Origin of the sequence: Leptolyngbya sp. BC1307, from assembly GCF_002286735.1 — a bacterium.
Classification (GTDB): domain Bacteria; phylum Cyanobacteriota; class Cyanobacteriia; order Phormidesmidales; family Phormidesmidaceae; genus Phormidesmis.
In genome coordinates this window covers 1-56,380 of sequence record NZ_NRTA01000007.1, presented here as the reverse complement: position 1 = coordinate 56,380, position 56,380 = coordinate 1, and the positions used below count along the sequence as shown (strand labels likewise).

General features: G+C 53.5%; 56 protein-coding genes and 1 tRNA gene (1 of these 57 cut by a window edge). 34 read left to right on the top strand and 23 right to left on the bottom strand.

Annotation, left to right across the window (positions count from 1 at the left end):
* Window positions 1-440: the 5' portion of a histidine phosphatase family protein gene (locus CKL79_RS06210; RefSeq protein WP_121968723.1), read on the bottom strand. The gene continues 232 nt to the left of window position 1, outside the view; only the first 440 of its 672 coding nucleotides appear in the window; the start codon lies at window positions 438-440; its stop codon lies off the left edge, out of view.
* A 324-nt stretch (window positions 441-764) separates the two neighbouring features.
* On the opposite strand from CKL79_RS06210, the gene CKL79_RS06205 reads away from it, so the two are divergent.
* From CKL79_RS06205 to CKL79_RS06190, 4 genes are all read left to right on the top strand, one after another.
* Window positions 765-1,133, top strand: coding sequence for an NAD(P)H-quinone oxidoreductase subunit M (locus tag CKL79_RS06205; RefSeq protein ID WP_121968722.1), 369 nt, complete (start codon window positions 765-767; stop codon window positions 1,131-1,133).
* 101 nt (window positions 1,134-1,234) lie between these two features.
* A complete protein-coding gene (locus CKL79_RS06200; protein WP_141242164.1) occupies window positions 1,235-3,730 on the top strand; it encodes a protein phosphatase 2C domain-containing protein in 2,496 nt (831 codons plus the stop codon).
* Complete coding sequence (locus CKL79_RS06195; RefSeq protein WP_121968720.1) at window positions 3,730-5,355, top strand: CHAT domain-containing protein; 1,626 nt, start codon at window positions 3,730-3,732, stop codon at window positions 5,353-5,355. The genes CKL79_RS06200 and CKL79_RS06195 overlap by 1 nt, the downstream gene beginning before the upstream one ends.
* A 133-nt stretch (window positions 5,356-5,488) precedes the next feature.
* Window positions 5,489-6,082 (top strand): hypothetical protein, encoded by a 594-nt coding sequence (locus CKL79_RS06190; RefSeq protein WP_141242163.1) that lies wholly within the window; start codon window positions 5,489-5,491, stop codon window positions 6,080-6,082.
* Window positions 6,083-6,111: 29 nt separating this feature from the next.
* On the opposite strand, the gene CKL79_RS06185 is transcribed toward CKL79_RS06190, so the two are convergent.
* Entirely contained in the window at window positions 6,112-7,386 is a 1,275-nt protein-coding gene (locus CKL79_RS06185) for a hypothetical protein (RefSeq protein ID WP_121968718.1), read from the bottom strand.
* Window positions 7,387-7,678: 292 nt separating this feature from the next.
* Between CKL79_RS06185 and hemC the strand changes: the two genes are divergently transcribed.
* From hemC to glgA, 3 genes are all read left to right on the top strand, one after another.
* Complete coding sequence (gene hemC, locus CKL79_RS06180) at window positions 7,679-8,638, top strand: hydroxymethylbilane synthase (RefSeq protein WP_121968717.1); 960 nt, start codon at window positions 7,679-7,681, stop codon at window positions 8,636-8,638.
* Between the two features lie 89 nt (window positions 8,639-8,727).
* On the top strand, window positions 8,728-9,153 hold the full coding sequence (locus CKL79_RS06175) for an HPF/RaiA family ribosome-associated protein (RefSeq protein WP_121968716.1): 426 nt from the start codon (window positions 8,728-8,730) through the stop codon (window positions 9,151-9,153).
* A 79-nt stretch (window positions 9,154-9,232) separates the two neighbouring features.
* Window positions 9,233-10,654, top strand: a complete 1,422-nt coding sequence (glgA, locus tag CKL79_RS06170) for a glycogen synthase GlgA (RefSeq protein ID WP_121968715.1) — start codon at window positions 9,233-9,235, stop codon at window positions 10,652-10,654.
* A 12-nt stretch (window positions 10,655-10,666) separates the two neighbouring features.
* On the opposite strand, the gene CKL79_RS06165 is transcribed toward glgA, so the two are convergent.
* A tRNA-Asp gene (locus CKL79_RS06165) sits at window positions 10,667-10,740 on the bottom strand.
* Between the two features lie 534 nt (window positions 10,741-11,274).
* Between CKL79_RS06165 and CKL79_RS06160 the strand changes: the two genes are divergently transcribed.
* On the top strand, window positions 11,275-12,462 hold the full coding sequence (locus tag CKL79_RS06160; RefSeq protein WP_121968714.1) for an imelysin family protein: 1,188 nt from the start codon (window positions 11,275-11,277) through the stop codon (window positions 12,460-12,462).
* 38 nt (window positions 12,463-12,500) lie between these two features.
* A complete protein-coding gene (locus CKL79_RS06155; RefSeq protein WP_121968713.1) occupies window positions 12,501-13,871 on the top strand; it encodes a di-heme oxidoredictase family protein in 1,371 nt (456 codons plus the stop codon).
* A 20-nt stretch (window positions 13,872-13,891) separates the two neighbouring features.
* Here CKL79_RS06155 and CKL79_RS06150 read toward each other — a convergent pair whose 3' ends face one another.
* Entirely contained in the window at window positions 13,892-15,430 is a 1,539-nt protein-coding gene (locus tag CKL79_RS06150; RefSeq protein WP_240518703.1) for a TM0106 family RecB-like putative nuclease, read from the bottom strand.
* A gap of 446 nt (window positions 15,431-15,876) precedes the next feature.
* Here CKL79_RS06150 and CKL79_RS06145 point away from each other — a divergent pair, with 446 nt between their 5' ends.
* Entirely contained in the window at window positions 15,877-16,764 is an 888-nt protein-coding gene (locus CKL79_RS06145) for a GIY-YIG nuclease family protein (protein WP_121968712.1), read from the top strand.
* 114 nt (window positions 16,765-16,878) lie between these two features.
* On the opposite strand, the gene CKL79_RS06140 is transcribed toward CKL79_RS06145, so the two are convergent.
* Window positions 16,879-18,012, bottom strand: coding sequence for a geranylgeranyl reductase family protein (locus CKL79_RS06140; protein WP_121968711.1), 1,134 nt, complete (start codon window positions 18,010-18,012; stop codon window positions 16,879-16,881).
* A 95-nt stretch (window positions 18,013-18,107) separates the two neighbouring features.
* On the opposite strand from CKL79_RS06140, the gene CKL79_RS06135 reads away from it, so the two are divergent.
* Window positions 18,108-18,335: a hypothetical protein gene (locus tag CKL79_RS06135; protein WP_141242162.1), complete on the top strand. Its 228-nt coding sequence runs from the start codon at window positions 18,108-18,110 to the stop codon at window positions 18,333-18,335.
* A gap of 14 nt (window positions 18,336-18,349) precedes the next feature.
* Here the strand turns inward: CKL79_RS06135 and CKL79_RS06130 are convergent, their stop codons facing one another.
* The 4 genes from CKL79_RS06130 to acpP form a co-directional block, all read right to left on the bottom strand.
* Complete coding sequence (locus CKL79_RS06130; protein ID WP_121968709.1) at window positions 18,350-19,120, bottom strand: hypothetical protein; 771 nt, start codon at window positions 19,118-19,120, stop codon at window positions 18,350-18,352.
* Window positions 19,121-19,491: 371 nt separating this feature from the next.
* A complete protein-coding gene (tkt, locus tag CKL79_RS06125) occupies window positions 19,492-21,498 on the bottom strand; it encodes a transketolase (protein ID WP_121968708.1) in 2,007 nt (668 codons plus the stop codon).
* 118 nt (window positions 21,499-21,616) lie between these two features.
* Window positions 21,617-22,873, bottom strand: a complete 1,257-nt coding sequence (fabF, locus tag CKL79_RS06120; RefSeq protein ID WP_121968707.1) for a beta-ketoacyl-ACP synthase II — start codon at window positions 22,871-22,873, stop codon at window positions 21,617-21,619.
* A 210-nt stretch (window positions 22,874-23,083) separates the two neighbouring features.
* Window positions 23,084-23,323 (bottom strand): acyl carrier protein, encoded by a 240-nt coding sequence (gene acpP / locus CKL79_RS06115; RefSeq protein WP_121968706.1) that lies wholly within the window; start codon window positions 23,321-23,323, stop codon window positions 23,084-23,086.
* A 356-nt stretch (window positions 23,324-23,679) separates the two neighbouring features.
* Between acpP and psaC the strand changes: the two genes are divergently transcribed.
* Entirely contained in the window at window positions 23,680-23,925 is a 246-nt protein-coding gene (gene psaC, locus CKL79_RS06110) for a photosystem I iron-sulfur center protein PsaC (RefSeq protein WP_121968705.1), read from the top strand.
* A gap of 220 nt (window positions 23,926-24,145) precedes the next feature.
* On the opposite strand, the gene CKL79_RS06105 is transcribed toward psaC, so the two are convergent.
* Complete coding sequence (locus tag CKL79_RS06105; protein WP_121968799.1) at window positions 24,146-25,054, bottom strand: ABC transporter permease; 909 nt, start codon at window positions 25,052-25,054, stop codon at window positions 24,146-24,148.
* 206 nt (window positions 25,055-25,260) lie between these two features.
* Here CKL79_RS06105 and def point away from each other — a divergent pair, with 206 nt between their 5' ends.
* Both def and CKL79_RS06095 read left to right on the top strand, forming a co-directional pair.
* The gene (def, locus tag CKL79_RS06100; protein WP_121968704.1) at window positions 25,261-25,824 is read left to right on the top strand and encodes a peptide deformylase; all 564 of its coding nucleotides are present in this window, start codon (window positions 25,261-25,263) and stop codon (window positions 25,822-25,824) included.
* 42 nt (window positions 25,825-25,866) lie between these two features.
* Window positions 25,867-26,061, top strand: coding sequence for a hypothetical protein (locus CKL79_RS06095; RefSeq protein ID WP_121968703.1), 195 nt, complete (start codon window positions 25,867-25,869; stop codon window positions 26,059-26,061).
* Window positions 26,062-26,168: 107 nt separating this feature from the next.
* Here CKL79_RS06095 and ndk read toward each other — a convergent pair whose 3' ends face one another.
* From ndk to CKL79_RS06080, 3 genes are all read right to left on the bottom strand, one after another.
* Complete coding sequence (ndk, locus tag CKL79_RS06090; RefSeq protein WP_121968702.1) at window positions 26,169-26,618, bottom strand: nucleoside-diphosphate kinase; 450 nt, start codon at window positions 26,616-26,618, stop codon at window positions 26,169-26,171.
* A 132-nt stretch (window positions 26,619-26,750) separates the two neighbouring features.
* Complete coding sequence (locus CKL79_RS06085) at window positions 26,751-27,437, bottom strand: hypothetical protein (RefSeq protein ID WP_121968701.1); 687 nt, start codon at window positions 27,435-27,437, stop codon at window positions 26,751-26,753.
* Between the two features lie 97 nt (window positions 27,438-27,534).
* Window positions 27,535-27,885 (bottom strand): Dethiobiotin synthetase, encoded by a 351-nt coding sequence (locus tag CKL79_RS06080; protein ID WP_121968700.1) that lies wholly within the window; start codon window positions 27,883-27,885, stop codon window positions 27,535-27,537.
* A gap of 253 nt (window positions 27,886-28,138) precedes the next feature.
* On the opposite strand from CKL79_RS06080, the gene CKL79_RS06075 reads away from it, so the two are divergent.
* The 7 genes from CKL79_RS06075 to CKL79_RS06045 all read left to right on the top strand — a co-directional run bounded on the left by CKL79_RS06075 (window position 28,139) and on the right by CKL79_RS06045 (window position 36,370).
* Entirely contained in the window at window positions 28,139-29,320 is a 1,182-nt protein-coding gene (locus CKL79_RS06075; RefSeq protein ID WP_121968699.1) for a DegT/DnrJ/EryC1/StrS family aminotransferase, read from the top strand.
* A 60-nt stretch (window positions 29,321-29,380) separates the two neighbouring features.
* The gene (gene crtB / locus CKL79_RS06070; RefSeq protein WP_121968698.1) at window positions 29,381-30,367 is read left to right on the top strand and encodes a cyanoexosortase B; all 987 of its coding nucleotides are present in this window, start codon (window positions 29,381-29,383) and stop codon (window positions 30,365-30,367) included.
* 55 nt (window positions 30,368-30,422) lie between these two features.
* Window positions 30,423-31,247 (top strand): cyanoexosortase B system-associated protein, encoded by an 825-nt coding sequence (locus CKL79_RS06065; protein WP_141242161.1) that lies wholly within the window; start codon window positions 30,423-30,425, stop codon window positions 31,245-31,247.
* Window positions 31,248-31,529: 282 nt separating this feature from the next.
* Window positions 31,530-32,807 carry a polysaccharide biosynthesis/export family protein gene (locus tag CKL79_RS06060; RefSeq protein ID WP_205879013.1) on the top strand — a complete coding sequence of 426 codons (1,278 nt, stop codon included), beginning with the start codon at window positions 31,530-31,532 and terminating at the stop codon, window positions 32,805-32,807.
* A 110-nt stretch (window positions 32,808-32,917) separates the two neighbouring features.
* Window positions 32,918-35,125 (top strand): tyrosine-protein kinase domain-containing protein, encoded by a 2,208-nt coding sequence (locus CKL79_RS06055; protein ID WP_121968695.1) that lies wholly within the window; start codon window positions 32,918-32,920, stop codon window positions 35,123-35,125.
* A gap of 197 nt (window positions 35,126-35,322) precedes the next feature.
* Window positions 35,323-35,652, top strand: a complete 330-nt coding sequence (locus CKL79_RS06050; RefSeq protein WP_121968694.1) for an MgPME-cyclase complex family protein — start codon at window positions 35,323-35,325, stop codon at window positions 35,650-35,652.
* Between the two features lie 40 nt (window positions 35,653-35,692).
* Window positions 35,693-36,370 (top strand): hypothetical protein, encoded by a 678-nt coding sequence (locus CKL79_RS06045; RefSeq protein WP_121968693.1) that lies wholly within the window; start codon window positions 35,693-35,695, stop codon window positions 36,368-36,370.
* Window positions 36,371-36,417: 47 nt separating this feature from the next.
* Here CKL79_RS06045 and CKL79_RS06040 read toward each other — a convergent pair whose 3' ends face one another.
* The 3 genes from CKL79_RS06040 to folD all read right to left on the bottom strand — a co-directional run bounded on the left by CKL79_RS06040 (window position 36,418) and on the right by folD (window position 38,809).
* On the bottom strand, window positions 36,418-36,873 hold the full coding sequence (locus CKL79_RS06040) for a divergent PAP2 family protein (protein WP_121968692.1): 456 nt from the start codon (window positions 36,871-36,873) through the stop codon (window positions 36,418-36,420).
* Between the two features lie 63 nt (window positions 36,874-36,936).
* Window positions 36,937-37,860 carry a geranylgeranyl diphosphate synthase CrtE gene (gene crtE / locus CKL79_RS06035; RefSeq protein ID WP_121968691.1) on the bottom strand — a complete coding sequence of 308 codons (924 nt, stop codon included), beginning with the start codon at window positions 37,858-37,860 and terminating at the stop codon, window positions 36,937-36,939.
* Between the two features lie 25 nt (window positions 37,861-37,885).
* The gene (gene folD, locus CKL79_RS06030; protein WP_121968798.1) at window positions 37,886-38,809 is read right to left on the bottom strand and encodes a bifunctional methylenetetrahydrofolate dehydrogenase/methenyltetrahydrofolate cyclohydrolase FolD; all 924 of its coding nucleotides are present in this window, start codon (window positions 38,807-38,809) and stop codon (window positions 37,886-37,888) included.
* A gap of 230 nt (window positions 38,810-39,039) precedes the next feature.
* Here folD and CKL79_RS06025 point away from each other — a divergent pair, with 230 nt between their 5' ends.
* Genes CKL79_RS06025 through cbiE form a run of 3 tightly spaced genes read left to right on the top strand, consistent with a single transcriptional unit; the run spans window position 39,040 to window position 41,523 of the window.
* Entirely contained in the window at window positions 39,040-39,498 is a 459-nt protein-coding gene (locus tag CKL79_RS06025; RefSeq protein WP_121968690.1) for a hypothetical protein, read from the top strand.
* 5 nt (window positions 39,499-39,503) lie between these two features.
* The gene (locus CKL79_RS06020) at window positions 39,504-40,151 is read left to right on the top strand and encodes a precorrin-8X methylmutase (RefSeq protein WP_121968689.1); all 648 of its coding nucleotides are present in this window, start codon (window positions 39,504-39,506) and stop codon (window positions 40,149-40,151) included.
* Between the two features lie 19 nt (window positions 40,152-40,170).
* On the top strand, window positions 40,171-41,523 hold the full coding sequence (gene cbiE, locus CKL79_RS06015) for a precorrin-6y C5,15-methyltransferase (decarboxylating) subunit CbiE (RefSeq protein ID WP_121968688.1): 1,353 nt from the start codon (window positions 40,171-40,173) through the stop codon (window positions 41,521-41,523).
* A gap of 2 nt (window positions 41,524-41,525) precedes the next feature.
* On the opposite strand, the gene CKL79_RS06010 is transcribed toward cbiE, so the two are convergent.
* The gene (locus CKL79_RS06010) at window positions 41,526-41,924 is read right to left on the bottom strand and encodes an AbrB family transcriptional regulator (protein WP_121968687.1); all 399 of its coding nucleotides are present in this window, start codon (window positions 41,922-41,924) and stop codon (window positions 41,526-41,528) included.
* Between the two features lie 558 nt (window positions 41,925-42,482).
* Between CKL79_RS06010 and CKL79_RS06005 the strand changes: the two genes are divergently transcribed.
* On the top strand, window positions 42,483-42,671 hold the full coding sequence (locus tag CKL79_RS06005) for a chlorophyll a/b-binding protein (protein ID WP_121968686.1): 189 nt from the start codon (window positions 42,483-42,485) through the stop codon (window positions 42,669-42,671).
* Window positions 42,672-42,890: 219 nt separating this feature from the next.
* Here the strand turns inward: CKL79_RS06005 and CKL79_RS06000 are convergent, their stop codons facing one another.
* The 4 genes from CKL79_RS06000 to CKL79_RS05985 form a co-directional block, all read right to left on the bottom strand.
* Complete coding sequence (locus CKL79_RS06000) at window positions 42,891-43,094, bottom strand: phycobilisome linker polypeptide (RefSeq protein ID WP_121968685.1); 204 nt, start codon at window positions 43,092-43,094, stop codon at window positions 42,891-42,893.
* A gap of 269 nt (window positions 43,095-43,363) precedes the next feature.
* Window positions 43,364-43,849, bottom strand: a complete 486-nt coding sequence (gene apcB / locus CKL79_RS05995; RefSeq protein ID WP_121968684.1) for an allophycocyanin subunit beta — start codon at window positions 43,847-43,849, stop codon at window positions 43,364-43,366.
* A 56-nt stretch (window positions 43,850-43,905) separates the two neighbouring features.
* Window positions 43,906-44,391: an allophycocyanin gene (locus CKL79_RS05990; RefSeq protein ID WP_121968683.1), complete on the bottom strand. Its 486-nt coding sequence runs from the start codon at window positions 44,389-44,391 to the stop codon at window positions 43,906-43,908.
* A 465-nt stretch (window positions 44,392-44,856) separates the two neighbouring features.
* Entirely contained in the window at window positions 44,857-47,604 is a 2,748-nt protein-coding gene (locus CKL79_RS05985; RefSeq protein WP_121968682.1) for a phycobilisome rod-core linker polypeptide, read from the bottom strand.
* A 331-nt stretch (window positions 47,605-47,935) separates the two neighbouring features.
* On the opposite strand from CKL79_RS05985, the gene CKL79_RS05980 reads away from it, so the two are divergent.
* From CKL79_RS05980 to CKL79_RS05940, 9 genes are all read left to right on the top strand, one after another.
* Window positions 47,936-49,150: a class I SAM-dependent methyltransferase gene (locus CKL79_RS05980; protein WP_121968681.1), complete on the top strand. Its 1,215-nt coding sequence runs from the start codon at window positions 47,936-47,938 to the stop codon at window positions 49,148-49,150.
* Window positions 49,151-49,277: 127 nt separating this feature from the next.
* Window positions 49,278-49,754, top strand: coding sequence for an ATP synthase subunit I (locus tag CKL79_RS05975; protein WP_240518702.1), 477 nt, complete (start codon window positions 49,278-49,280; stop codon window positions 49,752-49,754).
* 61 nt (window positions 49,755-49,815) lie between these two features.
* Window positions 49,816-50,562: a F0F1 ATP synthase subunit A gene (atpB, locus tag CKL79_RS05970; protein ID WP_121968680.1), complete on the top strand. Its 747-nt coding sequence runs from the start codon at window positions 49,816-49,818 to the stop codon at window positions 50,560-50,562.
* A 164-nt stretch (window positions 50,563-50,726) separates the two neighbouring features.
* A complete protein-coding gene (atpE, locus tag CKL79_RS05965) occupies window positions 50,727-50,972 on the top strand; it encodes an ATP synthase F0 subunit C (protein WP_121968679.1) in 246 nt (81 codons plus the stop codon).
* An 87-nt stretch (window positions 50,973-51,059) separates the two neighbouring features.
* Window positions 51,060-51,548, top strand: coding sequence for a F0F1 ATP synthase subunit B' (locus tag CKL79_RS05960; RefSeq protein WP_121968678.1), 489 nt, complete (start codon window positions 51,060-51,062; stop codon window positions 51,546-51,548).
* A 68-nt stretch (window positions 51,549-51,616) separates the two neighbouring features.
* A complete protein-coding gene (locus CKL79_RS05955; RefSeq protein ID WP_121968677.1) occupies window positions 51,617-52,141 on the top strand; it encodes a F0F1 ATP synthase subunit B in 525 nt (174 codons plus the stop codon).
* Between the two features lie 11 nt (window positions 52,142-52,152).
* Window positions 52,153-52,704 (top strand): ATP synthase F1 subunit delta, encoded by a 552-nt coding sequence (gene atpH, locus CKL79_RS05950; RefSeq protein ID WP_121968676.1) that lies wholly within the window; start codon window positions 52,153-52,155, stop codon window positions 52,702-52,704.
* A 92-nt stretch (window positions 52,705-52,796) separates the two neighbouring features.
* Window positions 52,797-54,314 (top strand): F0F1 ATP synthase subunit alpha, encoded by a 1,518-nt coding sequence (atpA, locus tag CKL79_RS05945; protein WP_121968675.1) that lies wholly within the window; start codon window positions 52,797-52,799, stop codon window positions 54,312-54,314.
* Window positions 54,315-54,386: 72 nt separating this feature from the next.
* Entirely contained in the window at window positions 54,387-55,340 is a 954-nt protein-coding gene (locus tag CKL79_RS05940; RefSeq protein ID WP_121968674.1) for a F0F1 ATP synthase subunit gamma, read from the top strand.
* On the opposite strand, the gene CKL79_RS05935 is transcribed toward CKL79_RS05940, so the two are convergent.
* Both CKL79_RS05935 and CKL79_RS05930 read right to left on the bottom strand, forming a co-directional pair.
* Window positions 55,337-55,888: a gamma-glutamylcyclotransferase family protein gene (locus CKL79_RS05935; protein WP_121968673.1), complete on the bottom strand. Its 552-nt coding sequence runs from the start codon at window positions 55,886-55,888 to the stop codon at window positions 55,337-55,339. The genes CKL79_RS05940 and CKL79_RS05935 overlap by 4 nt on opposite strands.
* Window positions 55,863-56,213, bottom strand: coding sequence for a hypothetical protein (locus CKL79_RS05930; protein ID WP_121968672.1), 351 nt, complete (start codon window positions 56,211-56,213; stop codon window positions 55,863-55,865). Before CKL79_RS05930 ends, CKL79_RS05935 begins: the two co-directional genes overlap by 26 nt.
* Between the last annotated feature and the right edge of the window lie 167 nt (window positions 56,214-56,380).

The window sequence follows — 56,380 nt, the reverse complement described above, 5'->3', positions numbered from 1 at the left end:
TTGCTGAGCACCCGGTCAAGCCACCGCTGTGATCTAGACCGAGCTGCCGTTATTGACTCTGCCTGGGGAACCGGCTGCCAGGCTAAAGTAGCCATAAGCTGAGCGCATACGCCAGGATAGTGAGCCTCAGCCTCTGTCCAGGTTAGGCCTTGAAAAATGCCCTGGTGCATTTCCTGCAAATCGGCATCTGGCTGAAGCTTAAAGAAATCGTCTTGCGGCTGCAGAGCCTCAGTCAGATAGTGAGCCGTCTGCATGGCGCGCAATAGCGGGCTGCTATAGAGATAAGTCGGGCGACTAGCGGTCATTAGCGCCTGAGTGAGGCACTGGGCCTGCCGGTGGCCCTCAGCAGAGAGCGCGGTAGAGGACTGCCCCTCCAGTTGCCCCTGGCAATTACCCAATGATTGGGCGTGACGTACCAGCAAAAGTTTTAGATAGGTCAATGGGAAAAATCGGCAATTACGGGCAAATAAAGTGTCATCAGATTAGCAGCCGAGTCACAGGCTAACCGTTTACAATGTGTGGTGAATCAAGTCGCGGTTAGGGCGAACGACTCAAACGGCTTTAAAACGCCTCTGAGTACCGAGAAACAGCTAGCTAAATATTTTGCACAGCTTGACTGACCGACCAGCCCAGGCTGAATAGCAGAAAATTATTTAGCTAGCTAGCAAATCGCTCGAATGAATAACTTGGATGAATCGCCAAATGAGACTATTCTCTAGCTTCTGATTGCGTTTTTTTGAAGCATTGTTTGTGAGTCATTATCTATGCTGCTAAAGTCTACGACCCGTCATATTCAAATCTATGCGGCAACTGTCGAAAACAATGAGCTAGTGCCCAGCGAAAACGAACTGACGCTGGACATTGACCCAGAAAACGAATTTATTTGGAATGATGAGGCCATTGAGAAGGTCAACCGCGAATTCGACCAGTTAGTGGAAGAATACGCTTCAGAAGCGCTGACAGACTATAATTTGCGGCGAATTGGCTCAGATTTAGAGCATTTTGTCCGCGCCCTGTTACAGTCGGGAGATATTAGCTACAACCTGGAAAGCCGCGTGCTGAACTACAGTATGGGCTTGCCTCGTGTCGTCGAAGGGAGTGGCGACGCCGCTAGTGCGTCCGCTGCGTCATAGCCCTTGGGTTTTGTCGACTTTGATGCCCGTTGTTCAGTGGTTAAGTTCAGTGGTTAAGTTCAATGATTAAGTTCAATGATTAAGTTCAGTGATTAAGTTCAGTGATTAACTGCCCTAATCCTAGCTGCAAAACCGCCAACCCTGAGGGGGCTCATGTCTGTCAGGGTTGTCGGTCGGTGCTGCCCTATCACTATTTGTGGGGCGTGGGTGAACTAGTAAGTACGCTCAGGCCCGGTGCGATGATCAATCAGCGCTACTTGCTCAAGCAAGATCGCACTTTTTTAGATACCCAGCCTGGTCTGATCCCGGAATCTCTGCCAGAACTGCCTGATTTTTTGCTGCCCTATTTGCATCTGTCGGCTTATCCGCTGCATGTGCCTCGCCCCTATGCGGTACTGCGATCGCCCGATGACGATGACGTTCTGATGCTGGAATCTGCGGCGCTAGCAACCCCCTTCAGAACCGATGGACAAATCGCTAGCGTCCCTGAACTGCTGCCCAAGCTGGTCACCCAGTGGCCTGAAGCGCCCCCTTTGAGGCAGCTGAGCTGGCTCTGGCAGGTGGCTCAGCTGTGGGATGCTATGCAGGCAGAGCAGGTTGCACCGACCCTGCTGGATGAATCGTTACTGCGGGTAGATGGCTCAGTCTTGCGGCTGCTAGAGCTAGCCCCGCCGACTGCCTCGGGCGGCGCAGCGGTCGAACCGACGCTGATGAATTTAGGCCACAGCTGGCTTCCTTTAGTCCAGACTGCTAGTCCGGCCATTAGAGCATTTCTGCAGCGGCTGTGTGAAGGCTTAGAGCGCCAGCTATTCACCGCCGAGCAGCTAGCTGACCAGCTAAGTCAGGCGATCGCCCTCTGCGGCCAAAATCAGGCGGTCAGCTACGACCTGGCTGTCTACACCGATCAGGGGCCGACGCGCAAACGCAATGAAGATGCCTGCTATCCGGCAAGTGGCTCGACCCAGTCGCTGACCAGCGAGCAAACCCGGATAACGCCGCAGCTGCTGATTGTCTGCGATGGTATTGGCGGTCATCAGGGCGGAGATGTGGCTTCTAAGCTGGCGATCGCCACAATTGAGGCACAGCTTCAGCCGATCTTAACGGCCTCGCCAGACGATATGAGCGCTACTGAGCTATTGCTGGCAATAGAGGAGGCCATTTGCGCTGCCAATGACGAAATTTCTGCGCAAAACGACCAAGCTCAGCGACAGGCCCGCGATCGCATGGGCACCACCCTGGTACTGGCACTCGTCAGAGGCACAGAGGTGTACATTGCCCACGTGGGCGACAGCCGGGCCTACCGCATCAGCCAGCAAAATTGCCAGCAGGTAACGCTCGACGATGACGTTGCCTCACGGCAGGTACGGCTAGGCGGCAGTCTCTATCGTGAAGTGCTTCTACAGCCGGGCTCAGGCTCACTGATTCAGGCATTAGGAATGGGCTCATCGCAGGTATTGCGGCCCACGGTGCAGCGCTTTGTGCTCGATCAGACCTGTGTGTTTTTGCTGTGCTCGGATGGGTTGAGTGATGGCGATCGCGTCGAGCAGTTCTGGCAGTCCGCCATTCTGCCACTGATCACGGACGGTAGCCCTACCGCTGAAGCGGGTCAACACTTAGTTGACCTGGCTAACAAATACAACGGCCATGACAACGTCACCGTAGGCTTACTGACAGCCCGAGTCACCCGCGACTCCGATCAAATTGTGCCCAGAGAACTGGCCAGTCCCGTTGCGGCAGACGCTAGACCCACCGCTCAAACCACTCGTCGGCACACGGGTCTGCTCGCAGCTAATCCGGGTGCCACCAGCCAGGCGGCACCGTCAACCCCCTTAATGACGGCAGCTACTGCTAAATCAGAAAAATCGGCAGCAGCCAAACCCTCCTTTGTCAGAACAGGTGGAGTCAAAACAGGCGGAGTCAAAACCGCTGCCCAATCGGGCTGGAAGGTTGCTAGCCTGGCCATCTTACTGCTCGCGGCGGTTGGCGGTGTTCTCTACTGGCTTTTGCCGGGCCTGAGCTGGCGGCTGCAGCCATCGGTGGCTGATCTCCCAGACGGAGACAATTCTAGCGAGGTGCGCCCAGCGCCTAGCCCAGCCCCAGCGACTCAGCCGCCAGCGGCTAACCTCCAGGTGGGTTCCTACGCGCGCATTCGTCAGTCAGATGTGCCAGGCATCACCAGCTCAAACGGTGGCAATAATGGCCTATCGTCCGGTGGCTTCTCACCGCTGACCCTCTATCCCAGCCCCGTCGCGGCAGGTGGCGCGGCAGTCAATGTGATCCCAGGTACCATTCCGACAGGTGGAATTGTTCGGGTGATCGGTCGGCAAACTGCCGATGATCAGTCTCAGTGGGTACAGCTCAAGCTGTGTTCCATTCCGTCAGGCGAGACGCTAGCAGAGGTGCCCGCTGAGACCGATACCCCCAATCCAGCAGCTAGCGGGAGCACGACCCTCAACCCGCCCGAGTCGATTCAAACTGACCGGCCACTGGTGCTGTCGCCGGGTAGTGAAGGCTGGGTAGTGGCGTCTCAGGTGGCGCTGGTTTCAGAGACTATTCAAGACTTGCAGCCTACCCAAAAGGGAAGTTGTGGTGGCTGATGTCTGAGCGAGATTCTCTGTGCCTGTGGGTGGCGGTAGATAGTCTGCTAGCGGAGCGCGATCGCTTTGCGATTTGGGTACTCAGAGCGCCTTATCCGGCGGGGCATGTCCATTACGACTGCCCGTGGAGTCCCCAGCTAGCTCAGGCATGGCAGAACTGGCAATCATTTTTTTCGCTGCGGGGTCTGCCTCAGGTGCCGCATATTCCCTCAGCTTATATTCCTCAGTTTGTCCTCGAAGAGGTTGACGATATAGCAGGGAACTTAGACCCCGGTGGTCAGCCCACTAGCTACAGTAGCCGCTACATGCAGCACCTGGGCGTCAACCTCTGGCAGTGGCTGTTTAATGGGCCGGTCAAGCGATCTTTAGATCAATCTCAGGGCATTGCGATGGGTCAGGAGCTACCGCTGCGGCTGCGGCTAGAAATTCGCGATCCGGCGCTGATTGCCCTGCCCTGGGAAATTATGCAGCCCCAGTCGGGCAGCCGGGCGCTGTCGCTGAATCGAAAAATTTTGTTCAGCCGGACCAGCAGCAACGTCGAGCGGCTAGATCCGGCACCTCTAGATAAATCGCTCAAGATTTTACTGGTATTGGGTCAAGATAGCCCTGGCGAAGATCAAGCGCCAACCACAGCCCGCCTCCAGCTGGAGCAAGAGGCGACGCTGCTGAAACAGATTTTAGAGCAGAGCAGCGACTTGAACCTGCGCCCTACCGCTAAAAGGCAAGTAGATATGCTGCTGCAGCCCAGTGCCGCAGAGCTAATTCAGGCGCTGGAGAGCGGTGGGTATAACGTGTTTTTTTATTCGGGTCATGGGGTGCCGGGGCCAGATGGAGGGGTGCTGTTTTTATCGGCTGCGAGCCTGAGTGGGACTGAGCTGTCTCAGGTGTTAATTCGCACGCGGGTAAAGCTAGCGGTGTTTAATACCTGCTGGGGGGCGCAGCCAGAAGAAAGCCAGCAGATAGCGCTCCCTCGCAGTAGCCTGGCAGAAGTGCTGCTGCACCACGGATTGCCTGCCGTAGTGGCCATGCGCGACTCGATTGCCGATGAGGAGGCGATTAGCTTTATTCAGGTCTTTGCTCAGGCTTTGGCAGAGCGCAAACCGGTAGATGAAGCAGTAGCGATCGCCCGGCAGCACCTGCTCACCCTCTATCACTTCAACCAGCCCGCCTGGACGTTGCCCGTCCTCTACATGCACCCTGATTTTGACGGGGCGCTCCTGCTCTCTGATAAGACTACGCAAATCAACGCGCACACTAATTTCTTGCCGAGCCGTCAGCAGGCCATGCTCCGCGACTCCGACCATCCTGAGCATGTCTGGCCGATCTATAGCGACGTGATGCGCATCGGTCGCCGGCCCGAGGCTAATGACCTGGTAATTTCTGAACCCTGGGTCTCTAGCAGTCACGCTGAAATCTTTCATCGGCGGGTAGCCGCGCAGCAGACTGGCGACGGCAGAGCGACCGCCTATTTTCTGCGAGATAATTCTCGCTATGGCACTTTCTACTGCAAAGATGGCAGCTGGCGAGAGGTACACCGCCAAGAAATCACCCTGTCTTCAGGGACTCAGATTCGGTTTGGCAGTCAGTCAGATGGGCGGCTACTAGAGTTTGTGGTGGTGGAATGATCAGAATGATCGCAGAGATTTTGTCAGCGATGCGGAACGACTGGCGCTGAGGCTGTATCTCCTTTTTGTCACGTTCTTTGACACGTTTTCTCAAGTCAGATTTTACAATTTTGCTAAATCAGGCAAGCCCCCTATGGTTAATCAATCCTCATCTTCTGGCGATTCGAACAGCGCTAGGCCGGCACAGATGTCGGCTGATCAAGCTGAGCTGCTGCAAGCTGTGCTAGAGACAGACGGCTATCTGTGGCTATCGGCAGAGATGTCGGCAGAGTATGCAGCCCGCGCTGAGGCAGCCGGTCAGGTGCTAGAGATTTCTGATGCGGAGGCTGCTCAGGGCTGGCAGGGGCTTTCTCAGCAGCTGCATGAGCTATGGGATGACAGCTTGATTTTGCAGCTACAGCAGAAGTTTGCTAGCCGCCTGTCGCCCACGATGATTGCCCACATTAGCGATCGCGCACAGCAGGTCGCCTGCAGCGGTCAACCGATGATGGCACAGATGCTCGCCTGTGTGCGCGATCGCCTCACCCAAGTCGCCGAATCAGACCTGCAGGTAATGGCCCGGCCAATGGCCCTGGCAATGCGCGGCAGCAGCGATGAAGAATTTGTCGAGGCGACGATCCGCTCAGTCCGCTCAGCCGACTGGGATGCCCTCTCACCGCTAGAGCAAGCCCGCCTGAGCTTGGCTGCGGCCCGCTATGCAATTTCTCAGATAGACGAAAGCAACTAGGCTAAAGCGACTAGGCTAAAGCGACTAGACTAAAGCGACGGCGTGACAGACTCAATCTGTTCGACAAAATAAGTCTGGCGCAAATCGAGCCGATTGGCGATCGCCAGCCCCTGCTCAAATGCTTTTAGAGCCTCAAACGGATTACCCCGGCGACGCTGAAGCTGGCCAATTTTGTCATAGGCATTCATCACCCCATAATCGTTATAAGCCTGCTGCTCTACCGGAATCAGCAGATTGTATGCGCCAAGGGCTTCGTCATAGAGCGCAACCGTCTCGTAAAGCGCGCCCAAGTCTTGCAGGACGCGGGCAGAAAAGCTGAACTGCTCAAACCGCTGAGCGGCACTGTAGGCCGACCGGTAGTATTCGATGGCGGTATCGGGCAGGTTCAGGGCGCGGTAGTTTTGGGCGATCGCAACTAGCAACCTCGGCAATTTTTCCAATTCGCCTTGAGTCTGGTAAAGAGCCAGCAAATCAGTCTGTGCCCGAACCGCATAGGCCAGCGAGTCGGCCTGCTGATAGCTATAGGCCAGCCGCTCTAAATAGGCAACTTCTTCAGTCTGATTGCCGTCAGCCCTGGCCTGATTCAGCAACGCTAGATAGACATCGGCAGCCTCGGCGAATTGAAACCACGCTAAATGCAGCTCGGCTAACGCCTGTTGCTGAACCGTTGGGTCTTCGCCTTGAGCCACGGTTAGCTCAATGAGTGTCTCATAGACGCTAACCGCAGAGTCAATGTCTCGCAGGGTAGTAAAGGTTTGGGTGATCGCCGTCAGTACCGCCCGATCTGAGCTAGCGTCTCCACTCACCAAAACGCGCTCAGGATTATCGGCCAGCGCCTCAGGCGATTCTTCTCCGAGTGAGCGAGGCATCTCTATCTGGCCCAGTGCCGCCTGGACAGTCTCCCAGATTTCCCGAGTACGCAGCGTCAGCAGCTGCACTTCTACCGGGCGCTGCTGATTCCACGCGAGGGCGGCGGTCTGGCTCAGCGCGTTGAACTCGGCAACGGGTCCAAAGATCCGGCGCAGGCGCAGCTCTCTCAGTAAAAGTTCAAAAGCAGCGTCGGTTTGCCCAGCCGCTAGCTGTTCTTGCGCTGTTTGATTCAGCTGATCCAGACTTGCTGAGAGGGCGCTTAGCTCTAGCGGGCTCAGCGGCCTTTCCACCGAAATCATCGGCAGCAGCGGGTCGCGTGGTTTGGTAGTGAGCGGGTCGGAGAGGAAATTTTGCCGGAGCTGGGGGCTGACTTGCTGAGCGATCGCCTGAGAATCGCCCGAAAGATCTCCTACCAGCACCAACGTAAACGCCATACTCGACAGCGCGCTCAAGACAAATGCTTTACAGGCTTTATATAAAGGGAAGTACACAGTTGTTTGCAGAACTTTATGATTTATAGAGTGCGCGGCGGGCAGCAAAAGAAGGGCGACAGCGCGGGCTGTTGATTGACTGGTAGGGGGTCAGCGCAAGCGAGGCAGGGCGTATGGGAACAGGGCCAGGGTTCAGCGGCTTCAAAGCCTGCTCTAATTGCGGTACGCTTGTGATCTTGCGCTGTTTTGATCGCCCGTTTTCAGCCAGACCACCATAGCAAATGCCCGCCCTCGTATGTCTTCTAACGTTGCCACTCGTACTATCCGGATTGGTTCTCGCAAAAGTCAGCTAGCCCTAGTGCAAACTCACTGGGTGCAGGCGGAGTTGAGTCGCCATTTCCCTGATATTAATTTCGAAGTTTCCACGATGGAAACTCAGGGCGACAAAATCCTCGACGTGGCCCTTTCTAAAATTGGGGATAAGGGCCTTTTTACCCAAGAGCTAGAAGACGATATGCTCAGCGGCGACATTGACTTTGCCGTGCATTCGCTCAAGGACTTGCCGACGAACCTGCCCGAAGGCTTGCGTTTGGGCTGCGTGACCCAGCGAGAAGATCCGGCTGATGCGATGGTAGTGCATGAAAAGCACAAGGATAAGCAGATCGATACATTGCCTGAAGGCGCAGTGATTGGGACGTCTTCTCTACGGCGTTTGGCTCAGTTACGCCATCATTTCCCGCACTTTAAGTTCAAGGATATTCGGGGCAATGTGAATACTCGCCTGCGTAAGTTAGATGAGGGTGAGTACGATGCAATTATTTTGGCGGCGGCGGGCTTGAATCGGCTGGGGATGAGCGATCGCATTCACCAAATCCTCCCTCCCAGCATCTCCTTACACGCCGTAGGCCAAGGCGCACTAGGCATAGAGTGTCGATCTGGCGACGATGATATTCTTTCCTTGCTCAAAGTACTAGAGCACGAGCCTACCGCTCAACGCTGCTATGCCGAAAGAGCCTTTTTACGTGGGCTAGAAGGCGGCTGTCAAGTGCCGATTGGCGTAAACACTACGATTGAGAACGATACGCTGACGCTGACGGGCATTGTGGCGAGCTTAGATGGTCAGCAGCTCATTAAAGATACGGTGACGGGTTCGCCGACTGATGCTGAGAGCATGGGGAGTAAGCTGGCGAATCGTTTGCGCGACCAGGGGGCTCAGGAAATTTTGGATGTGATTAATGCTGAGAATCGAGCGTAGGGCGTTTAGGGGTCTTAGGCTAGATGTTTTTGGGGCGATCGCTTGCTAAAGATAAAGGGATATCAACTTAAAGATGACTCACCACGCTTATGAGAATTTCTCCTATCGTCACCTACCGAGGCGTCAATAAAACGGATGCTCTAGAGAGCCTGATCGCCGAAAAAATAGAAAAGCTAGAACTTGCCTACGATCAAATTAGTAGCTGCCGAATCGCCATAGAAAAGGTGAACGCTCGTCCCGGTAGCGGCTCTTTCTACCGGGTTCGTATAGACATTACGGTGCCTGAGAACCGCGAGGTTGTTGTGGACAAACATCCAGAGCAGGGCAAGCAGTATCCACCGTTAGAAGCCGTCATCCGAGACGTTTTCGATCTCGCTTTTAGACAGCTCCGAGAGCTGAGCGACCAGCAGCACAACCACATGACAACGCACATTCCTGGCAATCGCGAGATCGTCCTAGATGATTTGCCAGCCGGAGAAGTCCCAGCGCCTCCTGCCGATACGACTGCTGGTTAATGTCGCTCTCAGCCAACGTGATCCCAAATCGCTATAGACTTGAATCTAATAAGGTTGGGATGTTCACTCAGGTCGTAATATGCGAATTCTATTTGTGGCTGCTGAAGCTGCGCCGCTGGCTAAAGTTGGCGGTATGGGTGATGTGGTTGGAACCCTACCCAAGATCTTGAGGCAGATGGGCCACGATGTGCGCGTATTTATGCCCTATTATGGCTCGCTGGCTGGCAAGGTAGAGATTCCGCTTGAGCCAGTCTGGCGGGGCCGGGCGATGTTTAATGACTTTGCGGTCTACGAAACCAAGCTGCCCAAAACTGATGTGCCTTTATATCTGTTTGGGCACCCCTGTTTTGATCCTGAGCAGGTCTATGGCAGCGACGACGAAGAGTGGCGCTTTACCTTCTTTGCCAATGGCGCGGCTGAATTCGCCTGGAATCACTGGAAGCCGAACATTATTCACTGTCATGACTGGCATACAGGGATGATTCCGGTATGGATGCATGAAACATCTGATATCGGCACAGTATTTACCATTCATAATTTGGCCTATCAGGGGCCGTGGCGCTCGAAACTAGAGCGGATTACTTGGTGCCCCTGGTTTATGCAAGGGCACAACACGATGGCGGCGGCGGTGCAGTATGCCGACCGGGTGAATACGGTATCGCCAACCTATGCCGAGCAGATCAGAACGCCGGAGTATGGGGAAAGCCTAGAGGGATTGCTGTCTTTTATTAGTGGCAAGCTCAGCGGCATTGTCAATGGCATTGATCTAGAGTCGTTTAATCCGGCGACTGATCCCAAAATTGAGCACAGCTATACGGCTGAAACGCTGGACAAGCGGGCTAAAAACAAAGCAGTTATTCAAAAAGAAATGGGGCTTGATCAAAACCCGGAGGGCTTTTTGATTGGCTTAGTGGGGCGCTTGGTGGAGCAAAAAGGCATTGAGCTGATTTTGCAGACGATGGATCGCTATTTGGCCTATTCGGACGCGCAGTTTGTCGTTTTAGGATCGGGCGATCGCTACTACGAAAACCAGCTCTGGGAACTGACCGCTCGCTACCCAGGCCGCGCCGCTGCCTACATCATGTATAGCGATGGCTTAGCCCACAAAATCTATGCAGGTTGTGACGCCTTTTTGATGCCTTCCCGGTTTGAGCCCTGCGGCATTAGCCAGATGATCGCCATGCGCTACGGCTGTGTCCCGATTGTACGGCGCACGGGGGGCCTAGTAGACACCGTTACTCACAACGACCCAATCAACGAGGCAGGTACGGGTTACTGCTTTGACCGCTACGAGCCGCTAGACCTGTTTACCTCAATGGTGCGAGCTTCAGAAGCCTACCGCTTTAAGCCGCAGTGGGAAGCGCTGCAAAGGCGGGCAATGAATACCAGCTTTAGCTGGGAGCAGTCGGCAGTGGAATACATCAAGCTGTACAGCGAGGTGATGGGCCTGCCAGCAGATGACCAGATACCGGTAAAGTACGGCGGCACGGTCGAGATTTAAGAAAATGGAGAACGGGCCCGACGAGATTCGAACTCGCAACTTCCGCCGTGACAGGGCGGTGCTCTAACCAATTGAACTACGGGCCCCTATTATCGAGAGCGGTGAAGCTCTCTCAACAAGGCGATCTCTATTGTGCGGATCTGGTGGCGCTTTGTCAAACCTTTTTTTGAAGAATATAGCTTTCGGCGCTTTGCCTCATGCAGCATCGCTGGCTGCAAGCCTTATATAGCAACAGGTACAGTTCTCCGCAAAGCGCGAATGCATCCACACTTTGCTATATTTTCGGTCTGGTAGTGCCCGACTGACGATCAGCGGCTGAAACGGGTGACTGCTTATTTGGAGCGATCGCCCACTAGCTAGAAATCTTATCGTCTATTTACCCGAATCTATTCCTTAGTGAATCCCATTAAAGGCTTGGGCTGTTTCTGTGAAAGATCGGTTCCAAGGAACCCGGCCACCTGAAGCCCTATCTATCAAAGTATCCTACGCGCTGCTGTCAGCGTGGAGCTTAGGCTTTGCCAAGTGATATTGGGAACTGTTTTCAAGCTCTTTGTTTTATCTATTGATAGCGAGTGTCATTACCTATAGAATTGTTTTTACAATCATTCCTCTTAAGAGACATGTCTAGAAATTTAAAAGCAGCAGAATTATTCCTATCTCTAGGTTTGGCGGCATCTATGTTGACTGCCTGCACGACGACGCCTGAGGGCAGCGGCGAAGCGGCAGGGGGTGATGCGCCGATGACAGAAGTTGAGGGCGGAGAAGGCGGGGAAGGTGGCCCAGGCGCAGCCGCTAACGAAAGTTTGCAGTGGGCTAACACGTTTGATGACGACGCTGTCATTTCAGAATTTACTAGCAAGGTGGTCATTCCCCAATACGAGCAGTTTGCCTTGCGTACAGCAGCCCTTAATCAGGCGATTGAGGCTTTTGTCGCCAGCCCAACCGAAGCGAGTCTGGCTGCTGCACGCCAGGCATGGACGGCAACTCGAATTTCTTGGGAACAGACAGAGACCTTTGCCTTTGGCCCTGCCGGGTCGCTCGGGTTTGACGGAGCGATGGATTCTTGGCCGGTCAATCAGACGGATATTGAGCAAGTTTTGGCAGGTTCTGAGCCGATTACGGCAGAGAGTGTGGCCCAGCTGCAAGACACTGAGCGTGGTATGCACTCAATTGAGTACATCTTGTTTGGGACAGATGCGAGTAAAGCCGTGAGTGACTTTAGCGATCGCGAACAAGCCTACCTCTCGGCCCTTGGCGAAGACCTCAATACCTCGGCTGATGCTCTGCTCGCGAGCTGGACAGCAGGCATCGAAGGTCAGCCTGCTTACGAAACGGTTTTTGCCAGTGCGGGCAGCGCCGATAATGCGGTCTACCCAACCATTGCTGCTGCCGGTCAGGAGCTGGTCTCAGGCATCATTGACAGCCTGACTGAAGTGGGTGAAGAAAAGCTGGCTGCGCCCTTTACAGCGCAGGATACCGAAGGGTTAGAGAGCCGCTTTAGCGCCCAGACTATCAACGATCTGAAGAGCAACTTACAGAGTGCTGAAAATGGTTATTTCGGTCAGTTTCCTGAAGCGGGCACAAAAACTGACGCCAGTATCAGTACCTATGTCGCAGCGCGTGACCCCGCGCTAGATAAAAAAGTGACCGATCAGTTCGCTGCTGCCAACAGCGCGTTAAATGCGGTGCCCACACCATTGGAAAAGTCTCTGACCGATGAGGCGGCAGCCGATGAGATTGAGCAGGCGATCGCCGCCATTCTCGAAGTCAAAAGCACCCTCGAAACCGAAGTGGTTCCTCTGATTTAAGCATTCGTTTACTGACACCCACTTCTTGCTGAGCGTCCATGGCTTCTTCCTCTTCTCGCCCTTCGCGGCTGCTGGGCTATCTGCTGTTGTTTGCGGCAGCGATCGCCGTTGCCGCTCTCCTTTCTATTAGCCTTAAGCAGGGCACTACCCCCACGCCCAACTATCAAGCTGGCGGCGAAACCACCTTCTACAACCGGTCTTCGCACGCCTTCGGCCAGCCCGCTCCGGGCCTAAATGCCCAAGAGATGGACTTACACGCTGAAGGCGATGTCGCCTTCGACGCGGTATTTGTAACTGCGCCTGCGCCCATCCATCCGGGGCTCGGCCCGACCTTTAATAACAACTCCTGCGCGGGCTGTCATATCAAAAATGGCCGGGGCATGCCGCAGCTCGGCCAGGCGCTGGTGCGAACGAGTTTACCGGCTTCGAGCGATCGCCCAATTGTCAAAACTGAAGGCGTCGTGCCCGATCCGGTGATTGGAACACAGCTGCAAGATAGCGGCGTGTATGGCGTACAGCCAGAGGCGAGCGTGACTTTGGAATGGCAAGAGATGAGCGGTCAGTATCCAGATGGTGAGGGGTATGAGTTGCGATCGCCCCAAATCACCCTTTCTGCTATTGATAACAACAGTCCTATTAGCGAAGATCTGTTGACTTCCCTGAGAATTCCCCCACCGATTTTTGGCGTTGGGTTGCTCGAAGCTATTCCCGAAAGAACGCTGAAAAAGCTCTCCGACCCGGAAGACAAAAACAATGACGGCATCTCAGGGCGAACCAACCACGTGTGGAACTTTGAGCAGCAGCGAATGGATGTAGGGCGCTTTGGCCTGAAGGCAAACTCGGCCAATCTGCTCTCCCAAACGGCAACCGCTTACGCGCACGATATGGGCATTGCCAATCCGCTCCTACCCAACGACGACGGCACGACAGAGATTGACGCCGATACGTTAGAAGCCTCTGCTTTCTACACGCAAACCCTAGCCGTTCCTGCGCGTACTCAGGTAGATAATCCGATAGTGCAAAGAGGCGAAAAACTCTTTGCCGATGCCAACTGCGCAGCCTGCCATCTCACTTCGATTCAGACAGGTTCAGCGACTGTGAAGGCGTTGGCGCACCAGACGATTCAGCCTTATACCGATTTGTTACTTCACGATATGGGCGAAGCCTTAGCCGATAATCGACCCGACTTTGAGGCCACCGGTCAAGAATGGCGGACGGCACCGCTATGGGGCTTGGGACTCACCCAGACGGTGCTGCCTTATTCGGGCTACTTGCACGATGGCAGAGCGCGCACGGTTGAAGAGGCAATTCTGTGGCATGGGGGCGAGGCTGAGAATGCGAAGCAGGCATTTATGGCGCTGAGCAAAGAGGGACGCGCAGCGATGCTGAAGTTTTTGAATTCGCTGTAGAAAGCTTTACTGCCAGACCTTTACTGCCAGAACGGTTGGGCAAACTTTACCAGCCAGTCTTTGACGCGGTAAGTGGCCTGGCAGTCGTCTTCGTTGTAGCGGAGGATGGTGTCGAGGTAGGTGCGATCGCCTGTCGTCAGCCAGTCGTCGTACCAGCAAATCGACTGTGCCCCATTGGCATCTTCATCTCGCCACTCAAACCCCATCCAGCGAGCCAGATGCTTCAGCGCGTAGCTTTCTACCGGCAGCGCCACCGCCTCGACAACGCGCTTGTGAATATCGACGAAGCGGTTGAGCAAATGGTCTATATTGACGCCGCCATCACCGTACAGCTCGCTGAGTCTACTCACCGTTTGCGCTTCGTAGGGGCAAAAGTGATAGATCGGCGCGTTGGGATAGCTATCGACCAGGGCCAAAAACTCAAACCAGGCAGTTTCTTCGTGCTCGGGGGCTTCGGCGACGAGGGCGTGGAAGGTTTCTTCCTGGGTGCGGTTATTGACGACTAAAACGCCGTGCAGATAAATCAGGTCTTTATCTGGAGCAGCTTCTATGTCGAAATAGAGTTCGATATCGGTGGTGGGAACGTCACTGGGCGTCAGTGGGAAGCGGCTTTTATGGAGGCGGGCGATCGCCTTCTCTGTCCAGTTCGCCTGCGCTTGAAAGATCATTTTCTCAGTCACCATCTGCTCTACGTCTAGCGAATAGGCCAGGTGAGATGGCTGCGCGCTGGCCAAGGCTTCAACCGTCGTAATGCCCATCTCTACGAGCGTGGGATAGCGTTTTTTGGTGACGCCCGGCAGCAGTGAGAGGTGATTTTGTGCTTTTGCTTCCTGGTAGCAGTGCCCCAACCACGGGCACATATCGCAGCGGCTACGGGAGATAAAGACTTCTGGTGGATTCGCCGCCGTAAGCACGCCGGACTGAGCCTCTAAGCAATCGTCTAAGGCGTCTTGCAGCTTAGGAACGTAGCGACCCAGAGTCACAGCGTACTGCTTTTCTTTGAGCAAGAGCCAGGCGGTCTCGGGCCACACGCCCTGCACTTCGGCGAGCACATAAGCTGCGAAAGCTGCCACTAGCTGATATTCGGGTTTGGGCTTTTTGCCCAGTTTGACGTTGTACGGCACATAGTACCAATCGCCCAGCCAGGACTCGCCAGCACGTTTCACTAGCACATCTGGCTCGCTGCGATACCGCACATCGCCAGGGCCTTGGGCCGTCAGCACGCCCCGGTAGATAGTCTCAACGCCATCGGCCATCATTTGGTAAGTAGCGTTGGCTCCGGCTTCCCAATTATTCCGCTCAAAGACAGGCCGCTGCAAAGGCTTGAACTGGGCAAGCATGGCAGTTCTGTGCTCAGCGCTGTCTTCGCGCAGCTTTACAAAATAGTCGCTGGGCGGATCTTTAAGCGTTGTATCCCCGTAGCTGTCGAGATAGACACGGCGACGACAGCGCTGGTAGTGGAAAAGCATGTGGTCGGTAAACCACATCGGGGCGGTGGCGGGTGGCGTCGTCCTGACGGAGGTTGATAAATTGCGCCGCGCAGTTGACAAACTGACCAAGACCAGAGATTACTCTGCTAGCGTAGCGTATTAAGTATCACGTCGAGTCAGATTACTTCAGTCGGTCTGGAGCCGTCGGGCGATCGCATCGGGTATTTCAATCACAATCTGCATAGCAGTTGATTCCTGACATCAAGCGAACTTGCCTTCATCTGTATACCCGCCTGAGCCCGGTGGGACCTTATCTGAGGGGTATCTAGAGGCTTTATACATCTTAGATCTCAAGTCACAGAACCTGCCTGTTGGCCTCGCCCCATAATTGGGAGCACCGCTCAGCGCTACTCCAGAAATTGGGCTGAGCTTACAGCAGCAATGTGACCTATGGTGGGCTCGACGGTATCAGCGATTAAACAATGGCAATGTATAAAAGACGATAAAGCTACTAAGGTCGATAAATATAGTATCTGAGCATGAGGAGAAATTTATGGAGATAAGGCAATTTTTAGATGAATTTTGGTCGTAAGGTTACTGTGTATCTTGCCGATGGAGTTCCATCCGGTATTAGGCATGTCGAAATTGCTAATTGGTCAGGTCAAGCAATTGCGTGCCCTAGAAGCAGGCTAAATGAACTTAAAGAGTGGTCAGAGACCGAGCGTCCTGGAGTCTATTTTCTTCTAGAGAAACAGACTGCGAAAACAGGTGATCGCGCTTATATTGGCGAATCTGAAAACGTGGTGAAGCGGCTCAGCCAACAAGAAAGGGATCAAGATTTCTGGAATGAAGTAATTATCTTCACTAGCAAAGGCGAAAATCTTACTAGAGCACACGTTAAATATCTAGAGTCACGTCTCACCGCCATCAGCAGAGCTGCTGACCGCTATCGAATTGAGAGCGGCAATACGCCTACCGAATCCGTTCTTCCGAGAGCTGATAGAGACGTTATGGAAGAGTACATACATAATCTCCGAATTGTGATGGGAACTCTGGGTCACAGAGTTTTGGAGCCGGTTAAGGTAGTGGCCTCTCCTAAAAGGCCTGAGTCAGAAGCTCGAAAGCTAGCTAACTTTACATTCTCATTCTCCTCTTCTACTGTGAAGGCAACGGGACAACAGTCCGACGACGGCTTCGTGCTGTTTGAAGGTTCGGACATTTCCGGAAAAAACAATCCGAGCATGCCCAAGAAAGCTGTAGCGATGCGTGAAAAATGGATCGACGACGGAACAGTGAAATCCGATGGCGAAAATTACAAGCTCACCAAAGATATAGCGCCTAGCTCTTCATCATATGCGGCAGCGCTTATCTCCGGGAACAGCAAGTCGGGGCCTACGAGTTGGCTTACTGAGGAAGGCGTCTCACTCAAGAAGATAGAGGAAAGACTGCTCGATGAAACATGACAGTGTTTTGCTTTTATTCGAGATTGACGAGCCGTTAGCCGGTATCTATGGCAGTCCTGCTTGGATGGAATCGTTAACGCTAGCGGCCTAAGTCTGCGTGACTCTCAGAGGCAACTATCGTGCCAAGAGCCCCCCACTCAGCCGCCGCAACGCCTTCTGCACCATATCGGCATACTTCAGCTCGCCCGTGAATATTTTCACCATCGCCCTTGTTGCCGATGGCTGCTTGATAATGGTGCGATAGCCCAGCTTAGGGGCGGTGTAAAACGCCTTAGCTAATCGCGATGCCAAGCGCATTTCACTGCCTAACTCGTCGGCAATGATGCGGCTATAGTTTGCCAGGGCATCTGAGTCGCCTGCTAGCGCTAGGTCAACAGCCTCAGCCGCTTTGATGCCGGTAAAAATAGAAGGACGAATGCCTTCGGCAGTGAAGGGATCGACAACGCAGGCGGCTTCTCCTGCGAGCAGGGCATTTTGGGTGTGCAGGGTTTGGTCGCCGTCCCACAGGCAGACCGGGTGGCCGTGTTTTTGGGTGCGATCGCCATCCACCCCAAACGAAGCCGCATAGTCCACCATCGGCTGCACCAGATCGCCACCTTTGCGCTGGTTCGTACAAAAAGCGCCGCTGCCAATCGAATAGCCGTCCGCTTTAGGAAAATTCCACACGTAGCCATTCTTCAGCAGACCAAATTCAAAATGCACCACGTGGCTATTTTCTACCGCCACCTTCGGTTCGATTTCAATCGCACCCGCCACGCTCGTCTTGCGCTTGTTGAAACCGAGCCACTTAGCCATCGGACCGCGCGCGCCATCGGCAGCGATTAAATACTTGCCAGTTAGCGTCTCGTTACGGCTGGTTGTCACTTTCCAGCAATTCTCTTCAAAAGCGATTCCCGTCGCCTTGGTGTCATCTTGCAATACCGCTCCTTTGCGCTGTGCCTGCTGGACAATGTAGTGATCAAACTCATTGCGACGCACCATCCAAATTGGCAGACTCAGGTCAGTTTCTACCACGTCTCCCAGCTTCCAGGTATACCGGGCGCGAGTCACCTTTTGCGAAATCACTGGCTCAAAGTCAAAGTCAAACCAGTCTGCAATCTGCGGAGAAACGCCGCCACCGCAGGGCTTATAGCGAGGCAGCGAAGCCTTCTCTAGCAGCAGCACTTGATGACCGTTTTTGCTCAAATGGTAGGCCGCACTTGCCCCTGCTGGTCCCGCGCCGACAATAATGCAGTCGTATGATGACATATTTGAACAATCCCTGGCATTGAGGTCACAAAAGCTAGCTACAAGTCTATCCTTTGAATGGCCTCGTTAAATGACCTACATCTGAGGGAGAAACGGTGAAACAAAGGCAATTGCTGTGGACTCAGGCCCTGCGCCGCTGGCAAACAATTGTTTTATTAGGCAGCGTTGGCCTGGGCTACTTTTTGCTGCTAGTGGCGACCAATTTTCGGACGGTAGCTTGGGTGCTAGGCGGGCTAGTGGCGATCGCTATGCTACTCACCTGGTTTCAGCAGTTTTGGGCGATAAAAGAAGACGCTGGGCCTATGAAGGATGACGCTTCTTAGTGAGAGGACAATCTTCAGAAGGCAGTGTCAGATTGTTCAACGATTTGAGACAGCAGATTTTGACCTGGGGTTTGGGCTGCTGCACGGTATAGCGCGATCGCATAGTCTCGAATCTTCAGATGCGTGGACACCTCAGGGTAAGGCTCATAGTTGAGTTCGTCTGTCCCATCAACGTTAAACCGGCCAAGAGCGTAGTAAATCGGGAAGTAAATGTTAGCGTCTGTCCTTTTGTACAGAAACAGAATGTACTTTGATCCTTTTTTGACTGGGCGGTAATTGTTGGGTGTGCTGAGCACCAGCGATCGCTCATTCCAATCTTCATGACCAACCGGCAACCGGTAAATCTCGTCGTCGAGAATAGCCACATCTTGACCCAAGCTAATGATATCGCCGTCTTGAAAGCTGCCTTTTAGTACCGTCTCTACCGCAAAATCAGAGACAGAAAATTCGTATCTCGTGATATCGTCGTGTACCTTGATCTCGCTCTCTTCTAGAGATTCTAGAGGTTTGCCAATGGCGATCGCATCTGCCCTTTCAGCAACCTGTCGAAAGTTCTGAGGGAAGATGGGACACAGCAGCTCTGCTCGAATGGCATTGATAGGCAGTTTTTCTCCTGAACTGGTGAGGTAAAGGTCTTCCTCAAAATAGCGAGTTTCTTCGTCCTGCGATTTAGCCGCTACCTCACGGACAGCCGCTTCTTGGACAGGCCGCTCTGCACGCCCACAGCTCACACCTACGACTGAAACTATACCGATTACCAGACAGATGAAACGTTTCTTTTTCATTGATTAGACCTCTTGCATAATTACTTTTGTGATATGCTAACGGGTTTTAAATAAAAGGGCCTTTGCCTGCACTGTTTGGATGGCCCTAGTTAAAGGGCAGATATTAAAGGAATTCGGCAAAACCTTTAATAATACCATTAAATCTATTATGCAAGAGGTCTATTGAAGAGCGTCTTTGAGCGCGGAGGATTGGTCAAACCTTTATTAGGCAGTGTTCTCAATAGTTATCCATAGGCTATCTCCCCTCTCAACTTGGATTGCCTCAGTTACTGAATCTGAAACGGACGGAGGCTCCAACACAAAAAGGGGAGAACACATCGTGCCCTCCCCTCTGCAAACGTTAAATTTAGCTATTGAAGCAAGCTAACAGACTAGCTGAGCAGCGCATTCGCCCGAGATACTACATTATCAATGGTGTAGCCAAACTTCTCCATGACCACGCCGCCCGGAGCCGACGCGCCAAAGGTATCGACGCTAATCATATCGCCTTCGTCGCCGTAGTACTTAGCCCAGCCAAAGCTGCTCATGGCTTCCACCACCAAGCGCTTTTTCACTGCTTTAGGCAGTACAGACTCTTTGTAGGCTGCGTCTTGCTCTTCGTAGAGCTTCCAGCATGGCATCGAAACCACGCGCACTTTTTTGCCATCGCCGCGCAGCTTTTCAGCCGCATCTTCGCAGAGCTGCACTTCACTACCGGTCGCAATCATGATCAGGTCAGGCGTACCATCTGAGTCGGACATGATGTAGGCACCCTTGGCAACCGCGTCGATAGAAGAACCGGGCAGGTTGCGCAAACCCTGTCGGGAGAAGCACATTAGCGTCGGGGCGTTGCGCTTTTGGATGGCGATTTTGTACGCGCCGGAGGTCTCGTTGCCGTCGGCAGGGCGAATCACGTACAGGTTGGGAATGGCGCGTAAGGAAGCGACCGTTTCTACCGGCTGGTGAGTCGGGCCGTCTTCACCCAGGCCAATCGAGTCGTGAGTCATGACGTAGACCACGCCTGCCTCAGACAGGGCCGAGAGGCGAATTGCCCCGCGCATGTAGTCGGTGAAGACGAGGAAGGTTGCGCAGTAAGGAATCAGACCGCCGCCGTGCAGGGCGATGCCGTTGCAGATTGCGCCCATGCCGTGCTCGCGCACACCAAAGTGAATGTTGCGATTTTCGTAAGCGCCTTTTTGATAGTCGCCGGAAATTTTTAGCTCGGTCAGGTTGGAGTGAGTCAGGTCAGCAGAACCGCCGATCAGTTCAGGCAGGGCAGGAGCCAAAGCGTTCAGCGTCGCTTCCGAATTCTTCCGAGTGGCTAGTGCCTTGTCTTCGGGTGTGTAGGTCGGCAGCGCATCTTCCCAACCGTCGGGCAGTTTACCGGAGATCATCCGCTCAAACTCAGCGGCTTCCTCTGCATACTTGCTGCGGTAGGTCGATAGCGTCTTCTCCCAATCGGCTTCAGCCTCAGCGCCTTGATCAATCGCCTGACGGTAGCGGCTAAGCGCATCTTCAGGAATCTCAAAGAAGTCGTACTTCCAGTCCAGGTTTTCGCGAGTGGCAATGGTCTCATCGTCGCCGAGCATGGCCCCGTGGATGCCGCCAGTGCCCGCCCGGTTGGGGGAGCCATAGCCGATGGTGGTCGTAATCTTGATCATGCTGGGCTTGTCGGTGACCTTTTTGGCTTCAGCGATCGCCTTCTCAATCCCCGCCAAGTCACTATTGCCATCTTCTACATGCAGCACATGCCAGCCATACGCCTCGAAGCGCTTGCTCACATCTTCTGTAAAGGCAATATCTGTGGAACCATCAATCGAAATATGGTTGTCGTCGTATAGGGCAATCAGCTTACCCAGGCCCAAGTGACCAGCCAAAGAGCAAGCTTCACTCGAAATGCCCTCCATATTACAGCCGTCGCCCATGATGGTGTAGGTGTAGTGATCGACCACCGTGCAGTCAGGCTTATTAAATTTAGCTGCCAGGTGCGCTTCGGCCATTGCCAAACCAACCGCGTTACAAACGCCCTGCCCCAGGGGGCCAGTCGTCACTTCAATACCGGCAGTCTCAAAGTTCTCAGGGTGACCGGGCGTAGTGGAGCCCCATTGCCGGAACTGCTTAATATCGTCAATGCTGACGCTGTCGTAGCCCGTGAGATACAGCATGGCGTACTGCAACATGCAGCCGTGGCCCGCTGAGAGGACAAAGCGATCGCGGTTAAACCACTTCGGATTCTTCGGGTTGTGGCGAATAAACTTATCCCACAGCACAAAAGACATCGGCGCTGCGCCCATCGGCAGGCCAGGATGCCCAGACTGTGCGGTGTTTACGGCGTCAATGGCCAAAAATCTAATGGAATTGATACACAGCGTTTCAAGCGATTGAGTTGCGACAGCCATAGTGGTTTCTTTTAGGTGAACGACGGGGTAGTGGAGCGGTTGGTAAAACTCTCAGGAAGTGAGGCCATTATACTGACGAATCAGCCCTCTCTTAGAGGCCACTGATTGGCCTAATGACTCAGTTTTCAGCGTACTTTTTAAAGGCTAGCGTGACGTTATGCCCCCCAAATCCAAACGAGTTTGACAGGGCGACATCTACCGTTTGATCGCGACTTCTGTCAGCGACATAGTCCAAATCGCAAGCGGGGTCAGGATTGACCAAATTAATAGTGGGGGGCACTTTATCGTTGGCAACAGCCATAACGGCCGCAACGCCCTCAATGCCGCCAGAGCCACCGAGCAAATGACCGGTCATGCTCTTGGTCGAACTGACGGTAATTTTGTAAGCATGGTCGCCCAGTACGGTCTTAATGGCAGCAGTTTCATTGGGATCGTTGACGGGTGTGCTGGTGCCGTGGGCGTTGATGTAGCTAATGTCTGTTGGCGACAGATCACCGTCTTTCAAAGCCAGGCGAATTGAGCGGGTGGCCCCTTCACCGCCGGGAGCCAGACTAGTCATATGGTAGGCATCGCAGCTCATGCCGTAGCCCACCATTTCAGCGTAAATGCGAGCGCCCCGACTCAGAGCGTGGTCGAGATCTTCCAAGATTAAAATGCCGCAGCCTTCACCGAGAACGAAACCGTCGCGATCGCGATCAAACGGGCGACTCGCATGGGTCGGATCGTCATTGCGCGTAGACATCGCCCGTGCCGACGAAAAGCCCGCAAACGTCAGCGGCGTGACTGCCGACTCGGTGCCGCCACTAATCATCGCCTGAGCGTAGCCATTTTGCACCAGGCGAAAGGCATCACCAATAGCGTTAGACCCGGCTGCGCAAGCCGTCACTGGGCAGGAATTCGGCCCCTTGGCACCGGTTTGAATAGCCGTTAGCCCAGCGGCCATATTGGCGATCATCATCGGCACCATGAACGGGCTACAGCGGCTCGCCCCCCGATTGAGATAGATCTCCTGCTGATCTTCCATCACCTGAATGCCGCCGACGCCCGTGCCAATCATGACGCCAATTTGCTCGGCGTTGAGGTCGGTAATGGCTAGCTTGGCATCGGCTAATGCCTGCTTGCTAGCAGCGATCGCAAAGTGAGCAAACCGCGCCGCTCGCTTCGCATCTTTACGATCCATATAGTCCAAGGGGTCAAATCCCTTAACTTCGCCAGCAATTTGGCTACCGTGCTGCGACGGATCAAATGCTGTAATCGTATCAATGCCATTCCGGCCGCTAATCAACCCCTGCCAGTAGTCCTCCAGGGTATTACCAATGGGCGTTATCGCGCCCATACCGGTGATAACAACACGCTTTTTTTCTAAATTAGCCATAGTTTTAAAGGCAACGAGGGGCGGCGGCTTGTCAGGTCATAGGGACAAAACCAAAAGGCCAGAGAGCCTAACTCGATCAACTCAAACGTCGGGAAGCTAATAAAGTGTGGCTGATTTTCTGATAGCCAGGTTTTTGATAGCCAGGTTTTTGATAGCTAGGTTTTTGATAGCTACGGCCCGGTAGCCATGATCCTAGCAAGCGACCCAGATCTAAGCCGCTTTCGACTTAATAAAGTCAACAGCTGACTGCACAGTGCTGATGCTTTCAGCCGCTTCGTCAGGGATTTCAATGTCAAATTCTTCTTCTAGCGCCATGACCAATTCAACGGTGTCGAGCGAATCAGCGCCCAAATCATTGGCGAAGTTAGCCTCTGGCTTGACCTCGGCTTCGTCTACCCCTAACTGCTCAGAAACAATCTTCTGAACCTTTCCTAAAATGTCGTCACTCATTACTGTAGTTACCTTCAAACAGCGGCAAAAGCCCAAAAAAATCACCTAAATAGATACTACTGCGTCGCGACTGTGCTTCAGTAGCCTCTAAAATTTAGGTTTCACCATCTTATAGGAAAGCGTGACCCCCCTGCGCCCTCTCAACAGGTCATTTTGAGCTGACCATTCGGGTAAAACCCTAGAAAATATTACATTCCATAAATTTTTGCCCCCCTAACTGTCGAATCTCTCATCTCCTCAGGATAAACTGCTGTTGGGTTAGAGAACCCTTGCTCGCGGTTGACAGCTAGGGCAGCTTTTGAGCCGGTCGCTGACGATTGGCAACCCTGCAATCATAATTTTGGAGTTTATACTGCATGTCTCATTCAGTAAAGATTTACGATAACTGTATTGGCTGCACCCAGTGCGTCCGCGCTTGCCCCACCGATGTCTTAGAGATGGTGCCCTGGGATGGCTGCCGTGCCGGTCAGATCGCATCCTCCCCTCGGACTGAAGACTGCGTTGGCTGTAAGCGTTGTGAAACGGCCTGCCCGACTGACTTCCTCAGCATTCGCGTTTACCTGGGCGCTGAAACGACTCGCAGTATGGGTCTGGCTTACTAAGCTATCTAGTTACTAAGCTATCTAGTTACTAAGCTGTCTAGCTAGATCTGGACTAAGGCGTCTGGCTTTCTGAAGCATGGCCCTTGAAGCAGACCCTGCGAGGAATCAGTACTCATCAAAATCCCCCGCTGAGCTGTGTAGTTGCACAGGCTAACGGGGGATTTTGATTATTAGTTTGCCAGTGTTAGTTTGCCAGTGGTTTATGAGAGCTGTCTCAAATCTACCTGGCGGCGGCTACTTTTTTGACGGCCAAAACGCTGCCAAGCAAACCAATCCCGATGCCTAAGAAAGCGAGCGCCATCGGTAGCAAAATCCACTGTTGAGGCGTGAGCTGAAGCCCTTTGATCAAAAACGCAATGAAGGCGGGCTGCTGGCTAGCTGAGAGAGAACTGAGCCCAGTCTGAATGGTCAGCAGCAGTCCCCACGATCCACCAGCGCCTACAATCCCAAAGACAGATCCCTGTAGTAAAAAGGGCAGATAGATCCAGCTGCGGGTAGCGCCCACGAGCTGCATGACTTCGATTTCTTGACGACGGGCGATCGCAATCAGCCGAATAGTGGTGGTGACCACAGCGATCGCCGTCAGGCTCAGCAGACTCACCACCGACAAACTCACCCAGCGCAACCCCTGATTGAGGTCACGTAGCTGCTGCACCACCTCACTGACGTAGAGCACATCGCTAACACCGCCCATGCTTTTCAGCGTTCTAGCGAGCTGAGGCACCTGCTCCGCCGCCCGTGCCTTGACCTTGATTTCATCAACCAGCGGGTTACCATTCAGCTGAGAAGAGGCATTAGAAACATCCGACAGACCCAGATCCTCGGTGAGCTGAGCCCAAGCCTGCTCTTTGCTGACCGCTTCAACCGTGACCACACCGGGCAGTTTCTCTATCTGCCCCAGCAGACTGCTAGCATCGACACCGCTCTCTAAGTAGGTGGAGATCACCAGCTGTGAGCCAAACTGGTTGAGCAGCCCCTCTATCTGCCAGCTCGCCTGCAGGCTCACCCCAAATAAAAACAGCAGCACCGTCATCGTACTGATAGCCGCCCAGTTCATCCAGCCGCCCCGCTGCAATCCTCGCAGCGTCTCATGCAGTAAATAATCGGTCTTGGTTAGCGATTTCAGCACGATGATTAGTAGCTCCACAGCCGGGCTTTTCTAGGCTTCAGTTTGCCCTTATCAAAGGTGCTTGATACCAGCTAGCGGTAAATCAGATTTTTTTGCCGCTGCTGAAGCTGCTGAGGCAGATTATTTCGGGTTCGCTCATCTCGAAGTCAGTGCGAGTTGTTACAATAGACTGAATAACCCGATATTTAAACACTCTTTACAGCACCATGGCCGCAGTCATCGAAGTCGAAAAGAAAAAGCTCAAGAAGCCGCCCCTGACCATTTCTTACCTGGGCGATCGCGGCTTGCGTCAGCCCGCAAAACGGGTGGCCAAAATAGATGGCGACCTGCGTGACCTAGTGCGTAAAATGCTGCAAACCATGTACAGCGAAGACGGTATCGGTCTGGCAGCGCCTCAAGTAGCCGTCAATAAGCAATTGCTCGTCGTTGACGCTGACCCTGAAAATGCCGCTGCGCCGCCGCTCGTGCTGATCAATCCTAAGATCACTCGCTACAGCAAGGAGCTGGCGACCGGGCAAGAAGGCTGTCTGAGCATTCCCGGCGTCTATCTAGACGTGGTGCGGCCAACGGCCATTGAAGTCAGCTTTAAAGACGAAGCCGGTCGGCCCGGCAAGCTCAAAGTTGATGATTTGGTGGCCCGCGTCATTCAGCATGAAATGGATCACCTCACTGGCATCATGTTTGTAGACCGGGTGGAGAATGCGATCGCGCTCAATCAAGAGCTTCAGAAACACGGTTTTTCTGCTAGAGACGTAAAAAAAGCTAAATAATCCCAAACTTTCGCTAATAACATACAGCTTGGAGAAAATTCTGTGACCCCAAAAAGCGGTGCATTTCTAGGAATAGCTTGCCTGACGGCGATCGCAGCAGTCGGCTCTATGTTCGAACTCTCATCTGGCGACCCGGACTGGGGCACCGCGCCTACGGCTGTGATTCTGGCCCTCAGCATCCCTGCTGGCATTCTGGCTTTCAGAGCCGCTGTCAAAGATGCCCGCGCCAATATGTAGCGGCAGTTCGCTGCGAGATATAGCAAAAAGCCCCGGTCCAATTGTCTGGACCGGGGCTTTTTAAGGACTGCTAAAAACTACTGACCGTGAGCAGTCAAAGCATGAGCTTATTCATACAGCCAGGGCTTCATCGTCGGCTCCCAACTGCATAGGCTGCCCTCGTCAAACCACAGCTCGATTTCGCTCTTAGCCGTTTCCGGCGCGTCAGAACCGTGAATCAGGTTGCGGCCAATCGTAATGCCGTAGTCACCACGAATCGTACCCGGCTCTGCTTCTACAGGGTTAGTCGCCCCAATCAGCTTCCGCGCCGATGCAATCACGCCATCGCCTTCCCAAACCATGGACACTACCGGAGCAGAGATAATGTAATCTACCAAACCCTTAAAGAAAGGACGCTCTTTATGGACGGCGTAGTGGGCTTCGGCCAGATCCCGCGAAACCGACATCTGCTTGAGGCCCACCAGCGTAAACCCTTTGGTCTCAAACCGGCTGATAATATCGCCGACCAATCCCCGCTGTACCCCGTCGGGCTTGATCATGATAAAACTTCTTTCCACTGCTAAGCGCTCCTAAAACTTGCGTCTGCGAGTAAACCTTTCCTATGCTCAGCAACTGAGGTCGCTTTGTAAAGCCCTGCTCGGCAAAGAGTCGGTAAAGTCGCTATCTAAAAAGAGGTCGAATGCGCTTGACTACCCTCGCACTGCTGGCACTTCTATAGTGATTACCGAGTCAAGGTCGCGATCGCCCCGACTTCTGACAACCGGCAACTGCGCCGTATCGCTACCTGAGGTATCTGTAGCTGGCAGCGCGGTCGGCGCATCGGAGCGCTGACCGCAATCGCGCCGTGAAAGCTGGCGCAGCGTTCGAATTTGCTTGGCGTTGGCCCAAGCAGCCTGAGCCTTCTCTTCGCGGGTGCGCTGCATGTGGGCGCTCTCAGCATGGGCCCAAGCAGCTTCTGCTTGAGCAGTGGCGTGATGCGGAATCTCGCCCGGTACCGTCGCGACATTGAAAACATAGATAATGTCACCACGCAGCGTCGTTTCAAAGTAGGCCGAAAAAGCCTGAGCCTGGGCATTGAGGTAGGCTTGAGCGGATGCGCCGTCAAGCCGACTGTGCATCGCAAAGTCAAGCACGCTGATGCGGCCTTGCTGCCGTTGCAATAGCTGATAAAACTTAGTATTTAGCCGGGCCTGGTGGCGCTGCCGCTGTCGGTGTCGCCTTTGCTGCTGTCGCCATAGCCAGTAGCTCGCTGCCCCCAGTCCAGAGATTGCTAGTACAGGTAGCAGCAGTCGCAATAGCAAAATCACAACCAGGCTGAGCAGACCTAACCCTAGCGCTAAGCGAGATTTGATCTCAAGGTCAGAATGAGATGGCATTGAATCTATATCGATTAAAGGTTTCAAAAAGCTGCCCCTGTACTCTAGTCGCAAGGGTGAATATTGGCTACCTAATAATCTTAAAGGGCTAATTCGGCTAACTGCTCGCTTGATCAGCAGCGTCCGCAAATATTTTGTAAGCAGCGATCGCAATTCTTTCTAGATCTTCGTCCAGTAGCGGCGGCCACTCTACCCGGCTGGTGCGGCTAACTTCAAATAGGTTACGGCTCTCGTACGCGACTAAAAAGAGAGCGTGGGCCAGCTCCCGGTTCAGTGTAGAGCCTCCTTTTAAGCTATCTTGAATGACTTTAAGAGCCAGCAGTAGCGTGGTCACTTGCCCAGGCACTGGCGGCTTTCCCTGACGCAGCCTGCCTAAAAAAGTGTCGTCAGTTTCATACTGGGGGAGGGTCTGGCTGGCGAGCACCTGACGAGCCGTTTCAAAGTCCATCGATCCAAACGCCTGAAAAATCTCAACATAAAATTATAGCAATGCAGGGCAAACGGGGCACCCTGTGGCTATCTAATCAAAACCTACCCTGTGGCTATCTAATCAAAACCTGTTGAAGTCATTTAGGCAAGCTTTACAGAGAATTCATCCTTCAGTCGGTAAACTGCTTAAGAATCGAGTCAGACTGATATAACCTGACGCTGGCACTGCATACTGGCGTTGCGCATACTGGTGTGCTCTCCTGATTTTCTCTATGGCCTACGCTCGTTCGCCCATCCCCGTTCCATTCGTCGATCTTGCCTGGCAGCATCAACCGCTCCGATCAGAAATTTTGGCCATCGTAGAAGCGGCTTTAGATGAAGATAACTACGTCCTCGGCCAGCCGGTTGCCGAGTTTGAAGCGGCCTTTGCCAGTGCTTGCCAGAGCGCTCATGGCGTTGGCGTCGGCTGCGGAACTGATGCGATCGCGCTCGGACTGCGGGCCTGCGGCATCTGCGCCGGGGACGAAGTCATCCTACCGGCCAATACTTTTGTGGCAACGCTGATTGGGATTGTGCGCACAGGGGCGATCCCAGTCTTTGTCGATTGCGATCCGCAGACAGCGCTGATCGATTTAGCGGCAGCAGAGCGAGCGATTACGCCTAAAACTCGGGCCATTGTGCCTGTTCACCTCTACGGACAGATGGTCTCACCAACCGCTCTGCTCGACCTGGCTAAACGCTACAATCTAGTCGTTTTTGAAGATGCGGCCCAGGCTCATCTGGCTGAGCGCGAAGGCTATCGGGCTGGCTCTGTTGGGCTGGCAGCAGCCTTTAGCTTTTACCCCAGTAAAAACCTGGGCGCTCTGGGCGATGGCGGCATGTTGGTGACCCACCAGGCGCTGATCGCGCAAACGGTGCGATCGCTGCGTAATTACGGGGCCACTCGCAAGTATTTTCACACCGATCCGGGCGGCGTCAACAGCCGATTGGATACTATACAGGCAGGCGTATTGCAGCTCAAGTTGCCCTATCTAGAAGGCTGGAACCGCGATCGCAACCGACTCGCTGCTTATTACGACCAGGCGATCACACCGCTCGCTGACTACGGCATCAGACCGATAAAAAACAGCAGCGGTTCGGGCCATGTCTACCACCTCTATGTATTACGAGTCACCACCGATTGCCCCATAGACCGCACCGTTTTACAGCTAGAGCTCAACAGTCAAGAGATTCAGACTGGCATCCATTACCCTACGCCCTGCCACCTGCAGCCTGCTTTTCAGTCTTTAGGCCATGGGCCAGGTGATTTTCCCCACGCTGAGACACTCAGCCAGGAGATTTTGTCATTACCCATGTATCCCGGCCTGACCACAGACCAGCTTGGCCGAGTAGTCAGTGTTATTAAGTCAGCGATCGCCGCTACGCCTGCAACTGCTACGAATCTGACCGTCTGACACCTTAATTTACTCAACAGCGCCCGCTCATCTGCGCCCCTTTATTCCGGCTAATTTCCCATGCTAGCTTCTAAAACCAGACCATCGCTATCGCTTGAAGGAATCATGCTCGGCCTGATTGGCATTCTCTACGGTCCTCTGCTGTGGCACTGGGTAGACGGCTGGCTGAATAAATCCATCAGCATTCAGCACGAATATTTCAGTCACGGGCTGCTAGGAATTCCGTTTGCGGCCTACCTGGTTTGGGAGCGGCGAGCCGCATGGCACAAGCTGCCGCCTCAGATGCACTGGCTGGCCTTTCCCTTACTGCTAGTAGCAGTGCCGTTTTACAGCAGTGGTCTGGTCGATCTGATGAATCTGTCATTGCCGCTGCTGCTAGCGGGTTTGCTCTTAGTGCTGAAAGGCAAACCAGGGTTCAGGCTGCAGTCATTTCCCTGGCTGCTGCTGCTGCTGGCTACGCCCACTCAGCTACCCTACCTGATTGAGCCCTACGTTCTTCCCTTGCAAGGTTTCATCGCATCCGTCGCCGGTTTTATCCTGCAGCAGTTCGGCGTCGATGTCCAAGTCGATGGGATCTATCTATCCGTAAGCAATCAGCTGGTTGAAGTGGCCCCCCACTGTGCGGGTCTAAAAATGCTATTCACCAGCCTTTATATGGGTCTGATACTGGTTTACTGGACAGGTCTCAATCGCTCCCGGCTGAGAACTGGCCTATTCTTCACTGGCATTGTTGCCATTAGCGTAGCGGGCAACATCGTTCGCAATACTGTCCTAGCATTTTTCCACGGCGCTCAAATGACCAGGGCCTTCGACTGGCTGCACGAAAGCTGGGGCGGCGACCTTTACTCAGCGGCTACGCTAGGAATGCTAATTGTCTTAATTCGACTGTTGGAGCAGTACGCACCCGCTAGCCTCAGAGTCAGCGCTACTGTACCCGATGCCCGCTCCCAGGTCTCCCCCCTAAGAAAGTCATCGGCTGAACCAGGTAAAACCGCTGGCAACCCTATCAATACCCGGCCTCATCCGCCTCGACCCGACTACTTCTAACGTCTAGTACTGCCCGCTCTCACCTGTAGCCGCCTGCGCAAAGCAGATTAGCCCTGTGTCTTCTACACTCCCCGATCAGCGCCCTACCAAAAATTCCGTCGTCATGCGGATTGTCGTGGCTGCCCTGGCGCTATTTATAGCCGTGAGCGCCCTACCGCGATATTTCTCTAGCTGGCCTTGGGCGACGCCGCCTCAGCTACCTCACCAGAGCGCCCTGCAAGCTATTCGCGACCAGGGCGTCCCACTGCCTGGCTGGGTAACCGATGAGCAGGTCAAAAATAAGCTCGGTGGCAAGACCTGGTCCATTCAAAAACTATTACCCATTGCTACTGATGGAGACAGTACGGCTGCTCCTGAGAAGAGTGATGCAGGTGTCACATCGCCCGTTTTTCTGCTGTTGCGTCCGCAGATATGGGAAGCAGATCAGCCAGAAGTTGAATGGCTAGATATCAAAGGCTCTCAGCACTGGACTACAGATTCTCATCAAAAATTGTCCTTTGGCGTACCGACTAATCACTCAGAAAATTCTAAAACTGTCCGGATTAGCGGTGATTTCTTCCGTGCATGGGGTCAGGGACAAACCTACGCAGTTTTACAGTGGTACGCCTGGCCTACTGGCGGCAGCGCTTCCCCAGCGCGATGGTTCTGGGCCGATCAAAAGGCGCAGTGGAGTCGCTACGAGAGAATGCCCTGGGTAGCTGTCAGCGTCTGGCTGCCAATTGCCCCACTGAGCGATATTGCGCCGCATCAGGAGACTCTAGAATCTCTTGGTAAAACTTTACAAAAGACGCTGCTACAGAGCGTTTTTACCTCGGCATCTGCACAGATGCCTGGGGGCGGCTTGAGCCGCTATGGGCACAGGGCTCAACTCAAGTCTTGAACCCAAGCCGACTGTTTATTTTGCCCATATAACGCTATCGTCCTGGCTTGTGTTGATTTGATAATAAAGTGAGAAAAGTCTTAGAGATGTGCGTTTTTTAACACTATATTTTACGTGGGTTCGTAAGATGTATTGACCGCCGCGAGTCGCGCTCATAGCCCACATAAATTCGATCAAACAGGTGACAAATCACTTGGTCGCAAGCCCCCTGTCAGTCATTACTAAGCAGTTATGAATAACGGTCTATCAGGTTCCAATAGCACTATCGCGTCCCGGTCTATCGTGACCCGGACAGCCAAACTAATCACCTTCTCGGCCCGCTGTCTAGCAGGTACGCTATGTATTACCAGCCTCATCGGCAGTGCTATACCGGCGCAGGCGCAGGTTGATTTGCCGACGTTGCCCCCGGCAGAGCCCGCTGCACCCGGCGCTACCCCTGTTCAGAATGGGGCTGGCTCTGCTGAGCGATCGCCTCGGCGAGAGGGTTCGGTAGAGCAGGTGCCTAGCTTGCCACCCCAGAATGGCCCCCGGTTTGAACGACCGCTGATAGAACCTAATACCGTCGTCAGGCCCGCTAATCTAGAGTCAACTTTTGATGGCTATCACCTCGGACCGGGAGATTCGATTTTTGTAAGCGTACAGCGCTATCCCGATCTCACCTTTGAGGCTACCCTTGATTTACAGGGTAGAATCATTGTGCCTATTCAAGGCGCCGTGCCGTTTGAGGGGCTGACCCTAGCCGAAGCCGAAGACCGGCTGCGGGGGATTTATAACCAGTATGTAGTTATTCGCGATCCGCGCGACGTTTCCATCACTCTGGTGGCACAGCGCGGGGTGGAAGTGACTATTGTAGGCGCTGTGCAGCGGCCCGGCTTTTATCCGCTCGCCGATCCGAGTGTCGCGACAGCGCTGCTGACTGCTGGTGGCGCGACCCGCACGTCTGACCTACGAGCTATTCAGGTTCAAAGGCAATTGCGACGGGGCGGTGGTATTACTGAAGAAACGGTCAGTGTCGATCTGTTTACCCCCCTAAAAGAGGGCAGTCCGCTACCGAATGTCCGCTTGGAAAATGGCGATGTTGTCGTCATTCCTGAGCTAGATCCTAGTCAGCTAGATGAATATGATCGCTATTTGGTCGCCCGCTCTACCTTAGCTCAGCCGATTATCAATGTGCGCTTCCTCAACTATGCGAGCGGCCGATCTGGGATTGGCACGCTCAATCTTAATAATGGCAGTACATTTATAGATGCAGTTTCGCTGTTGGGGGTCAACCCAGATACGGCCAACCTGGGTGATGTAGCGCTGATTCGCTACGACCCAGAAACAGGCCGAGCAGTCACTGTCAGTCTGGATGCAAAATCCGCCATTCAGGGCGATATCACCCAAAATCCGCCTTTAGAAGACAGTGACATCGTTGTGGTCGGTCGCAACCTCATTGGCCGGGTATCGTTTGCACTGCGAACCATTTCTCAGCCGTTCCGCGATGTCTTTGGCTTCACCAATTTCTTTGAAAACATCTTCAACGACAATAACAATAACAACAGCAACTTTTTCCGCTAGTCAAAGCTGCTTGTAAGCATTCTGGCTTTGACATTACCTCTCTTACCTTTAGTTTGCAGTCGACTTTATGCCTCTGACCTCTCGCTCACTGATCTCTTTGAAGTAGTACCATGGCATCCCCTTTTATCAAACGCTATCTGCTCGCGCTAAACCGCTATAAGTGGCCAGGTTTGTTCACTTTCTTATCTATTTTAGGGGCTTCTAGCGTGGTGGCTTTTCAGCCAGAGCCGCCGCAAGAGTATTACTCAGAGGGCGTGCTGGTCAACAATTCACCGCTGGTTGCTTTTTCAGATACCAGCGCGCAGGTTCAAGATCAGGGGCTTGGCATCATCAATGAGGATTTGCTGCTCTCCGATGTTTTGCTCAATGAGGTATCTGCTGAACTGCGATCGCTGGGCATTGACCTTACCCCCGCAGAACTGGTAGAAAGCACGCGAATTGCAGTGGTCTCGCCTGATGAGGAAGAAACAAGTCCCGGCCTCCGCCAAAGAGTGACGGTGCGCTTTGTGGGCCAAAACCCTGAAGTCACTGAGACTGTACTGAATGTGATGTTTCAGGCGATGGTGGAGCTAAGTCAGGCCACCAACCGAGCCAGACTAGGGGCGATCACGACGGAGCTTGATAAGCGTTTACCAGCCATTGAGGCTGACCTGCGCGAGACTGAACAGGACTTAGAAGCCTATGACCGGATCGAAGGACCGGCCATTCAAGCTTCTATTGATGGCAGTCTGCTCAGCGGTATTACAGGTAGCCAGCAGGAGCAGCGCAACAACCTGATTACGCTGGCAGGGATTGACGCGCAGATGCGCAGCATCCAGTCGCAGCTAGGGATGACGCCCGACCAGGCTTACGCATCATCAGCGCTGAGCGCCGATCCATTGGTTGCTCAGCTACGAGCCCAGATCTCTGAAGCAGAAACTCAGCGGGCGCTGTTGAGAAGTCAGGGACGCAGAGATAGCTTTCCGGCTGTAGAAGAGCTTAACAACAACCTGGCGACCTATCAGCAGCTTTTACAGCAGCGAGCCTCAGAAGTGCTCAGAGGCGATGGCAATGTAGCGCCGATACCGAGCGGCACCCAGACTAATCTGGATCCGGCGCGGGCCGCGCTGGCAAATCAGCTAGTAGCGCTTGACACTCAGCGAGATGCCTTACTCAGTCAGCAGCAGGTGCTGGGCCAGTCAGCTCAGGCCCTGCGGCAGCAGTATGCTGACTTGCCAAATAAGCAGTTAGAGCGCAATCGTCTAGAGCAGCAGGTAGCGCTACGACGGGCGCTGTATGACCGACTGCAGGCTAGCCGGGTCGATGCGGAAGCTGCCGCCGCTGAGACGGTGAGCAGCTTGACGGTATCGAACCCGCCATTTACCGTGCCCAATGAACAAGATCGGCCTGCACCGATAGTCATCTTGCTAGCAGGAGCACTGACCGGCCTGATTGCGGGCGGTGGTGTGGTCTATCTACTCGATATGCTTGATGGCACGGTACGCACTGCTGAAGAGCTAGAGGAGATGTTGCAAGACCAAGAAGTGCCTATGCTGGGTATTATTCCGGCGATGAAGACGCGCTCTGCCCGGGCGGTGCCGATACTGGTGCAGCCTGATTCGATCTATCACAACAGCTATGAGCGGCTTCTGAGTCGGCTGCGCTTAGTGGGTAATGAGGAGAGCTCGATTGGGCCTCGGATGATTGTCCTGACCAGCACTCGCTCCCAGGAAGGGAAGAGTGTGAGTGCGTATAATTTGGCGATCGCCTCTGCCCGAGCCGGCAGGCGTACCCTGCTAGTGGAAGCCGATTTGAGATCGGGGTCTAAAGCCGAAATACTAGGACTGGGCATCGACCCGCAGACCATCTTAGAGCCACTGCGCTACTACAGCGGACAGGTCGGCAACAATGCTCAGATGATATCTCAAGTTGAGAACCTGTACGTCTGTCCGTCACCGGGTCCACAGAGTCAGCCCGCTGGCATCCTTGAATCTAGTGAGATGCAGCGCTTCTTAAAAGATGCTCGCTCCCGCTTTGATATGGTAGTTTTAGATACTCCGTCCCTCACCCGCTGCGACGATGCCCTATTGCTAGAAGAGCAGACCGATGGGATTGTGCTGGTTACTCGGCCAGGAATTACCGAAAAAGCCGTTCTTGCGACGGCTCTTGAAGAGTTAGAGCTGAGCGACGAGGTACGACTGCTAGGCGCTGTTATCAATGCGGTAAGTATGAGTACTGCGCAAGCCGCAGACTTAGGCGATAGGACGGTAGACGACCCGGCTACGCTATCTCGTGAGCCAGAATTTAGCGGTGCGCCGTCTGGACGGATTGACTTCTAGCGGTTAGTTTTTAGTAGATAATAGTCAGGAACTATGTTCAGCAGAGCCTGATCGAACTTCGCTACAGCTAAGTTTGGGCAAGATGATCTTAGGCGGTTACATCGTCGTAGGATAAGCTGTGGCAGGCAGCGCTGTCCTGATTGATGACAGTCAGACTGACGCGGTTTTGTGTGTAACCAAATCCTTAATTTGAAGAGATGACAACTTACTACTACGTAGTGGCTAGCCAGCGCTTTTTGCTAGAGGAAGAACCCTTTGATGAGGTTATAAAGGAGCGCTATCGCCATTACCAATCGCAGGAAAGAGAGATTGACTTTTGGGTGATTAAGCAACCTGCCTTCTTAGAAGCGCCCGAACTGGCCAAAGTCAAGGCTAGTTGCCCCCAGCCGTCGGTAGCTGTAGTCTCTACCAATCAAACGTTTATAACCTGGTTAAAGCTGCGCTTAGAGTATGTGGCAATGGGTGAATTTGAAGCGCCCTCGGCTGCTATTCCAGAGGCGCTCGCCTCTCTGGAAGCAGCGGCGTAAGGCAGCTTGCTCAGCCCCTCTCAACCTCTACCCATTAGCCATGCCATTTTATCGTCCGTTCTGGTTTACCTGCTTGCTCGGTGCGGCACTTAGCTATCCGCTGCTGCAGCCGCTGCACGCCATAGCACAGTCGGCGCTGCCAGCTTGTCCGCCGCCGGCTAGTCAGGAATATCTGCTGCTGGTTAGGGGCAAGACGGAAGCAGAGCGAGCTCAGATCGCCTCGGTCTTACCCTCTGACAATACGGTGTTGGTCTGTCAATACTTAGATGAGGTAGTGGTGCGGGCAGGCGGATTTACCAGTCTGGAGACGGCCAATGCTTGGGCCACCTATATGACCACGGTGGCGGGCTTTGAGAGCTTCGTCTCAAGACCAGCAGCAGCAGAGCAGGTAGCAGCAGCTAGCACCACCACTGAAGTCGGAGGCGCTAGCAATGGTGATGGGGCCAATGAGGCTACCTACCAGCCTCAACGACTAGGGGCTGGCTATGCGGTGCTTGTAGAGTACGGCGATCGCCCGGAGGTGGCGACGACGGTAGGCCAGGTGGTCAGACCGGTCGGTTTAGCCGTCTATCAGCAGCGTTCCTATTTGCTGGCTGACTACACAGGCGATGCTGATAGCGCAGCGATTACTTTGCAGCGGTTGAGCGATGCTCAGCTAGCAGCTATTTTGGTGGATGCTCAACAGGTAGTGCGGCTATCTGCTGAGGTGGCTCGCTAAGTTTGAGTTTGGGGCTGGCTGTGCGATTCTCCTGATGATCACCCTGCCTAAGCAGCGGGCGCGGCTAACCAGGCAATGACGACACCCAGCGCTGAGCCGACAATGACTTGAACAGGGGTATGGCCCAGCAACTCCTTGAGCCGATCCTGGTTGAATTCGGCATGCTCTTGAAATAGCTCATCCAAAATTTGGTTGAGGACTTTCGCTTGCTTGCCTGCCGCCTGCCGAACGCCCGCTGCGTCGTACATGACAATCACCGCAAATACAGAGGTGACAGCAAAAGCGGGCGTGTTCCAGCCGATGGTTTGCCCGACTCCGCAGGCTAAAGCGGTAACCAGGGCGGAGTGAGCGCTGGGCATACCGCCGGTTTCAACCAGCACTCGGGGGTTAATAGAGCGGTGCTGAGCAAATTCAACAATCAGCTTCAGGGCTTGAGCGGTGATACAGGCAACAAGGGCTACCCACAGTACGTGATTTTGAAAGATTTGATTGAAGTCCTGCATGAGTCAGTAATACGGGCCGGTAAGCGGACAATTTGTGAAAAACAGGCTCAGTAGGCGTGGGTATCAATGGGTGCGAGCGGTGATGTAGCGGGCGATCGCCATCAGCGGCAGCGCCCTATGATCAAAACCAGCGAGTTCGGCGTTGGCCTCGCTCACGAGCTGCTGAGCCTTGCGCTGCGAAGCTTCTAACCCCCACAGGCTGGGGTAGGTAGCCTTTTGCGCGGCGACATCTTTACCCACTGTTTTACCCAGTGTCTCTGCGGTGGAGGTGATATCAAGCACGTCATCGACGATCTGAAAAGCCAGCCCGATCCGCTGGGCATAGCGGCTAAGACGCTCTACGACGAACGAGTCAGCCCCAGCTAAAATCGCCCCAGCGGTCACTGAGACCTCTAGCAGCGCCGCTGTTTTATGCATGTGGATATAGGTGAGGGTCTGTTCATCGACGGCGGTACCTTCAGAGGCAAGATCGACAATCTGGCCGCCTACCAGCCCGTCTGCGCCGACGGCTCTTCCCAGCTGGGCAACCACCTTTAAGATCTGTTGAGGCTGAGCGCCACCCTGACCTTGAGGGGTTTGGGTAGCGATGAGTTCAAAGGCATAGGCTAGCAGCGCATCGCCTGCTAAGACGGCGACATCCTCACCGTACACTTTGTGGTTGGTCAGCTGGCCCCGGCGATAGTCGTCATTGTCCATCGCTGGCAGGTCGTCGTGGATGAGCGACATCGTATGCACCATCTCTAGGGCGCAGGCGGTAGGCATCGCGATCGCCGGGTCAGCGCCGAGTAGCTCACAGGTAGCCAGACATAGAATGGGTCTGAGTCGCTTACCGCCTGCCATCAGCGAATAGCGCATCGACTCGTAGATGGTTTCAGGGTAAACCACGGGCAAGATGCGATCTATCGCGGCTTCGACCTGCGATCGCCGGTCAGCTAAATAGCTTTTGAGGTCAAAGGTGCTAGGGCTATCAAGATTTGTAGTCACCATGGGAGGCTAGTAGAGAGGTTGGATTTTAAGCGATAGATTTGATTTGCAGGCGATCGCAATAGCTGGCGATCGTATTTTCTAGCAGCATGGTCACCGTCATCGGGCCAATCCCGCCGGGTACCGGGGTAATCGCAGCCGCAATCGGTTCGACTGCGGCAAAATCGACATCGCCAACGAGCCTGGTTTTGCCGCCGCTAGGTTTGCCGCTGCTAGGTTTGCCGCCGCTAGGATCATTTACCAGGTCGGGCACCCGGTTGATCCCCACATCAATGACAGTCGCACCTGGCTTAACCATGGCTTGGCTAACAAAGTTAGGAATGCCAACAGCTGCTACTAGAATATCGGCTGAGCGCGTGACTTCAGCTAAATTCTGGGTTTTTGAATGGGCTAGAGTGGGGGTAGCGTTTGCCGCTAACAGCAGCAGCGCCATGGGTTTGCCCACTAAAATGCTGCGCCCTAGCACCACTGCCCGTTTGCCCGCCAGGGGAATGTGATAGGCATCGAGCAGTCGCATGATGCCAGCAGGTGTGCAACTGCGCAGACCGGGCTCGCCTCTGACTAGCCGACCCAGATTGATCGGATGCAGACCATCGGCATCTTTCTCAGGATCAATCAGGTTGAGCAGGGCGGTCGCGTCTAAGTGGTCTGGCAGCGGTAGCTGTACCAAAATACCGTCTACCTGTGGGTTTTGATTGAGCGCCAAGATTTCATCGGCGATCGCCTGCTGCGAACTGTCCGCCGGCAAGTGCTTTCCGAGCGAAGCGATACCCATGCGTTCACAAGCTTTTTCTTTATTGCGGACATAGGCCATGCTCGCAGGGTGATCCCCCACCATCAGCACAGCCAGGCCGGGCGGTCTGCCATGGTTGGCCTGCCACGTCTGGATACTGGCCAAACGGTCGGTTTGAATCTGTTTCGCGAGAGCTTTCCCGTCGAGGAGTTGAGCCATAATGTTAGAATCAGCAGACCTCATATCGAGGAGGCCGAGCAAGCAGCTAGGGCAGCTAGTCAGAGGATCAGCATGACCAGGGCATTTGCATGAGAGTACTGAAACCAGATTACCAAAGCGCTGTAGAAAAAATCTGATTTGGTTGGGCCTTTCCCCGATGTATTTCCTCTGATGTATTTCTTCTGGAATCGTAGAATCTATTGACCGATACCAGTCGTGGGAGCATTCATATGAAGCCTCGTTTTGAGCTGTCTAACATCGTCAGCAGGATCACGCTGCGCTCAGTTCAGCATCAATCAGTTTTGATGCTTTGCGGTTTGATACTCAGCGGCTGTACCACAACTGAAATGCAGCTGGAAGCGCCACTCAATACGCCCATTCCGCTGCCCGCTGTTCTTCCGGGTCAATCGGCGATCGCCATCGACTCGCTAGCGGCTGACAAACAAGATGAAACCGTCGTCGTTACGGGAACCGTAGCCCGGCGAGTTCCCCTTTTAGCAGGCTGGCTTTATCTGCTGCAGGATGAGACGGGTAGCCTTTGGGTGATGACTCAGCGCCCCGCAGCGCCTGAAGTGGGTGATCAGGCGACTGTAGAAGGGCTAGTACGCTACGAAACCATTGCGGTCGAAGCGATTGACGCCAGTGAAGTTTACTTAGAAGAGCAGTCCTATCGCCAGATAGACAGCTAGCCGGGATGACTATCTACTCAGAGCATCCCATTACTCGCACGAGCTTTGGTCTAATTGACCAGGAAGTAGGCTCCCATCACTTTACTGCAGCTGAGTACGCGGTGGTACGGAGGGTGGTTCATACGACGGCTGATTTTGACTTCATGCAGCTAATGCGTTTTAGCGGTCAACCCTTCAGCGCGGCTATGAGGGCTTTTCAAAAAGCTCAGCCGATTATCACCGATGTGTCTATGGTGGCAGCGGGAATTGGCACGGTGGCCGCTAAAACCTGGCAGTCTCCAGTAATGGTGGCAGTACAGCAGTCCGAGGGTTCCTCACCTACCCAAACGCCATCTGTCTCAACGCTGCCCGTAAAGACTCGCAGTGCTGACGGTATGCGAGTTTGCGCTCGCGCCTATCCGGAAGCCATTTTTGCTGTGGGCAATGCGCCCACAGCGCTGCTGGCGCTCTGCGAAGGAATCGCGAATAGTGACTGGCGGCCTGCGTTAGTGATTGGGGCACCCGTTGGTTTTGTCAACGTGGTGGAATCTAAGCAAGCGCTGGCCGAGCTAGCGGTGCCTCATATATTGGTGACCGGACGTAAGGGCGGCTCCGCAGTCGCGGCAGCTATCTTAAACGCGCTGATGATTTGGGCCTGGGAACAGTCACTGTGAATATTACTAAGTGCCACTGATGCCGGATCAATCTGAGTTCGATCAAGCGTTACCGGTTATTCAGGTAGTTGGCGTAGGGCTTTCCGGCGCTAAGAGCCTATCGACCGGTGTTCTGAGTCTGGTAGAGTCAGCCACTCTTTTAGTGGGCGCTCAACGTCATCTCAATGCCTTTGAGCGGAGTGATACGGCTATAGAATCTTGGCCGCTCGGCAATTTTACTCAGGTGTTTGCTGACTTGCGATCGCGCCTCCAAGCCCATCCCAAGACCCGCGTAGTCGTATTAGCGTCGGGCGATCCGCTATTTTTTGGCATTGGGCGGCTGCTATTGACGCTATTTCCGGCTGAGCAGCTGGTCTTTCATCCGCAGGTCAGCGCGATGCAATTAGCATTTAGCCGGCTGAAGCTGCCCTGGCAAGATGCCACGCTGGTCAGCGTGCACGGACGGAGCGAGCAGCCGCTGATGCAGCCGCTAAAAAGAGGCGATGCCAAAATTGCTGTGCTGACCGATAGCGTTTTAACGCCTGGGGCGATCGCTGCCCTGATCACCGCGCTCGATTTGCCAGTGCGCTATGGCCTGTGGGTCTGTGAAAATTTAGGTGACGATGCGCGTGAGCGGCTCAGCGTATACTCGCCCGACCAATTTGAGCAGCTCCAGCAGCAGACCTTTGCCCCTCTGAATGTCGTTGTGCTGCTACGTCAGCCAGATGAGACAGATAGCCCGACTTCTCAAAAACGCCTGCCGCTAATTGGCCTACCAGACGCCGCTTTCAAAGGGTTTCCTGATCGCCCAACGCTGATGACTAAGCGGGAAATTCGGCTGCTGATTTTAGGAGCTCTAGCCCCCCTAGACGGACAGACGATTTGGGATATCGGCGCAGGTACCGGGTCAGTCAGTATAGAGCTCAGTCGGCTGTGCCCCAACGCCCGTCTTTACGCCATTGAAAAAACCGCCATGGGAGCGGCGCTGATTGAGCACAATGCTCAGCGACTGGCGATCGCCCCTATCAACGTCGTTCACGCGCAGGCTCCTACAGCATTAGATTGCCTACCGCAGCCAGCACGAGTCTTTATCGGTGGCAGTAGCGGCCAGCTCGCAGCCATTCTCAACCTGCTGAATCACCGAATGCTAACAAATTCAGCTGATTCTAACGCCCCAGCAGACGCTCGTATCGTGCTCGCCCTAGCAACCGTAGAACACCTCAATCAGGTCATTAGCTGGGTGAAGTCAACACCTGAAAACACCTGGCAATATCAGCTCACTCAAATCAACATTTCGCGTTCGTTGCCTATTGGGCCGCTAACTCGGTTTTCGCCGCTAAATCCAGTGACGTTAGTGACGCTATACCCACACCTTACCCAGCCAGCTCAATGACGTTACTCAGCCGCCTCATCAACATCATCATCTTTGGTGTGGCCGAGCTGTTCGAGCTTGATATGCTTGTAGCCCAGCTTGATTTGAAACTCGTCTCCAGGCTTGAGCCCCATCTCTTGAGTGTAGGTAGAACCGATCACAATTTGGCCGTTTTTATGAACACTCACCCGATAAGTTGGTTCGCGTCCCCTACCGTCTTTTGAGCCTTCAGGATTCAGGGAAATGCCTTTCGCTTCTAGGAGAGCATTGTAAAAATCAGCTAAGTTAGCCCGAACTTGATTATCTTTGGTCAGCGTGTAGTAGCCACACCCCTGCGCCCTTTCTCTCTTAGACAGATGAGCTAGCTCGTCAAACTTTTGAAGTAGTGCTTTCCCCTTTAGCGGCACATTTTTTTCAGCCATGATCTTTGAACGTTAACGCTTGAAAGTTTACAAAAAGCTCTGTGGGGATACCGCTCGCCTGTAGTGATTCATGCGAGCGCACGAAAAAATATTATATAACCGCAACAGTCAATAGAAACTGTAGTGAAATTGCAGTGCGGCAGATAGAAACATATATCGGCATCAATATATATTTCAACCCCCAGCGACAGAGATTTAGCCCAGAGCGGCTGTCGGATCAGCTGCTCGTCACCTCTAGTGCACTTTGGATCCTTCTTAGGCCATACTTAAATTGTTATAAAGCAAATATTCTAATTTTCTATTCTATTTTTTTGCTGTCATTCTAATTGCCTTAGGTTATATCTTTAGATGCTAGCGAGCAACCTATTAATTTGCCTATCTCTTGTAGAAGGTTTTATCTATACGAAGCAAGTTAGACCCTAACAGCATTATTTTTCTAACAATTCTTATAGGATGCTTTCAGCTTAATGAATGTAATCTGACGAATCGAGCTTTGTCCAGGGTTGATCTAGCGTGTAATAAGATATCAATACAGATGCAATCCTATCTAGCTATTTTATGACTACATCACCGCCAAAAGACCAGCCTACTCAGCCAACCTCGCCAAATGACGCACCGCCTAGCTTTGGATGGACCCGGTACGCTGAGCAAATTAACGGGCGGTTTGCCATGATCGGGTTTGCTGCTTTGCTGGTAACGGAGTTTCTGACCCGCCAAGACTTCTTTACGTGGATTGGGCTCCGCTAAGCGTCAGGTTAGCCTTGGGCGTTGCCCTGACGGCGGCCACTAAAAAAGGAGCAGAGTGTGCAATACACCTTACTCCTTAACCAGCAAAGGCTTGTCAGATGAGCCCCGTCAAAAATAATAATATCTGGTGAAGTGAGATAGCCTATTCGCTAGCGACCCACTCCTAGCAACGCTGCTACGCTATGCACAGCTAGACCTGTGAAAATCTTAAGAATAGATCTACGCTAGACCTGTGTTCGCGCCCTGACGACCAGTAGCCAGTTCTACTTTGACAATCGTACCGCCCATCTTTTGGATGCGCTGCTGCTCTTTAAACCAATTGTCGTAAGGAACTAGCTTTGTAAAGTAGGTGTTCTGTAGCTCGCGCTGAGTGCGAATCCTGGTTTGGCTCGGAACGCAGGCAGTCACTTTAAACATTCGCATAACAAGGGGCCTCTCTGGTATCTGAAACCTGAACTTTTTGAATTCAAACGCTATCTAGAAGTCTGATAAGTCAATGCTAACCAATCAAAGCCTCTCAGGTAATAAGAAGGGTTCAACGCCTCCTTCTGCTAAGCCTTTAATTTTCTAACACTCACCCCAGACTTCTAGACAGAGAAAGTTAGGATCATCAAAAATCAATGAATCCTATTTTGATGGAAGCGGATCAGCTCGCGTAGAGCCAACCGTCATCGAGGTAGACTACCTGCCTGCTAGCTTAAGCCAGAGCAGATATAGTCGAAGTAAACGCCCATTTCTTTGCCAGCATCAGCGCCGACCAAGCTAGCAGTGACTTCTTTCATAGCCTGAATGGCCTGAACAGTTGCACCAACCGGAACGCCTAGCGAGTTGTAGGTCTCTTTCAAACCGTTGAGCACGCGCTCATCGAGAATGGAGGGATCACCTGCAAGCATTGCATAGGTGGAGTAGCGGAGGTAGTAGTCGAGATCGCGGATGCAGGCAGCATAGCGACGGGTCGTGTACATGTTGCCGCCGGGGCGAGTGATATCGGAATACAGCAGGGACTTAGCCACTGCTTCCTTCACGATTTCAGCCGCATTAGCACTGATGGAAGTAGCCGCACGAACGCGCAGCTCACCAGTTTGGAAATAAGCTTTGAGCTTATCCATTGAAGACTGATCGAGGTACTTACCTTGAACGTCTGAAGCATTAATAACAGCAGTAATTGCGTCTTGCATAGGTGCGCTTCCTTAAAGTTGACTTTGAATGATGAAAAAACGAGGGCAGCCGAGGCCTACTGCAGACCGCCAACCACGTAGTCGAAGTAAGAGGCAGCTTCGGTCGCATCTTCTCCAGACATCATGGAGCCAGCAACGTTCTTCATGCAACGGATTGACTCAGCCATCGCAGGGATGGAGGTGCCAAGGGAGTTGTACATTTCACGAGCGCCGACCAGGCCAATCTCTTCGATTGGGGTAACGTCACCTGCGACTACACCGTAGGTGATCAGACGCAGATAGTAGTCCATATCGCGCAGGCAAGTTGCGGTCATCTCTTCGCCGTAGGCGTTGCCACCAGGGGAGACCACATCAGGGCGCTTTTGGAATAGCTGGTCACCAGCTTGCTTAACGATGCGCTCACGGGACTCAGTCAAGACCTGGGCGATGCGCACACGACGCTCACCAGAGGTAACAAAACCCTTGATGCGATCTAATTCGCCGGGGCTGAGGTAGCGGGCCTCAGCGTCGGCATTCACGATTGACTTCGTGACTATACTCATTAATGGATTCCTCCGAAAGAATAAACCAGATGAGTGCAACTGGCTTTCAAAAAACAAACAGCTAAGCTTTAGTCAGCTATCTCAATCTCTAACCCTACATGCCAATGCCCTGCGAACTGCTGTGCAGCTTTAAGAGCATTAACCGGCAAGAACGAGAGGAGAAGTGACGAAGGGCCTACCGTAGAGAATCAAACTTTTCCGCTTGCAAGCAAACAAGATATCAGTTCATCAGATCTACGCTTTGAGTAAGCTCATCTTGTTCGGCTCAGCTACCTTCCGTAAACATTTTCCGGCATTCCGCTGACCTTCTTAGAGGTTTGGAAATATTTCGTAATAAAGATCCTCAGAAATTGATGAGCAAGGCAAGTTCAGCCCAGTAGTCTGTACCGTGCGGATAAGGGGCGCAAAATGTTGCGCCCTTCACAGAGCATTGAACGATTGAGTTGCTTGCTCGTGGCTCCGTGCCTATTCTCCCGTAGCGCTTGCCATTAACGGCAATTGTTCGACGGGCATAGTTGAATCTGTCGGCTCAAAGCTAGGAACGACAACTTCGGCGCTTTGTTTGGTTAGACGGTTGTAGAGAATCTCAGTGTTAGGGAAATTAGCCGCTGGCAGCGTGGGGAAGCGCCGGTAGGGCACGGTATCCTCACCAAAATACTGAGCATACTCTGGGGTATCTACTAAGGCTCGGATAAAGCCACGGATACCTTCAGCCGCCAATATTTTGTTGTATTTGCGAATCTCTCCTTGGTCTTGAGGCGCTCTGCCCAGGAAGTGTTTGGTTCCCAGCTCAATCACCTTGGTGTTGGGGTAGGGGGCGTAGAACTCTTTGATATAGAGTCTAGAGCAACCCAGTCCCTCAATGAATTCTTTGAGGTTGATCTCACTATTGCTCAGCTTGCTCTCAAGCTCAGAGAACTCGCTGGCCTTAACAACATAAGGGGCAATGTCGCGTTCGAAGATCTGCCGGTAGGCCGCTTGTGCCACCGTTTTGACAGCTTTCTTATCGGCAGTGTTAGTGAGTTTGAAGATCTTCTTCTGCTCGCGCTGTACGCTCACACCCTGGCGGATGCGCTGCTTCACTTCAGGCGTAGGCCGCTCTGTAGACACAGCGCCTAGCTCAATGAAGCGAGGTGTGCTAGCCTTTTCTACCCGAGCGCCGGTGTCTTGGATGGAGCCGACTCTGAGCGATCGCATTGCCTGCCCTGCTGGCGTCAGGTAGCGCTCGTAAGGCACCGTATCTTCGCCGAAGCACTCGGTATACTCCTGAGAATCTACAATCGCGTCAACCAGCGCGTAGAAACCTTTTTTCGCACAGATATCGAAGTACTTATTGGTCTCTTGTCTGCCGTAGGTCGGACGCCCCAGCAGTCGGCGGTGAATGAACTCCACAGCCTTCATCACGTACAGCGAAGTCCAATAGCGCTTACGAAAAGTCTCTGACTTGGCAATGGCTCTGACGAAGTCGCGAACGTTGATTTCGCCTGTCTCCAGACGATTTTCAGCGACTTTGAGGCGCTGTCCAGCAAATACATCGTAGCCAAACACCTGACGGTAGATGGCGTCGATAATTGTCCTTGTGGACTTTTCGGTGAACTTGACGCTGGCTGAATTGTCGCCTGTGTAGGCATTCTGCTGCAACTTGAAGACCTTTGACCCCAGAGAGCCAGGCGCTTCGGGCCGCGCCGCTGGATTGCTGACCTGGTTATTGATACCTGCGCCCCGATGGATCAGGATGCGCCGGGTGTCTTTATTAAAGGGAGCTGGGCTGCTGCTAGGATTGCGCGTCTCTTTCGGGAAGATTGCGCCAAACTGAATCTCTAGCGGATCGTTACCTGCGCCATAGACATGCTGGTCGGGCAAGGGCTGCTCATACGAAGCAAACAGCGTGACGAACTGAGGCACCTTACGGAAAGGCGCACTGTAGTTAAACAGATCTTGTTGCGCTCCCCAGTTACGACACTCTTGAGCTTCTTGACCCAAGCCGCGAATATAGGGAACGGTTTCTTCGCCGAAGTAGTCGGCATATTCCTTAGAATCGACCAGGGCGTCGATTAACTTCGGCAGGCCGCCTTCAGAAACAATAGAGAAGTACTTTTGCACTTCTTCTCTGGAGCTAGGGCCGCGACCGAGAATATGACGGAAAGCCAGTTCTAGCGCCCGGCTGTTGATAAAGGGCTCGTAAAATTGCTTGCGATAGAGCGGTGACTTGGCTAAGCGGCGAATGAATTCCTTCATAGAAATCTCGCCATTTTTCACCTTCGACTCCAGGTCGGAAATCGACTGCGAGTAAGCGCGGGTGATATCGCGCTCAAACACCTGACGATAGGCCGCCTTGATAATATCGATTTTCTCAATCGAAGACAGGCCCGTCTTCATGGCGTAGATAGGCCGACGCTCTGAGGCGTTGTAGTAGATTTGGGGTAGCTGTAGCCCTTGCAAATCATTAGACTGGCGCTGGCGCAGTTTAACAGAAGGCGTCGGCCCCCGAAACTCAGTGAGCATGACATCGAAGTACTGACGCAGGATGTCTTGAGCTTCTGGGTCGTCTTTGAAATAGCCGACTGAAGCGCCCCGCATAGTTTGCAGCGCCACCAGAGTAGCTGGCGTAGAGCAGGCGTTTTCGATGATTTCGCGGAGGCCGCGCACGTTCACCTTAATAATGTTGGGATCGCCTGCGACGATCGCGTAGGTGAGGTAGCGCAGAAACCAGCTCATGTCCCGCAGGGACTTTTGCATGTTACTGGGGCCATAGCGAGCTACGTTAATCGGTCTGAAGCCAGGGGGGGTAGGCCCGACTTCGGGATTGTTAACCAGTAGGTTGCGGACGCTGTCTAAAATGCCGCCGCTGCTATTCTTGGTATCGACAAAGGTAGAAGTGCCTAGCTTGGTCGATTCTTTTTCGTCTAGCGCCACGCCGCCTCGGCTCATTTCCATCGGCGCGTCACCTGGCTTCTCCAGGTATGACAGGGCAGAGCCGCCAGTGAAGATACGGTTAGCCGCCTGGGAAATGATCAGCTCGGAGTAGCGAGTCACGGTCTGGGCGATCGCTAATCGCTTCATACCCGAACTAAAAAAAGTCTTGAGTTCACCGAGTTCGGTGCGCTCCATATAGCGGTCTTTTTGCTCCGCCTGAGCAATCGTGGAAGCGGGCAGGGTCTGGTAAAGTTGGGGCCGTGCTACAGAGCTGCCGCCACTGGCTGTCACTGTCATGGGTTCTCAAAGACTCCCTATATAAGAATGAGGACTCGTTAAAAGCAGTTGGTTGGGTTTCGTGTTCTCAGAGTAAAACGATTTGGAAAGGCGACTGCGGTATTGTTAAGAACCGTATTGTTTAATCGGATACCGTTACTGCGTGAGGGCTTGCCAGAACCTATCCAAAACTGCGCAAACCTTTCCCCCGACGATCATACGAGATCGTTTGAACTCTCTGAGAGTAGAGTTAAGTTTTGTAGCTTTTGTTTTCCTTCGGTTTTGCATCACTGGGCGTACCAGGTGATGCTATGAAGGTGATCTTTGAATATCTACTCAGTGAACAGTGACTATGGCAGAGTCTTCTTCGGCAGCGCGTTCAGATTCGGCAGTCAGTTCGGCTGTTGCCCAGCTTTATGATACCTATCCCTTTCCGCCTGAGCCGCTGCTAGATGAGGCTCCTCCTGGCTACAACTGGCGCTGGCACTGGCCCTCTGCCTATAGCTTTTGTACGGGCCGCAAGCCGTCGCGCGACCAGGTGCGAATTTTAGATGCGGGCTGCGGTACGGGGGTCGGCACCGAATATTTGGTTCATCTCAACCCGGCGGCTGAAGTGGTGGGGATTGACCTGAGTGCAGGCGCGATCGCCGTGGCTACTGAGCGCTGTCAGCGATCTGGCGCAGATCGAGTCGCGTTTCACAATCTCAGTATTTATGATGTCGATCAGATTCCGGGTGAATTTGACCTGATTAACTGTGTGGGCGTGCTGCACCATCTGCCTGACCCGGTCAGAGGCATTCAGGCACTGGCTAAAAAACTAGCTCCCGGCGGCATTTTCCATATTTTTGTCTATGCGGAACTCGGGCGTTGGGAAATTCAGCTGACCCAGCAGGCGATCGCGCTACTGCAAGGCGATCGCCGGGGCGACTACAAAGACGGCGTCCAGGTAGGCCGCACGCTGTTTTCATCCCTGCCTGAGCAAAACCGGCTGCGAAAACGAGAGGAGACCCGCTGGGCACTCGAAAATCAGCGAGACGAATGCTTTGCCGATATGTACGTGCATCCTCAAGAGATTGATTACAACGTCGAGACGCTGTTTGATCTCGTTGATGCTTCTGGCCTCGACTTTGTCGGCTTTTCTAACCCGCCCTATTGGGATCTGTCCCGGCTGATTGGCACCGCGCCTGATCTGGTAGCTAGAGCCGAGAAGCTTTCGGAGCGCGATCGCTACCGACTAACTGAGCTGCTCGACCCGGAGGTAACTCATTTTGAATTTTTCCTCAGCCGACCGCCGCTCGAAAAAACCAACTGGACTGATGATGAACTGCTGCTAACGGCCATTCCCGAGCGCCATCCCTGCATGGAAGGCTGGCCTAGCCGCAGCTTTTTTAACTACGACTATCAAGTTGTCTCGATTACAGAGGCAGAATTTGCCTTTTTAGAAAAGTGCGCGCCTGAACAGGGCCGGCCAGTCGCTGATATCCTGCCACAGAGCGGTTTGTCGATAGACGGGGTGCGATCGCTACAGACCCGACAGCTAATTATGTTAGCGCTACCACAAAACTGATGCCCGTTCTCTGGTCAAAACTTTTTTGCTAAGTATTGTTGCCATGATATGATCAGCCTTGGTTTGGCACAGGTTAACCCTGTCTTAAATTGACTGGTTTGACGAACTTTTTCCGCATTTTGCCGCTGTGACTTTTGCCGAAAAAACAACTAAAACGCCAGATGAATCCTTAGCAACTGAGGAATCAGACCAGGCTGAACAGGAGCCGGCTGCGGTACAACTGCCGCCCCCGACTGGAACGGCCATGCAAGATTACTATCAGCTGCAGCAAACCCTGCTCAGGCTGACGGTTGCCTTCAGTGCGGTAATTTTCCTCTTTGTTTGGGGCTTTTACTCGCTGAACACAGCGCTCAACTATGTGATCGGTGCCTGCACGGGCGTGGTTTATCTGAGAATGCTGGCCAGAAGCGTCGGCAAGATCGGTCGAGAGGCCCCCAAGTCGAGTAGCGGACGGCTAGCCGTCTTAATCGGCGTGCTGGTGGTGTCAACGCAGTGGCAGCAGCTATCGGTGCTGCCCGTCTTTTTGGGATTTTTGACCTACAAAGCCGCGCTGATTACATTCGTACTGTGGACGGCTGTCTTGCCTCAGAAAAAGGCGATGTAAGCCAGTATCAGCGCAAACTCGAAAGAGACGAAGAGAAGTAAACGAAGAGAACTAAACGGCGATGCTAAGCACCCTGCACTTTTTTGACCCTGCACTTTTAGCCAAGCTAGAAGTCGGTCAGCACTATTACTGGCATATTGGCGGCTTAAAGCTGCACGGTCAGGTATTTCTGGTTTCTTGGTTCGTATCGGCGCTGCTGATCGGCGTGGCCTTTTTAGCTACCCGAAAGGTGGAGCGTATTCCATCTGGGCTGCAAAATTTTATGGAGTATGCGCTGGATTTTATTCGCGACCTGGCCAAGGATCAAATCGGTGAAAAGGAATATCGCCCCTGGGTGCCTTTTGTCGGTACGCTATTTTTGTTTATTTTCGTCTCTAACTGGTCGGGCGCGCTGATTCCCTGGAAGCTAATTCGCATTCCGGGCGGTGAGCTGGCTGCGCCAACCAACGACATCAATACAACCGTGGCGCTGGCGCTGCTGACCTCTCTGGCTTACTTCTATGCTGGCTTTCGCAAGCGTGGGCTGGGCTATTTTGCCAAGTACATTGAGCCCACCCCAATCTTGCTGCCGATTAACATCTTAGAAGACTTCACCAAGCCCCTCTCTTTGAGCTTCAGGCTGTTTGGCAATATCCTGGCAGATGAGCTGGTGGTTGCGGTACTGGTGCTGCTGGTGCCTTTATTTGTGCCATTGCCAGTAATGGTGCTGGGGCTATTTACCAGTGCAATTCAGGCGCTGATCTTTGCAACGCTGGCGGCTGCTTACATTGGTGAAGCCATTGAAGGGCACGGTGAAGAACACGCTTGAGCTTCAGGTTTGATTTCAGGCTAGATTTTGGGAGCGATCGCCGTTCCTTGAGAGATAGAGACTCTCATTAATCTCACTCTTTACTGACTCACCGCCCTGCCTAGTTCTAGGACAGGTCAGCCGGGGAGTCAGCATTACACCTAAACACCACAAGGAAAAACATCATGAATCCTACTATTGCTAGTGCATCTGTCATCGCAGCGGCTTTGGCTGTTGGCCTCGCTGCTATCGGCCCTGGTATCGGTCAGGGTAACGCGGCAGGTCAAGCTGTAGAAGGTATCGCTCGTCAGCCCGAAGCTGAAGGCAAAATTCGCGGCACCCTGCTGCTGAGCTTGGCATTTATGGAAGCACTAACTATCTACGGTCTGGTGGTTGCACTCGTTCTCTTATTTGCTAACCCCTTCGTATAAATCGTCTCCCTATGGGGCATCGAAAGCGGGGTATTCAGCGCAATGCTTTGCCCCGCGCTTTCTAAATTTTGAATCTAGAGAAGAACCATGTGGACGGGACTGACATTACTCGCTGTTGAGGCTGTTGAAGCAACTGAAGAAGCCGGGGGGCTGTTTGATCTAGACGCGACCCTGCCGCTGATGGCCATTCAGTTTCTGATTTTGACGGCTGTGCTCAAAGCCATTTTTTACGATCCGCTAGGTCAGGCCATTGATGAGCGCGACGCCTACGTGCGCACCACGAAAAGCAACGCCCAAGAGCGCTTGGCTAAAGCTGAAAAGCTGGCTACTGAGTACGAGCAGTCGCTGGCAGCGACGCGCCGTGAGGCTCGCAGCGTGATTGAGTCGGCCCAAGCCGAGGCTCAAAAAATCGCAGATGAAAAGCAGTCAGTCGCACAGCAGGAGGCAGCAGCCCAGCGCGAATCTGTACAGCAGGAGCTAGACCAGCAGAAGACAGCCGCTTTAACCCAGCTGGAAACTCAAGTAGACGCACTGAGCGAGCAAATTCTAGGAAAGCTGCTAGGTTCAGCAGTATGAGCGGCATCGCGATGCGCTCAATCCAGATCTGAAGAAATCAAGCAGAAGCGATCAAGCAGGTATCGAAAGTGTTAACGCAAGCGTTGGGGCTGCTAGCCTCCGAGACAAAAGGATTTGGGCTAAATTTCGACATCCTCGAAACCAACCTGATTAACCTAATCATTATCATCGGCGTCCTTTTCTATTTTGGACGGGGTTTTCTGGGCGATAAGCTCAAGGAGCGCCGCGACGAGATTGAAACGGCAATTAAAGAGGCTGAGGCGCGGCAAAAGCAGGCGTCTTCCTCACTAGCCGATCAGCAGCAAAAGCTGCAAATGGCTAAAAAAGAGGCGGAGCGCATTCGAGCTGAAGCATCTGACAATGCTGAAGTAGCCCGACAGGCGGTCATGGCCCAGTCGATCAAAGATATTGAGCGGATGAAGGCCGCAGCTCAGCAGGACTTATCTTCTCAAGAAGAGCGAGCGATGCGCGAGCTGAGACAGCGGGTGTCGGCGATGGCGATTGAGAAGGTGCGATCGCGCCTGCCTGAAGTCCTCAATGAAGGCGTCCAGACCCGACTGGTTGACCAGAGCATCGCTCAGCTAGGAGATTAGGAGAACAAAACATGAGTATGGCAACTTCGGAGGTCACGGCTCCTTATGCCCAAGCGCTCCTGTCTATCGCTCAGTCAAAAGACAGCGTGGATGAGCTGAGCCAGACGGCAGCAGAGCTCATTAACTTGCTCAAAGCGTCGGACAGCCTGTCAGATTTTTTGGCCAATCCGCTGCTTTCTGATGAGACCAAGAAAGGTGTACTGACCCAAGTGCTGGGAGAAGATACCAACCTGCAGATGAAGAATTTTCTAATGCTGCTGGTAGATAAAGGACGCATCTATCTAATCGAGCCAATTTTGCAGCAGTTTCAATCCCGGGTGCGCGAGCTTAGACAGACTGTGCTGGCCGAGGTGATATCGGCGGTCGAACTCACCGACGAGCAAAAGGAAACGGTGCGTCAGCGAGTAACCAGCATGACCCAAGCCAACGCCGTTGAGCTAGAGACCCGAGTAGATCGGGATCTACTCGGTGGGGTGATTATTCAGATCGGGTCTCAAGTACTCGATGCTAGCCTGCGCGGACAGCTTCGCCGCATTGGGTTACAGCTAGGCGCGGCCACTTAGAAGGTTAGGAGAAGGTTAAGACCTCGCAGTCAGCAGGACGCAGTCTTGCTCAATTTTTTAGTACATATCGGTAGTTAGTAGAGCGACTCTTTATGGTAAGCATCAGACCAGACGAAATTAGCAGCATTATTCAGCAGCAGATAGAGCAGTACGACCAGAATGTCAAAGCTGATAGCGTCGGCACCGTCTTGCAGATCGGTGACGGCATTGCCCGCATCTATGGCCTAGACAACGCCATGGCCGGCGAACTGCTGGAGTTTGAAGACGGCACCCGAGGCATTGCCCTCAACCTGGAAGAAGACAACGTTGGCGCAGTGCTGATGGGCACCGGTCGCCAGATTCAAGAAGGCAGCACGGTTAAATCTACCGGCGAAATTGCGGCTGTACCCGTAGGCGAGGCCATGCTGGGCCGCGTTGTCGATACGCTGGGCCGACCGCTTGACGGCAAAGGTGATATTCAGACCAGCGAAACCCGCCTGATCGAATCACCAGCACCGGGCATTATTGAACGTAAGTCGGTTTACGAGCCGCTACAAACAGGGATCACGGCCATTGACGCGATGATTCCGATTGGGCGCGGTCAGCGCGAGCTGATTATTGGCGACCGACAGACCGGGAAGACGGCGATCGCCATCGACACCATTCTCAACCAGGCCGACCAGGACGTGATTTGCGTTTACGTAGCCATCGGCCAAAAAGCCTCTTCAGTCGCCCGGGTCGTGGGCGTCCTTGAAGAGCGCGGCGCACTCGACTACACCGTCGTAGTCGCCGCCAATGCCGATGCCCCCGCCGCCATCCAGTACCTGGCTCCTTACACAGGCGCTTCCATTGCTGAGTACTTTATGTACAGGGGCAAAGCCACGCTGGTGATTTACGATGACTTGACCAAGCAGGCTCAGGCATATCGTCAAATGTCCTTGCTGCTGAAGCGTCCGCCCGGACGTGAGGCGTATCCTGGCGACGTGTTTTATCTTCACTCTCGCCTGCTAGAACGAGCCGCCAAGCTCAGCCCCGAGCTAGGCGAAGGCAGCATGACCGCTTTGCCAATTATCGAAACTCAAGCGGGTGACGTGTCGGCCTACATTCCTACCAACGTGATTTCGATCACCGACGGTCAGATCTTCCTATCTTCTGACCTGTTTAACTCGGGCTTACGTCCGGCGATCAACGCAGGTATTTCGGTATCTCGCGTAGGTTCAGCAGCGCAGACCAAGGCGATTAAGAAAGTGGCCGGCAAGGTCAAGCTAGAGCTGGCTCAATTTGACGAACTGCAAGCCTTTGCCCAGTTTGCCTCTGATCTGGACCCGGCGACGCAGGCTCAGCTCGCTCGCGGCCAGCGCCTGCGTGAAATTTTGAAGCAGCCTCAGTATTCGCCTCGATCGCTGCCTGAGCAGGTGGCCGTCATCTACGCGGGCATCAACGGCAAGCTAGACGACGTTCCGGTTGATAAGGTGGCTGACTACGTGAGTGAGCTGATTGGCTATATCAACACCAGCAAGAAAGCGTTTGTCGATGAAATCAATAGTAAGAAAGTGCTGACTGATGAAGCCGTTGAGCTGTTGAACGCGGCTATCGACGAGAGCAAGCAGGCATTTATGGCGGCGGCCTAGGGAGACGCACAGATTGGGCCGCTGGCTAACCGTTTCGATAACGGACGATTGGCGGCCTGACAACAAAAGATTATGGCTAACTTAAAACTAATTCGCGATCGCATTCAGTCGGTCAAAAATACGCGCAAAATCACCGAAGCAATGCGGCTAGTCGCGGCGGCTAAGGTGCGGCGGGCTCAGGCTCAGGTCAACGCGACCCGGCCCTTTGCTGACCGCTTAGCTCAGGTGCTGTACGGCTTGCAGAGCCGCCTCAAGTTTGAAGACACTTCTGATCTGCCGCTTTTGCAGCAGCGTGACGTAGAGAAGGTGTCACTGCTGGTGATTTCGGGCGATCGCGGTCTCTGCGGCGGCTACAATGCCAACGTCATTCGCCGGGCCGAGAACCGGGCAAAAGAAATCAAGGCAGAAGGGCTAGATTTTTCCTATGTATTGGTCGGTCGTAAGGCCGTGCAGTACTTTGAGCGCCGCAACGCGCCCATCGATGCCAAGTACACGGGGCTAGAGCAAATTCCTACTGCCGCCGAAGCTTCGATGATTGCTGATGAGCTGCTCTCTCTCTTTCTATCGGAATCGGTCGATAGAGTCGAGCTAGTCTATACCAAGTTTCTCTCTTTGGTGAGCAATAAGCCGGTTACTCAAACACTGCTACCGCTTGACCCTCAGGGCTTAGAATCGAGTGACGACGAGATTTTTCGGCTCACCAGTCGGGAAGGTCGCTTGGCCGTAGAGCGCGCCGCCGCGCCACAGTCAGAAGCTGGCGAGTTTCCTAAAGACATGATTTTTGAGCAGAATCCGGCTCAAATCTTGGATGCGTTGCTACCTCTGTACCTCAACAACCAAATTTTGAGAGCGATGCAGGAGTCTGCCGCCAGCGAGCTGGCATCCCGCATGACAGCGATGAACAGCGCTAGCGATAACGCCAAAGATCTGATGAAGTCGCTGACGCTTTCTTACAACAAAGCCCGTCAGGCGGCAATTACTCAAGAAATTTTAGAAGTGGTCGGTGGCGCAGCAGCGCTAGGCTAATGATTTTCATAGCTTCGACAACCAAGCAGGGCTCCGGCTCTGCTTTTTTTATTGGCATTTGCGCAGTCTGCGACTAGCTGCATGTGAGTGGTGTGGCGATCGCCATCCCGATCTTGCACCGTTGGAATATCGCGAACTACCTCAATATAGGGAGCAGGAAACGCCAGTCTTTTGCAGCCGACCAATACCAGCGCTTTGTACCAGGAGAGCGGTCGCAGTGCTTCATCAATATGCGTTGCTGCCGCCAGATAGGTGACGCACTCTCCAAAGCCATCGACCGGTATCGCAGCTCTATCGTAGCCAGCGCCAGCCCCCTCACTGCGGTCTAGCAGCGCCATTTCAGCAGCTGATATTTCGTAAATAGCAACGTAAACGATGCCGCCGTGACAGGGCAAAAGATTGCACTTACCTGAGAAATCTGTGTAGCCGCACTTGTGGAAACGTAAAGCCATATCAGGGACAGCGGCGGTTCCTAAAAGCTGCGCTGTCGGCGATCGCTGCTGAAGACGAAGCGGGTGCAGGTTAGATCCGTAGGCAGCGTAGAGCATTCAGAAAACTAAGAGGGTTAGAGTGCCGTAAAGTGTCCATGTTTGGTAAAGGCAGGCTACAGCGTAGCCGATAGTACGGCACGCCCAGGCTCAAAAATCCGTCTGGCCCCACCGCTGGCCGCTTAGGATCGTAATAAAGGCCCATATTCGAGCCGAAGAACCAGTCAGAGCGGTTACCCCAGGCCAGCTCTAAAATGCTTCGCAGCAGTATTGGTAGCAGCAGCTGAAGTTCATTGTCCACAGGGCGATTGTCAGTATCTGGCAAGTCCAGCTCGGTGGGTAGCTGCTGAGACGCCAGCGATTTTGATGGCCTAAACTGTACCATGGCAAACACTGCGAACAGAATGACAATAAGTTAATCAAGCACACCTACTACACTTATACAGTAGTGCATAGCTACCAAAAAGTCGGCTAGTGCTCCGCCTATAGCGCAGCTTAGGGGGTGGTGAAAGCCAGGTGCGTGACAGCGAACAATCTTTACAATGACTTCGT

Bases quoted from the DNA above. Each gene is read 5' to 3' on its own strand.
- CKL79_RS06205 (WP_121968722.1), top strand. From the start codon at position 765: ATGCTGCTAAAGTCTACGACCCGTCATATTCAAATCTATGCGGCAACT.
- CKL79_RS06195 (WP_121968720.1), top strand. From the start codon at position 3,730: ATGTCTGAGCGAGATTCTCTGTGCCTGTGGGTGGCGGTAGATAGTCTG.
- CKL79_RS06190 (WP_141242163.1), top strand. From the start codon at position 5,489: ATGGTTAATCAATCCTCATCTTCTGGCGATTCGAACAGCGCTAGGCCG.
- CKL79_RS06185 (WP_121968718.1), bottom strand. From the start codon at position 7,386: ATGGCGTTTACGTTGGTGCTGGTAGGAGATCTTTCGGGCGATTCTCAG.
- hemC (WP_121968717.1), top strand. From the start codon at position 7,679: ATGTCTTCTAACGTTGCCACTCGTACTATCCGGATTGGTTCTCGCAAA.
- CKL79_RS06175 (WP_121968716.1), top strand. From the start codon at position 8,728: ATGAGAATTTCTCCTATCGTCACCTACCGAGGCGTCAATAAAACGGAT.
- glgA (WP_121968715.1), top strand. From the start codon at position 9,233: ATGCGAATTCTATTTGTGGCTGCTGAAGCTGCGCCGCTGGCTAAAGTT.
- CKL79_RS06160 (WP_121968714.1), top strand. From the start codon at position 11,275: ATGTCTAGAAATTTAAAAGCAGCAGAATTATTCCTATCTCTAGGTTTG.
- CKL79_RS06155 (WP_121968713.1), top strand. From the start codon at position 12,501: ATGGCTTCTTCCTCTTCTCGCCCTTCGCGGCTGCTGGGCTATCTGCTG.
- CKL79_RS06145 (WP_121968712.1), top strand. From the start codon at position 15,877: ATGAATTTTGGTCGTAAGGTTACTGTGTATCTTGCCGATGGAGTTCCA.
- CKL79_RS06140 (WP_121968711.1), bottom strand. From the start codon at position 18,012: ATGTCATCATACGACTGCATTATTGTCGGCGCGGGACCAGCAGGGGCA.
- CKL79_RS06130 (WP_121968709.1), bottom strand. From the start codon at position 19,120: ATGAAAAAGAAACGTTTCATCTGTCTGGTAATCGGTATAGTTTCAGTC.
- tkt (WP_121968708.1), bottom strand. From the start codon at position 21,498: ATGGCTGTCGCAACTCAATCGCTTGAAACGCTGTGTATCAATTCCATT.
- fabF (WP_121968707.1), bottom strand. From the start codon at position 22,873: ATGGCTAATTTAGAAAAAAAGCGTGTTGTTATCACCGGTATGGGCGCG.
- acpP (WP_121968706.1), bottom strand. From the start codon at position 23,323: ATGAGTGACGACATTTTAGGAAAGGTTCAGAAGATTGTTTCTGAGCAG.
- psaC (WP_121968705.1), top strand. From the start codon at position 23,680: ATGTCTCATTCAGTAAAGATTTACGATAACTGTATTGGCTGCACCCAG.
- def (WP_121968704.1), top strand. From the start codon at position 25,261: ATGGCCGCAGTCATCGAAGTCGAAAAGAAAAAGCTCAAGAAGCCGCCC.
- CKL79_RS06085 (WP_121968701.1), bottom strand. From the start codon at position 27,437: ATGCCATCTCATTCTGACCTTGAGATCAAATCTCGCTTAGCGCTAGGG.
- CKL79_RS06080 (WP_121968700.1), bottom strand. From the start codon at position 27,885: ATGGACTTTGAAACGGCTCGTCAGGTGCTCGCCAGCCAGACCCTCCCC.
- CKL79_RS06075 (WP_121968699.1), top strand. From the start codon at position 28,139: ATGGCCTACGCTCGTTCGCCCATCCCCGTTCCATTCGTCGATCTTGCC.
- crtB (WP_121968698.1), top strand. From the start codon at position 29,381: ATGCTAGCTTCTAAAACCAGACCATCGCTATCGCTTGAAGGAATCATG.
- CKL79_RS06055 (WP_121968695.1), top strand. From the start codon at position 32,918: ATGGCATCCCCTTTTATCAAACGCTATCTGCTCGCGCTAAACCGCTAT.
- CKL79_RS06050 (WP_121968694.1), top strand. From the start codon at position 35,323: ATGACAACTTACTACTACGTAGTGGCTAGCCAGCGCTTTTTGCTAGAG.
- CKL79_RS06045 (WP_121968693.1), top strand. From the start codon at position 35,693: ATGCCATTTTATCGTCCGTTCTGGTTTACCTGCTTGCTCGGTGCGGCA.
- CKL79_RS06040 (WP_121968692.1), bottom strand. From the start codon at position 36,873: ATGCAGGACTTCAATCAAATCTTTCAAAATCACGTACTGTGGGTAGCC.
- crtE (WP_121968691.1), bottom strand. From the start codon at position 37,860: ATGGTGACTACAAATCTTGATAGCCCTAGCACCTTTGACCTCAAAAGC.
- folD (WP_121968798.1), bottom strand. From the start codon at position 38,809: ATGGCTCAACTCCTCGACGGGAAAGCTCTCGCGAAACAGATTCAAACC.
- CKL79_RS06025 (WP_121968690.1), top strand. From the start codon at position 39,040: ATGAAGCCTCGTTTTGAGCTGTCTAACATCGTCAGCAGGATCACGCTG.
- CKL79_RS06020 (WP_121968689.1), top strand. From the start codon at position 39,504: ATGACTATCTACTCAGAGCATCCCATTACTCGCACGAGCTTTGGTCTA.
- cbiE (WP_121968688.1), top strand. From the start codon at position 40,171: ATGCCGGATCAATCTGAGTTCGATCAAGCGTTACCGGTTATTCAGGTA.
- CKL79_RS06010 (WP_121968687.1), bottom strand. From the start codon at position 41,924: ATGGCTGAAAAAAATGTGCCGCTAAAGGGGAAAGCACTACTTCAAAAG.
- CKL79_RS06005 (WP_121968686.1), top strand. From the start codon at position 42,483: ATGACTACATCACCGCCAAAAGACCAGCCTACTCAGCCAACCTCGCCA.
- CKL79_RS06000 (WP_121968685.1), bottom strand. From the start codon at position 43,094: ATGCGAATGTTTAAAGTGACTGCCTGCGTTCCGAGCCAAACCAGGATT.
- apcB (WP_121968684.1), bottom strand. From the start codon at position 43,849: ATGCAAGACGCAATTACTGCTGTTATTAATGCTTCAGACGTTCAAGGT.
- CKL79_RS05990 (WP_121968683.1), bottom strand. From the start codon at position 44,391: ATGAGTATAGTCACGAAGTCAATCGTGAATGCCGACGCTGAGGCCCGC.
- CKL79_RS05985 (WP_121968682.1), bottom strand. From the start codon at position 47,604: ATGACAGTGACAGCCAGTGGCGGCAGCTCTGTAGCACGGCCCCAACTT.
- CKL79_RS05980 (WP_121968681.1), top strand. From the start codon at position 47,936: ATGGCAGAGTCTTCTTCGGCAGCGCGTTCAGATTCGGCAGTCAGTTCG.
- atpB (WP_121968680.1), top strand. From the start codon at position 49,816: ATGCTAAGCACCCTGCACTTTTTTGACCCTGCACTTTTAGCCAAGCTA.
- atpE (WP_121968679.1), top strand. From the start codon at position 50,727: ATGAATCCTACTATTGCTAGTGCATCTGTCATCGCAGCGGCTTTGGCT.
- CKL79_RS05960 (WP_121968678.1), top strand. From the start codon at position 51,060: ATGTGGACGGGACTGACATTACTCGCTGTTGAGGCTGTTGAAGCAACT.
- atpH (WP_121968676.1), top strand. From the start codon at position 52,153: ATGAGTATGGCAACTTCGGAGGTCACGGCTCCTTATGCCCAAGCGCTC.
- atpA (WP_121968675.1), top strand. From the start codon at position 52,797: ATGGTAAGCATCAGACCAGACGAAATTAGCAGCATTATTCAGCAGCAG.
- CKL79_RS05940 (WP_121968674.1), top strand. From the start codon at position 54,387: ATGGCTAACTTAAAACTAATTCGCGATCGCATTCAGTCGGTCAAAAAT.
- CKL79_RS05935 (WP_121968673.1), bottom strand. From the start codon at position 55,888: ATGCTCTACGCTGCCTACGGATCTAACCTGCACCCGCTTCGTCTTCAG.
- CKL79_RS05930 (WP_121968672.1), bottom strand. From the start codon at position 56,213: ATGGTACAGTTTAGGCCATCAAAATCGCTGGCGTCTCAGCAGCTACCC.